At 72.5% G+C, this 56722-nt stretch carries 55 protein-coding genes and 1 tRNA gene (2 of these 56 cut by a window edge); 23 read left to right on the forward strand and 33 right to left on the reverse strand.

Annotated elements, in window-relative coordinates; translation table 11 throughout:
• The 4 genes in view from AB0J53_RS26420 to AB0J53_RS26435 are tightly spaced (at most 40 nt apart) and all read left to right on the forward strand, a layout consistent with a single transcriptional unit that may run on beyond the window.
• Positions 1-810, forward strand: the 3' portion of a protein-coding gene (locus tag AB0J53_RS26420) for a M1 family metallopeptidase (protein ID WP_364176903.1). The gene continues 594 nt to the left of window position 1, outside the view; the window shows 810 of its 1404 coding nt (coding positions 595-1404); its start codon lies off the left edge, out of view; it ends in the stop codon at positions 808-810.
• A 40-nt stretch (positions 811-850) separates the two neighbouring features.
• Complete coding sequence (locus AB0J53_RS26425; RefSeq protein ID WP_219505021.1) at positions 851-1186, forward strand: PadR family transcriptional regulator; 336 nt, start codon at positions 851-853, stop codon at positions 1184-1186.
• Positions 1183-2073, forward strand: coding sequence for a hypothetical protein (locus AB0J53_RS26430; RefSeq protein WP_364176906.1), 891 nt, complete (start codon positions 1183-1185; stop codon positions 2071-2073). Before AB0J53_RS26425 ends, AB0J53_RS26430 begins: the two co-directional genes overlap by 4 nt.
• Positions 2070-2897 carry a hypothetical protein gene (locus AB0J53_RS26435; protein ID WP_364176909.1) on the forward strand — a complete coding sequence of 276 codons (828 nt, stop codon included), beginning with the start codon at positions 2070-2072 and terminating at the stop codon, positions 2895-2897. The genes AB0J53_RS26430 and AB0J53_RS26435 overlap by 4 nt, the downstream gene beginning before the upstream one ends.
• On the opposite strand, the gene AB0J53_RS26440 is transcribed toward AB0J53_RS26435, so the two are convergent.
• Together AB0J53_RS26440 and AB0J53_RS26445 are read right to left on the reverse strand one after the other, a co-directional pair.
• Positions 2894-3832: an ROK family protein gene (locus AB0J53_RS26440; RefSeq protein WP_364176912.1), complete on the reverse strand. Its 939-nt coding sequence runs from the start codon at positions 3830-3832 to the stop codon at positions 2894-2896. The two genes, AB0J53_RS26435 and AB0J53_RS26440, sit on opposite strands and share 4 nt — an antisense overlap.
• Positions 3829-5001: an FIST N-terminal domain-containing protein gene (locus AB0J53_RS26445; RefSeq protein WP_357586321.1), complete on the reverse strand. Its 1173-nt coding sequence runs from the start codon at positions 4999-5001 to the stop codon at positions 3829-3831. The genes AB0J53_RS26440 and AB0J53_RS26445 overlap by 4 nt, the downstream gene beginning before the upstream one ends.
• 197 nt (positions 5002-5198) lie before the next feature.
• Here AB0J53_RS26445 and AB0J53_RS26450 point away from each other — a divergent pair, with 197 nt between their 5' ends.
• The 3 genes from AB0J53_RS26450 (at position 5199) to AB0J53_RS26460 (ending at position 9368) form a co-directional block, all read left to right on the forward strand.
• Positions 5199-6563 carry a sigma 54-interacting transcriptional regulator gene (locus AB0J53_RS26450; protein WP_364176915.1) on the forward strand — a complete coding sequence of 455 codons (1365 nt, stop codon included), beginning with the start codon at positions 5199-5201 and terminating at the stop codon, positions 6561-6563.
• 63 nt (positions 6564-6626) lie between these two features.
• Positions 6627-7367, forward strand: coding sequence for a hypothetical protein (locus AB0J53_RS26455; RefSeq protein ID WP_364176918.1), 741 nt, complete (start codon positions 6627-6629; stop codon positions 7365-7367).
• Between the two features lie 27 nt (positions 7368-7394).
• Entirely contained in the window at positions 7395-9368 is a 1974-nt protein-coding gene (locus tag AB0J53_RS26460) for a hypothetical protein (RefSeq protein WP_364176921.1), read from the forward strand.
• On the opposite strand, the gene AB0J53_RS26465 is transcribed toward AB0J53_RS26460, so the two are convergent.
• Positions 9365-9787: a DUF6292 family protein gene (locus tag AB0J53_RS26465; protein ID WP_308125750.1), complete on the reverse strand. Its 423-nt coding sequence runs from the start codon at positions 9785-9787 to the stop codon at positions 9365-9367. The genes AB0J53_RS26460 and AB0J53_RS26465 overlap by 4 nt on opposite strands.
• 157 nt (positions 9788-9944) lie before the next feature.
• On the opposite strand from AB0J53_RS26465, the gene AB0J53_RS26470 reads away from it, so the two are divergent.
• Both AB0J53_RS26470 and AB0J53_RS26475 read left to right on the forward strand, forming a co-directional pair.
• Complete coding sequence (locus AB0J53_RS26470; RefSeq protein WP_281426989.1) at positions 9945-10070, forward strand: hypothetical protein; 126 nt, start codon at positions 9945-9947, stop codon at positions 10068-10070.
• A gap of 10 nt (positions 10071-10080) precedes the next feature.
• Positions 10081-10515, forward strand: coding sequence for a DUF2269 family protein (locus AB0J53_RS26475; protein WP_219505036.1), 435 nt, complete (start codon positions 10081-10083; stop codon positions 10513-10515).
• On the opposite strand, the gene AB0J53_RS26480 is transcribed toward AB0J53_RS26475, so the two are convergent.
• A complete protein-coding gene (locus AB0J53_RS26480; RefSeq protein ID WP_364176930.1) occupies positions 10512-11651 on the reverse strand; it encodes a cystathionine gamma-synthase in 1140 nt (379 codons plus the stop codon). The two genes, AB0J53_RS26475 and AB0J53_RS26480, sit on opposite strands and share 4 nt — an antisense overlap.
• Entirely contained in the window at positions 11648-11842 is a 195-nt protein-coding gene (locus AB0J53_RS26485; RefSeq protein WP_219505040.1) for a hypothetical protein, read from the reverse strand. The genes AB0J53_RS26480 and AB0J53_RS26485 overlap by 4 nt, the downstream gene beginning before the upstream one ends.
• 119 nt (positions 11843-11961) lie before the next feature.
• Here AB0J53_RS26485 and AB0J53_RS26490 point away from each other — a divergent pair, with 119 nt between their 5' ends.
• Positions 11962-13098: a histidine kinase gene (locus tag AB0J53_RS26490; protein ID WP_364176933.1), complete on the forward strand. Its 1137-nt coding sequence runs from the start codon at positions 11962-11964 to the stop codon at positions 13096-13098.
• Between the two features lie 10 nt (positions 13099-13108).
• On the opposite strand, the gene AB0J53_RS26495 is transcribed toward AB0J53_RS26490, so the two are convergent.
• On the reverse strand, positions 13109-16162 hold the full coding sequence (locus tag AB0J53_RS26495; RefSeq protein ID WP_364176936.1) for a BTAD domain-containing putative transcriptional regulator: 3054 nt from the start codon (positions 16160-16162) through the stop codon (positions 13109-13111).
• Positions 16163-16224: 62 nt separating this feature from the next.
• On the opposite strand from AB0J53_RS26495, the gene AB0J53_RS26500 reads away from it, so the two are divergent.
• Positions 16225-17082, forward strand: a complete 858-nt coding sequence (locus tag AB0J53_RS26500) for an NAD(P)-binding domain-containing protein (protein WP_219505044.1) — start codon at positions 16225-16227, stop codon at positions 17080-17082.
• Here the strand turns inward: AB0J53_RS26500 and AB0J53_RS26505 are convergent.
• Positions 17079-18449 (reverse strand): cystathionine beta-synthase, encoded by a 1371-nt coding sequence (locus AB0J53_RS26505; protein WP_219505045.1) that lies wholly within the window; start codon positions 18447-18449, stop codon positions 17079-17081. The two genes, AB0J53_RS26500 and AB0J53_RS26505, sit on opposite strands and share 4 nt — an antisense overlap.
• Before the next feature lie 124 nt (positions 18450-18573).
• Here AB0J53_RS26505 and AB0J53_RS26510 point away from each other — a divergent pair, with 124 nt between their 5' ends.
• The 3 genes from AB0J53_RS26510 to AB0J53_RS26520 all read left to right on the forward strand — a co-directional run bounded on the left by AB0J53_RS26510 (position 18574) and on the right by AB0J53_RS26520 (position 22289).
• Positions 18574-19557 (forward strand): SGNH/GDSL hydrolase family protein, encoded by a 984-nt coding sequence (locus AB0J53_RS26510; protein ID WP_364176941.1) that lies wholly within the window; start codon positions 18574-18576, stop codon positions 19555-19557.
• A 60-nt stretch (positions 19558-19617) separates the two neighbouring features.
• On the forward strand, positions 19618-20958 hold the full coding sequence (locus AB0J53_RS26515; RefSeq protein WP_364176944.1) for a PQQ-binding-like beta-propeller repeat protein: 1341 nt from the start codon (positions 19618-19620) through the stop codon (positions 20956-20958).
• Positions 20959-21071: 113 nt separating this feature from the next.
• On the forward strand, positions 21072-22289 hold the full coding sequence (locus AB0J53_RS26520) for an acetyl-CoA C-acetyltransferase (protein ID WP_364176947.1): 1218 nt from the start codon (positions 21072-21074) through the stop codon (positions 22287-22289).
• Between the two features lie 52 nt (positions 22290-22341).
• On the opposite strand, the gene AB0J53_RS26525 is transcribed toward AB0J53_RS26520, so the two are convergent.
• From AB0J53_RS26525 to mfd, 18 genes are all read right to left on the reverse strand, one after another.
• The gene (locus AB0J53_RS26525) at positions 22342-22752 is read right to left on the reverse strand and encodes a PPOX class F420-dependent oxidoreductase (RefSeq protein ID WP_364176950.1); all 411 of its coding nucleotides are present in this window, start codon (positions 22750-22752) and stop codon (positions 22342-22344) included.
• A gap of 114 nt (positions 22753-22866) precedes the next feature.
• Complete coding sequence (locus AB0J53_RS26530) at positions 22867-23100, reverse strand: DUF4287 domain-containing protein (RefSeq protein WP_357586258.1); 234 nt, start codon at positions 23098-23100, stop codon at positions 22867-22869.
• A gap of 164 nt (positions 23101-23264) precedes the next feature.
• Positions 23265-24053 carry a Bax inhibitor-1/YccA family protein gene (locus AB0J53_RS26535; RefSeq protein WP_364176953.1) on the reverse strand — a complete coding sequence of 263 codons (789 nt, stop codon included), beginning with the start codon at positions 24051-24053 and terminating at the stop codon, positions 23265-23267.
• Between the two features lie 168 nt (positions 24054-24221).
• Positions 24222-24294, reverse strand: a tRNA-Leu gene (locus tag AB0J53_RS26540).
• Between the two features lie 49 nt (positions 24295-24343).
• Positions 24344-24868: a peptide deformylase gene (locus tag AB0J53_RS26545; protein WP_364176956.1), complete on the reverse strand. Its 525-nt coding sequence runs from the start codon at positions 24866-24868 to the stop codon at positions 24344-24346.
• Positions 24865-25377, reverse strand: a complete 513-nt coding sequence (locus tag AB0J53_RS26550; RefSeq protein ID WP_219505053.1) for an ACT domain-containing protein — start codon at positions 25375-25377, stop codon at positions 24865-24867. The genes AB0J53_RS26545 and AB0J53_RS26550 overlap by 4 nt, the downstream gene beginning before the upstream one ends.
• A 78-nt stretch (positions 25378-25455) precedes the next feature.
• Positions 25456-26772, reverse strand: a complete 1317-nt coding sequence (locus AB0J53_RS26555) for an NAD(P)/FAD-dependent oxidoreductase (protein WP_364176959.1) — start codon at positions 26770-26772, stop codon at positions 25456-25458.
• Between the two features lie 91 nt (positions 26773-26863).
• Positions 26864-27658, reverse strand: a complete 795-nt coding sequence (locus AB0J53_RS26560; protein WP_364176962.1) for a uracil-DNA glycosylase — start codon at positions 27656-27658, stop codon at positions 26864-26866.
• Positions 27659-27676: 18 nt separating this feature from the next.
• Positions 27677-28585 (reverse strand): hypothetical protein, encoded by a 909-nt coding sequence (locus AB0J53_RS26565; protein ID WP_364176965.1) that lies wholly within the window; start codon positions 28583-28585, stop codon positions 27677-27679.
• Complete coding sequence (locus AB0J53_RS26570; protein ID WP_219505061.1) at positions 28578-28907, reverse strand: PadR family transcriptional regulator; 330 nt, start codon at positions 28905-28907, stop codon at positions 28578-28580. Before AB0J53_RS26570 ends, AB0J53_RS26565 begins: the two co-directional genes overlap by 8 nt.
• An 80-nt stretch (positions 28908-28987) precedes the next feature.
• Positions 28988-30391 carry a hypothetical protein gene (locus AB0J53_RS26575; RefSeq protein ID WP_364176970.1) on the reverse strand — a complete coding sequence of 468 codons (1404 nt, stop codon included), beginning with the start codon at positions 30389-30391 and terminating at the stop codon, positions 28988-28990.
• Between the two features lie 175 nt (positions 30392-30566).
• Positions 30567-31511, reverse strand: coding sequence for a Ppx/GppA phosphatase family protein (locus AB0J53_RS26580; RefSeq protein ID WP_364176973.1), 945 nt, complete (start codon positions 31509-31511; stop codon positions 30567-30569).
• Entirely contained in the window at positions 31502-31990 is a 489-nt protein-coding gene (locus tag AB0J53_RS26585) for a DUF501 domain-containing protein (RefSeq protein ID WP_364176976.1), read from the reverse strand. The genes AB0J53_RS26580 and AB0J53_RS26585 overlap by 10 nt, the downstream gene beginning before the upstream one ends.
• A 7-nt stretch (positions 31991-31997) precedes the next feature.
• A complete protein-coding gene (locus AB0J53_RS26590; protein WP_364176979.1) occupies positions 31998-32516 on the reverse strand; it encodes a septum formation initiator family protein in 519 nt (172 codons plus the stop codon).
• A 67-nt stretch (positions 32517-32583) separates the two neighbouring features.
• Complete coding sequence (gene eno / locus AB0J53_RS26595) at positions 32584-33861, reverse strand: phosphopyruvate hydratase (RefSeq protein ID WP_219505077.1); 1278 nt, start codon at positions 33859-33861, stop codon at positions 32584-32586.
• 41 nt (positions 33862-33902) lie between these two features.
• The gene (locus AB0J53_RS26600; protein ID WP_364176983.1) at positions 33903-34841 is read right to left on the reverse strand and encodes a MazG family protein; all 939 of its coding nucleotides are present in this window, start codon (positions 34839-34841) and stop codon (positions 33903-33905) included.
• 2 nt (positions 34842-34843) lie between these two features.
• Positions 34844-35455, reverse strand: coding sequence for a SurA N-terminal domain-containing protein (locus AB0J53_RS26605; RefSeq protein ID WP_364176986.1), 612 nt, complete (start codon positions 35453-35455; stop codon positions 34844-34846).
• 26 nt (positions 35456-35481) lie between these two features.
• Positions 35482-38970 (reverse strand): transcription-repair coupling factor, encoded by a 3489-nt coding sequence (gene mfd, locus AB0J53_RS26610; protein ID WP_364176989.1) that lies wholly within the window; start codon positions 38968-38970, stop codon positions 35482-35484.
• 171 nt (positions 38971-39141) lie between these two features.
• Here mfd and AB0J53_RS26615 point away from each other — a divergent pair, with 171 nt between their 5' ends.
• The 3 genes from AB0J53_RS26615 (at position 39142) to AB0J53_RS26625 (ending at position 42017) form a co-directional block, all read left to right on the forward strand.
• On the forward strand, positions 39142-39858 hold the full coding sequence (locus AB0J53_RS26615; protein WP_219505085.1) for a class I SAM-dependent methyltransferase: 717 nt from the start codon (positions 39142-39144) through the stop codon (positions 39856-39858).
• Between the two features lie 66 nt (positions 39859-39924).
• On the forward strand, positions 39925-41139 hold the full coding sequence (gene cysC, locus AB0J53_RS26620; protein ID WP_364176992.1) for an adenylyl-sulfate kinase: 1215 nt from the start codon (positions 39925-39927) through the stop codon (positions 41137-41139).
• Entirely contained in the window at positions 41136-42017 is an 882-nt protein-coding gene (locus AB0J53_RS26625) for a sulfite exporter TauE/SafE family protein (RefSeq protein ID WP_364176995.1), read from the forward strand. Before cysC ends, AB0J53_RS26625 begins: the two co-directional genes overlap by 4 nt.
• Here AB0J53_RS26625 and AB0J53_RS26630 read toward each other — a convergent pair.
• Positions 41962-42993 (reverse strand): hypothetical protein, encoded by a 1032-nt coding sequence (locus AB0J53_RS26630; RefSeq protein ID WP_357586238.1) that lies wholly within the window; start codon positions 42991-42993, stop codon positions 41962-41964. The genes AB0J53_RS26625 and AB0J53_RS26630 overlap by 56 nt on opposite strands.
• A gap of 323 nt (positions 42994-43316) precedes the next feature.
• Between AB0J53_RS26630 and AB0J53_RS26635 the strand changes: the two genes are divergently transcribed.
• Genes AB0J53_RS26635 through AB0J53_RS26660 form a run of 6 tightly spaced genes read left to right on the forward strand, consistent with a single transcriptional unit; the run spans position 43317 to position 49766 of the window.
• Positions 43317-44639: a Wzz/FepE/Etk N-terminal domain-containing protein gene (locus AB0J53_RS26635; protein WP_364176999.1), complete on the forward strand. Its 1323-nt coding sequence runs from the start codon at positions 43317-43319 to the stop codon at positions 44637-44639.
• A complete protein-coding gene (locus AB0J53_RS26640) occupies positions 44636-45913 on the forward strand; it encodes a hypothetical protein (protein WP_364177002.1) in 1278 nt (425 codons plus the stop codon). The genes AB0J53_RS26635 and AB0J53_RS26640 overlap by 4 nt, the downstream gene beginning before the upstream one ends.
• The gene (locus AB0J53_RS26645) at positions 45900-46790 is read left to right on the forward strand and encodes a hypothetical protein (protein WP_364177005.1); all 891 of its coding nucleotides are present in this window, start codon (positions 45900-45902) and stop codon (positions 46788-46790) included. Before AB0J53_RS26640 ends, AB0J53_RS26645 begins: the two co-directional genes overlap by 14 nt.
• A 5-nt stretch (positions 46791-46795) precedes the next feature.
• A complete protein-coding gene (locus AB0J53_RS26650; RefSeq protein ID WP_364177292.1) occupies positions 46796-47638 on the forward strand; it encodes a sulfotransferase in 843 nt (280 codons plus the stop codon).
• A complete protein-coding gene (locus AB0J53_RS26655) occupies positions 47629-48876 on the forward strand; it encodes a lipopolysaccharide biosynthesis protein (protein ID WP_364177008.1) in 1248 nt (415 codons plus the stop codon). The genes AB0J53_RS26650 and AB0J53_RS26655 overlap by 10 nt, the downstream gene beginning before the upstream one ends.
• Entirely contained in the window at positions 48873-49766 is an 894-nt protein-coding gene (locus AB0J53_RS26660) for a sulfotransferase (RefSeq protein WP_364177011.1), read from the forward strand. The genes AB0J53_RS26655 and AB0J53_RS26660 overlap by 4 nt, the downstream gene beginning before the upstream one ends.
• Here the strand turns inward: AB0J53_RS26660 and AB0J53_RS26665 are convergent.
• From AB0J53_RS26665 to AB0J53_RS26695, 7 genes are all read right to left on the reverse strand, one after another.
• The gene (locus tag AB0J53_RS26665) at positions 49753-50487 is read right to left on the reverse strand and encodes a WecB/TagA/CpsF family glycosyltransferase (RefSeq protein ID WP_364177014.1); all 735 of its coding nucleotides are present in this window, start codon (positions 50485-50487) and stop codon (positions 49753-49755) included. The genes AB0J53_RS26660 and AB0J53_RS26665 overlap by 14 nt on opposite strands.
• A 533-nt stretch (positions 50488-51020) precedes the next feature.
• On the reverse strand, positions 51021-51899 hold the full coding sequence (locus AB0J53_RS26670; RefSeq protein WP_364177017.1) for a glycosyltransferase: 879 nt from the start codon (positions 51897-51899) through the stop codon (positions 51021-51023).
• On the reverse strand, positions 51896-52795 hold the full coding sequence (locus tag AB0J53_RS26675; RefSeq protein ID WP_364177020.1) for a sulfotransferase: 900 nt from the start codon (positions 52793-52795) through the stop codon (positions 51896-51898). The genes AB0J53_RS26670 and AB0J53_RS26675 overlap by 4 nt, the downstream gene beginning before the upstream one ends.
• A 143-nt stretch (positions 52796-52938) precedes the next feature.
• A complete protein-coding gene (gene cysN, locus AB0J53_RS26680) occupies positions 52939-54201 on the reverse strand; it encodes a sulfate adenylyltransferase subunit CysN (RefSeq protein WP_219500360.1) in 1263 nt (420 codons plus the stop codon).
• Between the two features lie 4 nt (positions 54202-54205).
• Positions 54206-55120 (reverse strand): sulfate adenylyltransferase subunit CysD, encoded by a 915-nt coding sequence (gene cysD, locus AB0J53_RS26685; protein ID WP_219500357.1) that lies wholly within the window; start codon positions 55118-55120, stop codon positions 54206-54208.
• Between the two features lie 22 nt (positions 55121-55142).
• On the reverse strand, positions 55143-55907 hold the full coding sequence (locus AB0J53_RS26690) for a 3'(2'),5'-bisphosphate nucleotidase CysQ (protein ID WP_219500349.1): 765 nt from the start codon (positions 55905-55907) through the stop codon (positions 55143-55145).
• Positions 55907-56722 carry the 3' portion of a sugar transferase gene (locus tag AB0J53_RS26695; RefSeq protein ID WP_219500396.1) on the reverse strand. 537 nt of this gene lie beyond the right edge of the window, so 816 of the gene's 1353 nt are visible here — the last part of the coding sequence; its start codon lies beyond the right edge, outside the window; it ends in the stop codon at positions 55907-55909. Before AB0J53_RS26695 ends, AB0J53_RS26690 begins: the two co-directional genes overlap by 1 nt.

Consider the following 56722-nt stretch of genomic DNA (forward strand, 5'->3'; position numbering starts at 1 on the left):
ACGGCGCTGGCCAACGGCGAGCTGCGCGGTGAGCCGCGCACCAGCGAGGGCAGGACGACGTTCCGGTGGCGCGAGACGCACCCGATGACCACCTACCTGGCCACCGCCACCATCGGGAAGTTCCACCTCAAGAAGGGCACCACGACGGGCGGCATCCCCAACCTGGCGGCCGTCGACCCCCGGTTCCGCTCCACGCTGGAGAAGTTCCACCGGGTCTCGGGCGAGATCACCGACTACTGGAGCACGGTCTTCGGCCGCTACCCGTTCGGCTCGACCGGGGGCGTGGTCGACGACTTCTCCGCCGGCTACGCGCTGGAGAACCAGACCAAGCCGATCTACGGCGGCTTCGAGCCCGACGACGGCATCATCGCGCACGAGCTGGCCCACCAGTGGTTCGGCAACAGCCTCAGCATCAAGCGGTGGAAGGACCTGTGGCTCAACGAGGGCTTCGCCACCTACGCCGAGTGGCTGTGGTCGGAGCACAAGGGCCGGCGCACCGCCGACGCCCTGTTCGCCTCCTACCACGCCCGCCCGGCCACCGACCCGATCTGGTCCTATCCGCCCGGCCGGGCCAGGCCCGCCGACCTGTTCAACGAGTCCGTCTACACGCGGGGCGGCATGACGCTGCACGCGCTGCGCCGGGCCATCGGCGACCGGACGTTCTTCACCCTGCTCAAGACCTGGGCCGCCGAGCACCGCTACGGCAGCGTCACCACCGAGCAGTTCGTGGCGCTGGCCGAACGCCTGTCGGGCAAGCAGCTCGACGCGCTCTTCGACGCCTGGCTCTTCCAGCCGCGCCGCCCGGCATGATCTTCTTGCCGCACTTCGGGCATCGAAGTATGGTGCCCGCATGCCGAAGGGATCGACGGGCCTGAGCGAGCAGGCTTACTTCGTGCTCGCCTCGCTCCTCGACGGGCCGCTCCACGGGCACGCGATTCTCAAGCGGGTGGTGGAGCTGTCCGACGGCCGGATCACGCTGGCGGTCGGCACCCTCTACGGCGCGCTCGACCGGCTCGCGGCCAACGGCGTCATCGAGGTCGAACGCGAGGAGATCGTCAACGGCCGCAAGCGCCGCTACTTCCGCATCACCGACGACGGCACCGGCCTGGTCCAGGCCGAGGCCCGGCGCATGCAGCAGGCCGCCGCCGTGGTGACCCGGCGGCACCTGGGGGCGACGGCGGGATGAGCCCGCTGGAGCGGCACTACCGGTTACTCCTGCGGGCCTACCCCTCCGGCTACCGCTCCGACCACGGCGACGAGCTGCTCGACGTGCTCCTCGACGCCGCCGGACCCGGCCGGGCCCGCCCGCCGGCGCGCGAGGCGGGCGCCCTGCTGCTGGGCGGGATGCGCGCCCGGCTCACCGAGTCGGCCGCCGGCCCGGCCTGGGCCGACGGCCTGCATCTCGGCGTGCTGGCGCTGTCGCTGGTCAACCTGGCCGCGCTGATCCCGTACACGGCCGAGACCGGCCTGTGGACGGCGCTGGCGGCGCTCGGCTTCCTCGCCGTCCTGCGTGGGCGCGTCGGGCTCGCGCTGCCGGTCATGATGCTCACCGGCAGCAAGGCCGTGGCGGTCACGCTCGGGCAGCCCTGGCTCGACCGCACGCTCCTGCCGGTCTTCCCGGGCGGCCCGTGGGCGGACGGCCCGGCCCTGTACGGCAACGCCGGGCCGGTCGCCACGGCCACCTCCGGCGCGCTGGTGGTGCTGGGGCTGCTCGTGCTGGCCGCCCGCGCCGAACGGCCCCGGGCGCGGTCGTGGTGGTGGCCGGCCGTCCTGCCGGTGGCCGCCGGGCTGGACCCCGGCTGGGACGACCTGGCGAGCCCGAGCGCGCAGACCGTCGTCCGGGTCGTCCTGGAGGCGGCCCTGCTGGTGACCGCCGTCTACGCGGGCCGCCTGACGCGCGACGGCCGCTGGGCGATCGCCGCCTCCGTCTACCTGCTGCCGGCCACGGCGGTGCTCGGCGAGCACCTGTCCCTGGCCTCCCGCCAGGAGATCGCCCACTGGGCGCTGCTGGCCGTCCTCACCGCGGCCTCGGCGGTCGCCCCGGCGACCGCGCGGCGAAGGCTCGTCCTGTGAGGGCCCTCGCGCTCGTCGTGCTCCTCGCCCTGGCCGGCTGTACGGTCTCCAGCGCCGAGGCCGGCGGCACCGGCAAGCGGTGGCGCTGGGAGAGCCTGAAGGCCGCCTGCATGGCCGAGCGCGGCTTCAAGTACGAGATGTGGGTGCCGGACCGCACGCTGACGCCCGAAGCCCTGCGGCGCGCCGACGGCCACTACGCGTCGATGCGGCGGCACCGGGAGAGGTACGGCCACGGCGTCTTCTCCGGCTACGTCCACCGCACCACGCAGGAGGCCGGGGGCGTTGACCTGCACCCCTCCTTCCCCAACGACAGGTACATCTCGGCCCTGTCCGCCAGCCAGCAGACGGCCTACCACCAGGCCGACCAGGAGTGCTTCACCCGCGCGGTCAAGGCCGTGCTCGGCAGGGACGTCGCCGCCGTCGACGACCTCCACCGGCTGCACGGGGCGGCGCACCGGGCCCTCGACGAGCGCGAGTTCGACAGCGACCCCCGCCTCGTGGCCCTGGCGCGCGACTACGCGGCGTGCCTGCGCGCGAAGGGATACCCGGTGTCCACGGAGAAGCCGAGCCAGATCAGCCATCTGGAGGAGGAGCGCTTCCGGGCCAAGCTGTCGGCGCTGGGCCGGGAGCAGAACCCGGGCGCCGAGCCCGGCATGGAGGTCATGCCCGCGCTCACTCCCGAGGAGGCCATGCCCCACCTGCGCGAGGAGATCAGCTCGGCGCTCGACGACCTCGAGTGCGGCAAGGAGTTCTTCCCCGCCTACCTTCCCCGGCACCGGGTCGCCACGGACCGGCTCCGGGACGAGTGGGGCCTGGGCTCCTAGCGCTCCTCCGTCAGCACCAGGGCCGCCGCCCCCACCAGCCCGGCCTCCTGGCCGAGCGCCGCGGGCAGGACGCGCAGGCGGCGGGCGAAGGCCATCCTGGCGTGCTCGCGCAGCGCCTCCTCCAGCGGCCCGAACAGCGGCTCGCCCGCCTGGGACAGCCCGCCGCCGATGGTGACCAGGTCCAGGTCGCACAGGTGGGTGGCGGAGGCGATGGCGATGCCGAGCGCCCGCCCGGCCCGGCGCATCGCCGCGAGCGCCACCTCGTCCCCGGCCAGGGCGTCGGCGGCCAGCGCCCGGCCGGTCACCGCGCGGTCCTCCTGGTAGAGGCCGTCGCCCGCGGAGGCGGTGCCGGGCGTCCAGCCGCGGGCCAGCGCCCACTCGGTGAGGGCGGGGCCGCGCGCGACGGCCTCCAGGCAGCCGTGGCCGCCGCATCCGCAGGGCGGGCCGCCGTCGGGTTCGACCACGATGTGGCCGATGTGCCCGGCGTTGCCGGTGCCGCCGTCGATCAGCCTGCCGCCGAGGATGAGGCCGCCGCCCACGCCGGTGGACACCACCATGCCGAGCATGTCGGCGACGCCCCGACCGGCGCCACGCCAGTGTTCGGCCAGGGCCACGCAGACGGCGTCGTTGTGGATGCGTACGGGAAGGCCGGGGAAGCGGCCGGAAAGCCGGGCGCGCAGCGGGAAGTCGCGCCAGCCGGGGATGTTGAGCGGTGAGACCTCGCCCGAGGGCCAGGTCATCGGGCCGCCGCAGCCGATGCCGACGCCGGTCACGCCGGCGGCGAGCGGTTCGACGAGGTCGGCGAGGGTCTTCCACAGGGTCTCGGCGTCGGCGTCCTGCGGGGTGGCCGCGCGGAGGGTGCGCAGCACGGCGCCGTCGTGGTCCACGTGTGCGGCGGCCATCTTGGTGCCGCCGATGTCGAGGGCGAGGATCACCCGCCGCTCGCCGAGGAGAACACGAGCACGGAGGCGGTGAAGCCGTGGACGTGGTTGTGGCCGGCGACCGGGCCGACCTCGCCGGCGGCGAAGAAGCCCGCCACGCCGATCGGCCCGAGCGTGTCGCGCAGCGCGACGGGGTCGTGGTCGGCGGTGCCGAACATCGCCGATCCGCGCCCGTTGCAGGAGAACAGCAGCGCCCCGTCGACGCGGCCGAGCTCTTCCCGGTGCGCGTCGAGGACGTCGTACAGGTCCTCGTCGGCGGTGGCGGCGTCGCGCACCTGGAAGCGGACGGTCCGCCCGATGTCCACGATGTCGCCGATGGCCACGGCCTCCCGCTCCGGGTCGATGCCGATCACGCCTCTGATGAGGAAGTCGCCGCGTTCGTGCCGTTCGGCGTACTCGTCCATGGCGAGGCCGATCTGCAGCCCGGCGGCGACCAGTTCGCGGTCGTCCTCGTCCAGGTCGCTGACGATGTCCTCCAGGCGGGACAGGGCGGGCTGGCCGGCGAGCTCCAGCAGCAGGTTCTCCTCGCAGCGGGTGACGACCATGCTCGGCCCGATCGGGCGGCAGCCCTGGCTGACCACGGTGCTCACCCGGATGGCGCCGCTGATGAGCACGCCGATGGCGCCCTCGGTGTAGACCTCGCCGTCGGCGAACAGGCGTACCGATCCCCTGCCCTGGAGGCCGTTGGCCAGTCCGCCGACCAGCGGCAGGTCGCCCAGCACCTCCGCCGAGCGCTCGACGAACGCGTCGGTGGGGAAGGAGTACGGGTCGGCGAGCAGGATCGCCACGTGGTCGTCGGCCGTCCGCTCGGGCAGCCCGACCACCACGAACCTGTCCTCGGCCGTGAGCGTCTCCAGCGCGAACGTGGTCAGCTCGGCCCCGTCGAGGGTGGCCGCCCACGCGCTCACGGCGGGCGTCAGCTCCACGCCCTGCCCGTCGCCGATCACGCCGGTGGCGCTGCAACCGATCACGTGCGCCTCGGGGGCCATCCGCATCGCCCGCTCCCCCGCCCTGGCGACGTCCTCGGGATCGTCGCCGCAGATGAAGAAGCAGACCAGGTCGGCCTGACCGCTGAGCCTCGCCAGGGCCTGGCCGACAGCCCTCTCCGCGGCTTCGACCAGGTCGGAATCCACGGCGAGGCCGTCGGCGAAGCGGCTCGTCATGACTGCCACGCCTCTCGCCTCCCTCGGCAGGTCCAAGTTCCCTAGGCCCGATTCTCCCCACTAAAGGGACAAGCACGCACACGAACCGCCACGCAATGGTCAAGATCCGAAATCTCCGCCAGATGCGAAACCCCTGCCACTTCGCGCGCCGGGGACGTAGGGTCGATCCCGTGCATCAGCCTCGTATCCTCCGCGAGTTGCGAGAGAGCGGCCACGTTCATCGCACCGTCAAAGCCGAGGTCCGCGAAAACCTGCTGGTCAAGCTCAGAGCGGGCGAGCCCCGTTTTCCCGGCATCGTGGGCTTCGACGACTCCGTCCTGCCCCATCTCGAACGCGCCCTGCTCGCCGGGCACGACCTGGTCCTGCTCGGTGAGCGCGGCCAGGGCAAGACCCGGCTCATCCGCACGGTCACCGGCCTGCTCGACGAGTGGACCCCGGTGGTCGAGGGCTGCGAGATCAACGACCACCCGTACGCGCCCGCCTGCGGACGCTGCCGGGCCCTCGCGGCCGAGCTGGGCGACGAGCTGCCGGTGGCGTGGAAGCACCGCGACGAGCGCTACGGCGAGAAGCTCGCCACCCCCGACACCTCCGTCGGCGACCTGATCGGCGACATCGACCCGATCAAGATCGCCGAGGGGCGCAGGCTGGGCGATCCCGAGACCGTGCACTACGGCCTGGTCCCGCGCACCAACCGGGGCGTCTTCTCCGTCAACGAGCTGCCCGACCTGGCCGAGCGCATCCAGGTGTCGCTGCTCAACGTGCTGGAGGAGCGCGACATCCAGGTCCGCGGCTACAACCTGCGGCTCCCGCTCGACATCCTGCTCATCGCCAGCGCCAACCCCGAGGACTACACCAACAGGGGCCGGATCATCACCCCGCTGAAGGACCGCTTCGGCGCCGAGATCCGCACCCACTACCCGCTCACGATCGAGGACGAGCTGACGCTGATCCGGCAGGAGTCCATGCCGGACATCGGCGCCGACGTCCCGGAGCACCTCGTCGAGGTGATCGCCCGCTTCACCCGGCTGGTCCGCGAGTCCACGGCCGTCGACGCCCGCTCCGGCGTGTCGGCGCGCTTCTCGATCGCCGCCGCCGAGACCGCCGCGGCCTCGGCCGTGCGCAGGGCCGCGATCACCGGCGAGGACCAGGCCGTGACCCGGGTGTGCGACCTGGCGCCGGTCGTCCACAGCCTGCGCGGCAAGGTGGAGTTCGAGGTCAGCGAGGAGGGCAGGGAGACCGAGATCCTGGCCCACCTGCTGCGCCGCGCCACGGCAGAGACGTTCCGCACCCGGCTGGGCGCGATGGACCTGTCGCCGCTGACCGACAAGTTCGCCGAGGGCGCCCAGGTGGAGTCGGGCGAGCTGGTCGCCGCCGGTGAGCTGCTGCGCCGCATCGGCCCCGTCGACGGCCTGGCCAAGATCATGTCGAAGCTCGGCATGGGAGCCGGCGACGAGTCGCCCGGGCACGCGGCGGCGGCGCTGGAGTTCGCGATGGAGGGCCTCTACCTCATGCGCCGGCTGTCGAAGGACGACCTCGACGGAGTCGCCGTCTACCGGACGTGAACATTCGGGCGGTTCCGCACGTCGTATTGGACGACTGACCGTTTCGTCCGGGGGGAACCGCCCATGCGACTGCTCGCCAGCGCCACCACCGCCCTCGCCCTGTGCGCCCTGAGCGCCTACGCCACCCCCGCCTCGGCGGAGACCTCTCCTCAGGTCGTGTACGGCTACGCCTGGTCCGACGGCGCCGGCCACCTGCGCATCCTGCCGCAGTCGGCCACGGCCGTCCGCAAGAGCTACCGGCTCAAGGCCATCCGGGGGGCCAAGGAGCTGCGCCTCGGCTACACCAAGGCCGCCTACCTGCGCGTCGCGGTCGCCTGCGGCCTGAAGGAGACCGAGGGCCGGGTCGCGCTCGACGCCAAGAACTTCGGCCGGACCCGGTGCGGGGCCGCCGACCTGTCCGACAGCCTCGCGTCCGGCCCCGTCGCGGTGCGCGTCCACCACTCCGGCGGCCAGGCGGTCAAGGTCACCGAGTTCCTGCCGTACCCGTCGAAGCTCAGCGTCGTGCGCGGCACGGTCAAGCGGGCCGGGGACCGGACACTGCTGTTCACCAGGGGCGGCACGACCGTCAAGCTCGGCTACACGCACGCGCTCGCCTTCAGCCGCGTCACCTCCCGGTGCGGCGCGGGCTGGCTCACCGGCAGGCCGGTCAACGCCGACCGCGACGGCCTGGGCACCAAGCACTGCGGCGCGGGTGACTTCAACGCGGCGCTGAAGAAGCTGCGCCACCCGGTGCTGGTCCAGATCGACTATCAGCCGCGCAGCGGCCAGGTGTTCCAGGTGTGGGAGGTGTTCGGCGACGCATAGCAGGGCATCTCGGGTTAGCGTGGGTGCGTGACGGCCTACCGCTATGGCGAGTACCACGATGGCCCCGACCCCCTGGCCCCGCCGTACGACGTGCGCGCGGCACTCGACGAGATGGGCGACGCCATCCTGTCCGGTTCCACGCCCGTCCACGCCCTGCGCGACCTGCTCAAGCGCGGCCTGCCGGGCGCCCAGGACCGGCGCGGCCTGGACGACATGCTCAGGGAGGTCCGGCGGCGCCGCCGCGACCTGCGTGAGAGCGGCAGGCTCGACGGCACGCTGGAGAAGGCCAGGGCGCTGCTGGACAAGGCCATCGGGCAGGAGCGCGCCGAGCTGTTCCCCGACCCGGCCGACGACGCCCGGCTGCGCGAGGCCGAGCTCGACGCGCTGCCGGACGACACGGCCGGGGCCATCCAGGAGCTGAGCACCTACCAGTGGCGCTCGGAGGCGGCCAGGCAGACCTTCGAGGAGCTGCGCGACCTGCTGCGGCGCGAGGTGCTGGACGCCCAGTTCAGGGGGCTGCGCGAGGCGCTGGCGAACCCCGACCCGGCGGCGATGGAACGGGTCCGCCAGATGATGGCCGACCTGAACGACATGCTGGAGAAGGACGCCCGTGGCGAGCACACGCAGGCGGAATTCGACTCCTTCATGGCGAAATATGGTGACCTCTTTCCGGAGAAGCCGCGCAACCTCGACGAGCTCGTCGACATCCTCGCCCGGCGGGCCGCCGCCACCCAGCGCATGCTCGCCTCGATGACCCCGCGCCAGCGCGAGGAACTCGGCAACCTCATGAGCCAGACCCTCGACCAGGCCGGGCTCGCCGACCAGATGCGGCGGCTCGGCGAGGCCCTGTACGCGCGCCGCCCCGACCTCGCCTGGGACGCCACCGAACGGCTGACCGGCGAGGAGCCCCTGGGCATGGGCGACGCCGTCACCGCCCTGGAGGAGCTGGCCGACCTCAGCGGGCTGGAGAGCGCGCTGCGCCAGGACTACCCCGGGGCCCGGCTCGACGACATCGACGAGGCCGCCGTGCGCCGCGCCCTCGGCCGCTCGGCGGTCGACGACCTCGAAGCGCTCAAGCGCATCGAACGGGAGCTGGAGGAGCAGGGCTACCTGCTGCGCCGCCGTGGCAAGCTGGAGCTCACGCCCAAGGCGGTGCGGCGGCTCGGCGAGACCGCGCTGCGCCGCGTCTTCTCCTCGCTCGACGCCGGCCGCCGCGGCGACCACGACCAGCACGACGCGGGCTCGGCGGGCGAGCTCACCGGGTCGTCCCGGCCGTGGCGCTTCGGCGACGAGCAGCCCGTCGACGTCGTCCGCACCCTGGTCAACGCCGTCCGCGCCGGCGGCCTGCGTACGGACCCGGCAGGCGGAGGGCGTACGGCGGTGAAGCTGTCCGTGGACGACTTCGAGGTGGCCGAGACCGAGCGGCGCAGCGCCGCCGCCGTCTGCCTGCTCGTCGACCTGTCCTACTCGATGGCCCTGCGCGGCACCTGGGCCGCCGCCAAGCAGACCGCGCTCGCCCTGCAGGCCCTGGTCGCCTCCAAGTTCCCGCAGGACGCCGTGCAGATCATCGGCTTCTCCAACTACGCCCGCGTGCTGCAGCCCGACGAGCTGGCCGGGCTCGACTGGGACATGGTCCAGGGCACCAACCTGCACCACGCGCTGCTGATCGCCGGGCGGCACCTCGACCGCCACCCCGACTTCGAGCCCGTCGTGCTCGTCGTCACCGACGGCGAGCCGACCGCGCACCTGCTGCGCAACGGCCGCTCGGCGTTCGAGTGGCCGCCCTCGCCGGAGACGCTGGAGCTCACGCTGGCCGAGGTCGACAAGATGACCAGGCGCCGGGCCACGATCAACGTCTTCATGCTGGCCGGGGACGACCGGCTCAAGGAGTTCGTCGACGAGGTGGCGCGGCGCAACGGCGGGCGCGTCTTCTCGCCCAGCGCCGACCGGCTCGGCGAGTACGTGGTGAGCGACTTCCTGCGGGTGCGCCGGGCGCGTTAAGCCTCGACGAGCCGCGCGTAGAAGTCGAGCGCGACGTCGAACCCGTCACGGCAGTTGCGGTGCGAGCGGTAGCAGGGACGCCAGGCGCTGCTCGCGCCCACCCCGGCGCGGGCGTCGGCGAGCGCCGCGGGCACCCGCTCCGGCCGGGGCAGCAGCCCGCCGCCGAGATAGCGGACGCCGGACAGCTCCGTGTGCTGACCCGGGGCCCCGGAGACGAAGCGGCCCAGCCGCCATCCGCTCTCCTCGTCCCACACCAGCGCGGCGCCGTCGGCGAGCCTGACGGTCGCCTCACGCGGCTCGCACGGGCCCTCCCACCAGCCGTCGGCCTCGGCGCCGAGCAGCCCGACGACCCGGCGCACGTAGCAGACCGGCTGCTGCAGCCACTCGTCGGAATACGGCTCGACGTGCTTGATGGCCACGGACGGCACCCCCTTGTGCCCAAACGGTAAGGAAAGACCAGCGGCCATCCACCTTACCCGGGGCGAACTTATTCCGTTGCCAAGCCGTCTAGTCATTACGGACGATATTTACGTCCGGCGGATTCACATCCGGCAGGGGGGAAAGGAGGGGTGTCCCATGCTCGCCATGATTGTCCTGATCCTGGTGATGGTCGTCACCATCGCCGTCACCGAGCTCATCATGCTCGGCTCCCCTGACGGCAAAGAGAGTGTCGAGTCCCCCACCGAGATCGTCGGCGACTAGTCTCTTCCGCATGACGGACCTGCTTCTGTGGCTGCACATCGGTTTCGCGATCTTCACGATCGGGCCGATCACCGCCGCCACCCACGCCGCGCCGCGCGCGATCCGTACGAAGAACGTGCCCGTCGTCCGCACCATCCAGCGCATGACCAGGATCTACAGCGTGGGCTCGCTGGGCGTGCTGGTCTTCGGCATCGTGCTCGGCGTGGTGATGGGCGGCGGGCTGCTCGGCGCCTGGTACATGACGGCGTCGATGACGCTGTTCATCGTCGCCATCGTGCTGCTCGTCATCGTCGACCGCGACCTGCGCGGCGCCGTCCAGGCCCTGGAGAGCGAGGCCGCGGACGACGACGCGAAGGTGCAGGTCGGCCGGATCGCCGCCATCAGCGGCCTGCTGACCGTGATCTGGCTGGTGATCCTCTTCCTGATGGTCGTGCCGGGCAGCTAGCCGAGCGCCCGCGTCAGGTCGGCGAGCAGGTCGTCGATCGTCTCGATGCCGACCGACAGGCGCACCAGGTCGCCGGGCACCTCCAGGGGCGAGCCCGCCGCCGAGGCGTGCGTCATCCGGCCCGGGTGCTCGATGAGCGACTCCACGCCGCCCAGCGACTCGCCGAGCGTGAACAGCTCGGTCCGGTCGCAGATCGCGACGGCCTCCTCCTCACCGCCCGCCACCCGGAACGACACCATGCCGCCGAACCGCTTCATCTGCTTGGCGGCGACCTCGTGGCCGGGGTGCTCGCCCAGCCCCGGATAGAGCACCTGCGTCACGCGCGGGTGCGCGAGCAGCAGGTCGACGACCCGCTCGGCGTTGTCGCAGTGGCGGTCCATCCGCACGCCCAGCGTCTTGAGCCCGCGCAGCGTCAGCCAGGCGTCGAACGGCCCGGCCACCGCGCCCATCGCGTTCTGGTGGTAGGCGAGCTCGTCGCCGAGCCCCCGGTCGCGGGCGATCAGCGCACCGCCGACGACGTCGGAGTGGCCGCCCACGTACTTGGTCGTCGAGTGCACGACCACGTCCGCGCCCAGCGAGAGCGGCTGCTGGAGGTACGGCGAGGCGAAGGTGTTGTCGACGACCAGGAGCGAGCCGTTGTCGTGGGCGAGCTGGGCGAGCGCGGCGATGTCGGCGATGCCGAGCAGCGGGTTGGTCGGCGTCTCGACCCACACGACCCGCGTCTTCTGCGTCATCGCCGCGGCCACCGCGTCGAGGTCGCCCAGCGGGACCGGGTCGTAGTGCAGGTCCCAGCGCTCGTTCACCTTGGCGAACAGCCGATAGGTGCCGCCGTAGGCGTCGTTGGGGATGATCACGTGATCCTGGGGCTTGCACACAGCGCGCAGCAGCGTGTCCTCGGCGGCCAGCCCGGAGGCGAACGCCAGCCCGCGCGCCCCGCCCTCCACGGCGGCCAGCGCCTCTTCCAGGGCGGTCCTGGTCGGGTTGGCCGACCTGCTGTACTCGTAGCCGGAGCGCAGGCCGCCCACGCCGTCCTGCTTGTAGGTGGACGTGGCGTATATCGGGGGCACCACGGCGCCGGTCAGGGGGTCAGGCTCCTGACCTGCGTGGATCGCCAGGGTTTCGAAACCGTTGGTCATACGGCCACGGTAACGGACGCGGCGCGCCGTTCCTCCTCCCGCTCCTGGGGTGGGGCGACGTGGATGTGCCTGCCGCTCTGCCCCTGGGCTTCCTCGCCGTTGATGCGCGACAGCAGGACCGGGTCCGACAGCGCCAGCAGCACCCCGATGACCAGCCCCACACCCAGCAGTACGAATCCGATGAAGACCATGCCTCCATGCTGCGCCGCGCGCCCCCGCCGCCACCTCGGCTGAAGGGCCGGTCCCTCGGCCCCGGGGTCGGCCGATCGGTCGATACGAGCTGTCCGACTTGCGGCTTAGGCTCAAGGCCGTGGGGGAATCCAAACGCGCCGTCTACTGGATCCGCCGGCTGAGCGAGATCGCGATGCTCGGCTGGCTGGGCATGATGCTCATGCTCGACCTGGTCATCGCCGTCGGCGCGGGCGGGCTGCAGTTCCTCGCCGTGCTGTGCGGCGTGGCCGGCATCACCGCCGTGGTGCTGCGCCGCCGCTTCCGCATCGAGTCCTACGCCGCCCTGCTCGGCCTGTCGTTCCTGACCTCGCTGATCCTCTCGCTCGACGGCGTCCAGGGCGTGCCCGGCACCGCCGAGACCGGCGCGATGCTCATCCTGATCATCGGCGTGCTCCGCCACGTCGAACCCGTGCGCAACGCCGCCATCCTCGCCTGCGCCGGGCTGGTCGTCCTGATGGCCGAGACGATCTGGCGCTCCGGGGGCAACGAGGCGTTCGTCTTCTCCTTCATGCTGTTCGTCGGCTGGTCGACGGTCGCGGGCGCCGGCGGCTACCTGCGCTTCCAGCAGGAACGCCGCAACGAGGCCGTCCACTCCGTACGCCGCGCCGAACGGCTGGAGCTGGCCCGGGAGCTGCACGACCTGGTCGCCCACCACATCACCGGCATCGTCGTGCAGGCCCAGGCCGCCCGCACCGTCGCGCAGACCAGCCCGGACGCCGTCGTGCCCGCCCTCGACGCCATCGCATCCGCCGGCAGCGAGGCGCTCACCTCGATGCGCCGCATGGTCACGGTCCTGCGCGCGGAGGAGGCCTCGCGCACCCCCGGCACCTCGCTGGGCGACCTGCGGCTGCTCACCGAGCGGTTCTCGGCGGAGGGGCCGAAGGTCGCCTTCGAGATCGGGCCCGGGCTCGGCGACGGCACGCTGGCGCCCGAGGTGATCACGACGCTGCACCGGGTGCTGCTGGAGGCGCTCACCAACGTCCGCAAGCACGCGCCGCACACGCGGTGGATCGAGGCGTCGCTCAAGCGGTACGAGGCCGCCGTGGTGCTGCGGGTGCGCAACTACGGCTCCGCCGCCGACCCCCGCGTGGCCCGGCTGGGCGGCGGCTTCGGGCTGGTCGGCATGGCCGAGCGCGTCGAGGCCCTCGGCGGCCGCCTCCGCGCCGGCCCCACCCCCCAGGGCGCCTGGGAAGTCCTGGCCGAGTTCCCCACCTGAGCCCCGGGCCTCACGCCGTGCCTGGGGCGCGGGTGGCTCCGGTGGCGTGTGCCTGGCGGAAGCGGTCGTCGCCCAGCGCGGCCCGGGCCGTGGCGGTGATGCGGTCGACGTCGAAGCGCTCCCCCGCGGCCAGCGGCGTGCCGACCGACCGCCTGAGGGCTGCGGCCTCGCCGAGCAGCTCGGCGGCCCGTACGGCGTCGCCCGCCAGGGCCTCGGCCCCGGCCAGCCCTTCGAGCGCCAGCGCGACCGCCCGCGGGTCGCCCGACGCCCGCGCCGCCGCGTGGCCCGCCCGCTGCCGGGCCGCCGCCGTCTCCGCGTCGCCGCGCTGCTCGGCCGCAAACCCCAGCTCCGCCAGCACGAACGCGATCCCCGGCGTCCCGCGCACCTCCTCCAGCCAGCCGAGCCAGGGCAGCAGCAGCGCCTCGGCCTCCGCGTGGCGTCCGCGCCGCCGGGCGCTCATGGCCAGCCCGAGCACGGCGTGCTCCTCGGCCGACTTGTACGACTGCTCCACGGCCAGCCTGCGGGCCCGCTCGTGGTAGTCGTCGGCCCGCGCGTAGTCGCCCTCCAGCAGCGCCACCCGGCCCACCGCCGACAGCCGGAACGCCACCTCGAACCCGAGCTCCTCGGCCAGCTCCAGCGCCTCCTCCCGCAGCCGGGCGGCCTCGGCGTAGTCGCCGCGCATCTCGGCCAGCCGGTCGAGCGCGTCCATGGCCTCGATGCGCCCCCACCCGTCGCCCAGCTCGCGGAAGATCGCCAGGCTGCGCTCGCCGTCGCGCCGCATCGCGTCCAGGTCGGAGCGCACGGCCGCGAGCTTGGCCCGTAGCTGGAGCGCCGCCGCGACGCCCCAGCGGTCGCCGAGCTCCTCGAACGCGCGCAGCGCCCGCTCCACGGCCTCCTCGTGCGCCCGCTGGTCGCCGTACGCCCAGCGCACCTGCGCCGGGAGCCAGTCGGCCAGCGCCCGCCCCGCCCGGTCGAGCCCGTCGCGGCGGATGGCGGGCGCCGACTCCCCGATGGCGAGCGTCATCCCGGCCAGCCACACGGACGCCACCGCCGCCTCCCGTTCCTGCTCCGGCCCGGCGCCGGGCGGCGTGGCGGCCAGCGCGGCGGCGATGGACCTGCGTGCCTCGCCGAGCCTGCCGCGCAGGAACCAGTACCAGGCCAGCGCGTTGACCAGCCGCAACGGCCGGGGCCCGGCTAGTGCGAGCCGGAAGTTGGCCGCCTCCCGGTCGAGCCGGTCCAGCCATTCGCGCTGGCGGCTCCCCCGCAGCTCGGCCCGTTCGGCGAGGGCCGTGTAGTAGCGCGCGTGCCGCTCGCGGATCGTCTCCTGCTCCCCGGCCTCCCGCAGCCGCTCGGCGCAGTAGGCGGCCACGGACTCCAGCAGCCCGTAGCGCGGCCCCGGCGTGACGAGCGACCGGTCGACCAGCCGGGCGAGCGCGTCGAGCACGTCCACGCCCGGCTCCGCGCACACCTCCTCGGCCGCCTCCAGCGTGCACCCGTCGGCGTGCGCGGCCAGCCGGCGCAGCACGATCCGCTCGTGCTCGGGCAGCAGCTCCCAGCTCCAGTCGAGGGTCGCCCGCAGGGTCCGCTGCCGGGCGGGCGCGTCGCGCATGCCGGCGGTCAGCACCCGGAACCGGTCGTCCAGCCGGTGGGCCACCTCCTCCACGCCGAGCGCCCGCACCCGCGTGGCGGCCAGCTCCAGGGCGAGCGGGATGCCGTCGAGCCGCCGGCAGATCGTGGCGACGGCGGGCCCGGCCTCGATCCCGGCCCGCGCCGTGAACAGGCGCACCGCCGCCGCCTCGGTGAGCGGCTGTACGACGCGGACGACCTCGCCGGTGACGCCGAGCGGCTCCTGGGCCGTGGCCAGCACGCGCAGCCCCGGCGCGGCCCGCAGCAGCGCGGACACCACCTCGGCGGCCTGCTGGACCAGGTGCTCGCAGTTGTCCGCCACCAGCAGCGCGTGCTTGCCCGCCAGCGCCCCGGCCAGCCGTTCCACCAGCCCGGCCGCGCCGTCGTCGCGCACGCCCAGCGTGGCGGCCAACGCCTCGCCCACGTCGGCGGCCCCGGCCAGCTCCACCAGCCACACCTCCCCGGCCGTCGGCGGCCGTACGCCCCGGGCGGTCTCCAGGGCGAGGCGCGTCTTCCCCACCCCGCCGGGCCCGGTCAGCGTCACCAGCCGGTGGGCGGCCAGCAGCCCGGCGACCTCGGCCACCTCCGCGTCCCGCCCGATCAGGTCCCCCATCGGAGCGGGCAGGTTCCCCCGCCCGGGCGGTCCGGCGGCGGGGCCCGGTTCGCGCGCGGCCGGCCCGCGTCCCGTTGACGGGGCCGTGCGGGCCGTGCCGTCGGCTTCGGAGGGGAGGGCGGGGTCCTGGCGGAGGACGGCCTGGTAGAGGGCCGAGAGAGCGGGTGAGGGGTCCACACCGAGCTCGTCGGCCAGGCGTTCGCGCAGCGCGGTGAACGCGGCCAGCGCCTCGCCCTGCCGCCCGCCCCGGTAGAGGCTGCGCATGTGGGCGGCGACGAGCCGTTCGCGCAACGGGTGCGCGGCGACGAGCCCGCCCAGGTCGACGCGTGCCCCGAGCGCGAGCCGTACCTCCGCCTGCTCCTCCAGCGCCGTGAGGCGCAGCTCCTCCAGGCGGGCGATCTCCGCCTGGAGGAACCCGTCGTCGGCGAAGTCGGCGTACGCGGCCCCCCGCCACAGGCCGAGCGCCTCGTCGAGCTGCGCGGCGCGCTCCTCGGCCCCGGCGGCCTGCCGCAGGCACAGCTCGCGGAAGCGGTCGGCGTCGACGTCGGCGGCGGCGAGCCGGTAGCCGGCGGGCCCGTGCACGACGAGCCGGGGGTCGCCGAGCGCGCGGCGGAGCTGGGAGACCCGGGCCTGGAGGGTGCCGGCGGGGTTGCGCGGCGGCCGTTCGCCCCACAGGTCGTCGACGAGCCGGTCCACCGGCACGGGCGCGCCGCCGTGGACGAGCAGGTCGGCGAGCAGCGCCCGGACCTTGGCCTCGGGCACGCGTACCGTGCCGCCGTCGTCGTCCCACACGGCCAGCGGGCCGAGCACCCCGAATCGCACCACGTCAGTGCCAACCCGTAGCGGACCGGAAGGAATTCCGAAGCGCCTGCGGTCAGGGTGAACCCATGAGTGAAGTGACGATGATCGGCCTCGGGCCGATGGGCGCGACGATGGCCGAGACGTTCCTGGCCGCGGGCCATGACGTGACGGTGTGGAACCGTACGGCGAGCAAGGCGGACCCGCTGGTGGCCCGGGGGGCCAAGTGGGCGGACTCGCCGGTGACGGGCGAGCTGCTGGTGGTGAGCCAGATCAGCTATCAGGCGATGTACGACAGCTTCGGCGACGCCAGGCTGGACGGGAAGGTGGTGGTCAATCTCTCCTCGGACACGCCGCAGGCGTTGCGGGAGGCGGCCGAGTGGGTGGCCGGGCGGGGCGGCACGCTGGTGACGGGCGGGATCATGGTGCCGCCGCCCGGCATCGGCAAGCCCGGCGCGTACGCCTTCTACAGCGGCCCCAAGCCGATCCTCGACCGGCACGCGAGCACGCTGGAGGCGCTGTCGGAGGTCACGTACGTGGGCCACGACCAGGGTCTGGCGATGATGTACTACCAGGCGCAGCTGCTGGTCTTCTGGTCGTCGCTGACGAGCTACATGCACGCGATGGCGCTGCTGCGCACGGCCGGGGTGGCGCCGTCAGAGTTCGTGCCGTTCGCCCGGGAGACGTTCACCGGCCTGGGCTCCGACGGGCCGATGGGCTTCGCGAAGATCCTGGCCGAGGAGTTCGAGGCCGGCGTCTACCCGGGCGAGCTGAACAGCCTGCACATGCAGGCCGAGGGGCTCGGCCACGCCGTGGCGGCGCTGGAGGACGCAGGGCTGGAGACCACGGTGCCGCAGGCCCTGCGCCGGCTGTTCCAGCGCGCCGACGCCGAGGGGCGCGGCCATGAGGGCCTGGGCACCGTGATCAAGTCGATCATGAAGCCCTAACGGCCGGCCAGGAACGCGAGCAGGTCCTGCCGGGTGAGCAGCCCGGCGGGCTTGCCGTCCTCCAGCACCACGGCGGCGTCGGCCTTCTCCAGCACCTCGACCGCGCGGGACACGGGTTCGCCGCTGCCGATCATGGGCAGTGGCGACGACATGTGCTGCGAGATCAGGTCGTCGGAGGAGAGCTTGCCGTGGTAGAGGGCCTCCAGCAGGTCGCGCTCGACGATGGAGCCGACCACCTCGGCCGCCATGACGGGCGGCTCCTCCTTCATGACCGGGAGCTGCGACACCGAGTATTCGCGCATGATCGAGATGGCGGTGCCGACGGACTCGTGCGGGTGGGCGTGCACGAACTCCGGCAGCCCCGGCCCCTTGCGGGCGAGCACGTCGCCGACCCGGCCCTCCTCGGAGGCGGTGGTCAGGAAGCCGTAGTCGGCCATCCAGTCGTCGTTGAAGATCTTCGACAGGTAGCCGCGCCCGCCGTCGGGCAGCAGCACCACGACGGTGTCGTCGGGCCCGGCCTTGGCCGCCACCTGGAGCGCCGCGACCACGGCCATCCCGCACGAGCCGCCGACGAGCAGCCCCTCCTCGCGGGCGAGCCTGCGGGTCATGTTGAAGGAGTCGCGGTCGGACACCGCGATGATCTCGTCGCAGATGTCCGTGTCGTAGGTGGCCGGCCAGATGTCCTCGCCGACCCCCTCGACCAGGTACGGCCTGCCGGAGCCGCCCGAGTAGACGGAGCCCTCGGGGTCGGCGCCGATGATCCGGACGCGGCCGTCGGACACCTCCTTGAGGTAGCGGCCGGTGCCGCTGATCGTGCCACCGGTGCCGATGCCCGCGACGAAGTGCGTGATGCCGCCGTCGGTCTGCTCCCACAGCTCGGGGCCGGTGGAGTGGTAGTGGGACTCGGGGTTGTTGACGTTGGAGTACTGGTCGGGCTTCCAGGCGTTGGGAATCTCGCGGGCCAGCCGGTCGGAGACCGAGTAGTAGGACTCCGGGTGGTCGGGCGAGACCGCGGTCGGGCACACGACGACCTCCGCGCCGTAGGCCCGCAGGACGGAGATCTTGTCACCGGCGACCTTGTCCGGCACCACGAACAGGCACCGGTAGCCCTTCTGCTGGGCCACGATGGCCAGGCCGACGCCGGTGTTGCCCGAGGTCGGCTCGACGATCACGCCGCCGGGGCGAAGCTCGCCGGACGCCTCGGCGGCCTCGATCATGCGGACCGCGATCCGGTCCTTGACCGATCCGCCGGGGTTGAAATATTCGACCTTGGCGAGCACCTGGGCCGGCAACCCCGCCGAGACCTTGTGCAGCCGGACGAGCGGAGTGTTGCCCATCAGCTCGACCAGGGAATCATAAACGCGCACCGAGGTGTTCACCTTCTTTACCGAAGCTTGGTCAGCTGGTCCGGGGCCGAGATCCCGTACGGTTGGCAGGCCCTCGGCTAGTTTCATGCAAACGCTACCGCCGAGTTCGGTTGGGAGGACACACGTGGTCTGGCCAGCGGGCATGGCGCGTGCGGCGCGCAGGATCGCGACAGCCGCCGCGCTGGGGGGAGGAGGCCTGACGGCGCTCGGCGCGACCGCCTACGGCCTGCTGATCGCGGAGGGCATGCTGGCCCGCAAGACGATCGGGCGCCCGCACGGCATGGACGGCCCGTTCTCCGACGGCGACTACGGCGATTTCCCCGGTGAGCCGCTCAAGCTGGCCATGCTCGGCGACTCCACCTCTGTCGGCCTGGGCCTCACCGATCCGGGCAAGACCCCCGGGGTGCTGATCGCGTGCGGCCTCGCCGCCGTCGCCGAGCGTCCGGTACGGTTGCGCGTCGTCGGCAAGTCGGGCGCGGCCTCGGCCGAGCTGGCCGAGCAGGTGGACGCCGCGCTCGAACTCCGACCCGACGTGGCCGTGATCTTCGTGGGCGCCAACGACGTCATCACCCAGACCTCGCCCGCCACCGCCGTGCGTCATCTGACCAAGGCCGTCAGGCGGCTGCGTGAGGCCGGGGCCGAGGTGGTCGTCGGCACCTGCCCCGACCTGGGCACGGTCCGGCCCATCGCGCAGCCGCTGCGCTGGGTGGCGCGGCGGTGGAGCCGCCAGATCGCCGCCGCCCAGACGGTCGGCGTGGTCGACGCGGGCGGCCGTACGGTGGCGTTCGCCGACCTCCTCGGCGAGGAATTCCACGCAAATCCGGGCGAAATGTTCGGACCGGATCGTTTCCATCCATCTGACCGAGGTTACGCCCAGGCCGCTTACGCGGTGCTACCTTCTGTATGCGCCGCGCTAGGACTGTGGCCCGAGCCTCGGCCCGCGCACGGCGAAGGACTGCAACCGATCTACCTTGCGGCGGCCACGGCCGCGGAGGAGCCCGGCACCGAGGTTTCCGCGACCCGGGTCGACGGGCGGGCCAGCGGCACCCACGGCAAGTGGGCCAACCTGTTCCGCCGTCGCCTCGGGGAGGGGCTGAACGACGCCTGAACCCGGTCACCCTCCGAGCCGGGGCCGTCACTCGTCGTCCACCTTTGGAGTGAATTGCCCGTGCTCCGGCCTCTCGCGAAACCGGCTCTCGCCCTCGCCGGAACCCTGGCCCTGGCCGGCTGTTCCAACAGCGACGCAGCCACAGCCAGCTTCCCGACCTGGCACAACAACGAGATCAACGCCGTCAGCCGGATGGCCGCCGCCGGCGGGGTGGTCACCGCCACCGCCATGAAGCCCGACGGCACGCTGGAGACCGTCACCCTCGACCAGGCCAGCGGCAGGAAACTCTGGGCCCACCCCGCCACCATGGCGGGCCGCCTGCCCGGCATGGGCGTCTCGCCCCCCGCCCTCGTCGACACCGGCAAGGGCGCCGTCATCGCCGCACTCGACCCCGCCAAGAAGGGCCGCTGGAACGCCACCCTCGTCACCCGCGACGCCCGCACCGGCAAGCAGCTGTGGACCCGGCCCATCCACTCCACCTTCGGCCCCCAGCGCTGCGGCCCCTACCTCTGCCTGTCGGAGCACACCGCCCTGTCCAAGGCCCGCGTCGTCGTCCTCGACCCCGCCACCGGCAAGCTCATGTGGAAGCTGCCCGGCATCGCCGAGGTCGAATGGTCCGACGCGAGCCGGGTCCTCATGCTCCGGCTCGCCGCCAACCCCATGATCGAGTCGTACGACCTCAAGACCGGCAAGCTCCAGTGGCAGCAGCCGATCGAGCAGGCGCTCGGCCCCGGCATCGACATGTCCGGCGGCTGGGCGTTCGGCTCGACCGGCGACAACCTGATCGGCTACGTCGCCCCCTACACCAACCCCAAGACGAAGAAGGTCTCGGCGTTCGGGCTGTTCTCGATCAAGATCGGCGACGGCACGATCAACTGGATGCGGCCCTCCGTCGTGCGCGTCTACCCCTCGGGCAGCCCCGGCTTCGCCCCCGTCGTCCGGCCCGTCGACCAGCAGGGCGCCTACGGCGGCTTCGCCCGGCTCGACTCCGAGACCGGCCGCGTCGTCGGCCAGATCACCGCCTCCGACGTGCCCGGCTCCGGCTGGTGGCTGGCCTTCCCCAGCCGGATGGAGAAGCTCGGCTTCCTCAAGCACGGCCACAAGGGGTCCGCCTTCGACCTCGTCACCGGCAAGTCCGTCCCCGTCGACGACCAGCGCGGCTGGTCCTTCTGCGTCACCGACCCCAAGCCCCTCCCGCTGCGCGGCCAGGCCCCGGGCTTCTACTCCACGGCCGCGCTGTGCGAGTACGACCTGGCCACCGGCAAGCGCGTGCGCGGCGCGGCCACCCCGCCCGCCTGGTACACCGGCAGCCAGGACGGCTGGCGGCTCTGGCGCGACGAGAAGGGCCACGTCCACGCCACCAACGACCGCACCGCCACCGCCCCCGGCATGTACGGCTGACCTTCCCGCACGGCCCCTTGACGCCCCGCTCTCCGAAGAACCGGAGGGCGGGGCGTGATGACTCGGAGGTATTGGAATATAGTTCTAGTCACTGTGCTGACAAAGGAGGGGCCATGCCCGAGGCAGTCATCGTCGCAACCGCCCGCTCGCCCATCGGACGGGCCGGCAAGGGGTCGCTCAAGGAGATCCGCCCCGACGACCTGACCGTCCAGATGATCAAGGCCGCGCTCGCCAAGGTGCCCCAGCTCGACCCGGGGACGATCGACGACATCATGCTCGGCTGCGGCCTGCCCGGCGGCGAGCAGGGCTTCAACATGGCCCGCGTCGTGGCGGTGCTGCTCGGCCTGGACGGCGTGCCGGGCACCACGGTCACCCGCTACTGCTCCTCGTCGCTCCAGACGACGCGGATGGCGTACCACGCGATCAAGGCCGGCGAGGGCGACGTGTTCGTCTCGGCCGGCGTGGAGACGGTGTCGCGGTTCGCCAAGGGCAACTCCGACGCCTGGCCCGACACGATGAACCCGCTGTTCGGCGAGGCGCGGGCCAGGACGAAGGCGTTCGCCGAGGGCGGCCGCACCTGGCACGACCCGCGCGAGGACGGGACGGTCCCCGACATCTACGTGGCGATGGGCCAGACGGCGGAGAACCTGGCCCAGCTCAAGGGGATCAGCCGCAAGGAGCAGGACGAGTTCGGCGTGCGGTCGCAGAACCTGGCCGAGAAGGCGCTGGCCGACGGCTTCTGGCAGAAGGACATCACGCCGGTGACGCTGCCCGACGGCACCGTGGTGAGCAAGGACGACGGCCCGCGCGCCGGCACCACGTACGAGAAGGTGGCGGCGCTGCAGCCGGTCTTCCGCCCCGACGGCACGGTCACGGCGGGCAACTGCTGCGCGCTCAACGACGGCGCGGCGGCGGTCGTGGTGATGAGCGACGTGAAGGCGGCCGAGCTGGGCATCACGCCGCTGGCCCGGATCGTGTCGACGGGCGTCACGGGCCTGTCGCCGGAGATCATGGGGCTCGGCCCGGTGGAGGCGAGCAAGCAGGCGCTGGCGCGCGCCGGCATGGCGATCGAGGACGTCGACCTGGTCGAGATCAACGAGGCGTTCGCCGCCCAGGTGATCCCGTCCTACCAGGACCTGGGCATCGACCTGGACCGCCTCAACGTCAACGGCGGCGCGATCGCCGTCGGTCACCCGTTCGGCATGACGGGCGCCCGCATCACCTCCACGCTGATCAACAGCCTCCAGCACCACGACAAGAGCATCGGCCTGGAGACGATGTGCGTGGGCGGCGGCCAGGGCATGGCGATGATCCTGGAGCGCCTGAGCTGATCCGTCCGGCGGGCATCCTCGCGGCGCCCGCCGGATCTCCGGTACGCGACGGTCAGCGGTGGACGTCGGGGCCGGCCCGGTCCAGGGTGATGCGCATGATGACGCGGCGCTCGCGCCTCATCGCCTCGCGGTAGTCGTCCCAGTCGGGGTGCTCGCCGGAGATGCCCCGGTAGTAGGCGACCAGGTCGTCCATGGCCTCCGGCAGCGAGACGATCTCGGCGGTGCCTTCGACCTGCACCCATTCGCCGAAGAAGCCGTCGGTGAAGGCGCAGACGGCGACCTTGGGGTCGCGGCGGGCGTTGCGCGTCTTGGCGGCGGCCTCCCGGGTGCTGACGACGACACGCCCGGCGTCGTCGACCCCCACGACCACCGGCGACATCTGCGGGCGTCCGTCGGCGTGCGTGGTCAGGAGGATGGCCCGGTGGTTGCGGGTCAGGAAGTCACGTGCTCTGTCGAGATCCATGCGGCCATGATCGCGTGCTCGCTTCCGTGGGTGCCAGCACGCGCGGCCGTGTCATGGGTCCGCGTCATGAGTCCGCGCCCGTGCGGGGCACGGGCGCGGGTCGACGGGGAGGGCTTAGATGAAGCCCATGCGGTTACGGCGGTGCCGCTCGTGTTCGTGCACGATCGCGGCGGCGTAGCCGTGGGTCAGCCCGTGCTCGTCGGCGAGCCAGTTGGCCCGCTCGTCGCACCTCAGGAATGCCGGGCCGTTGTCGATGGCTTGGAACCACTCGGGGAGTTCGCGTCCCGTGATGGCAGGGACTCTGGCGATGAGCTTGGTCTGCGTCTCCGGTGAGTGGTTCAAGGACATGGGCACCTCCACGGATTAAGGCCTTTTGTTGACACTGCAACACAGGCAGAGATATGGCAAGGCCCCAAGCCCGGAGGATCTTGTCACGGCGGGTAGATTTCCGGTCGCGCAGCGAAAGGGCCCCGCCGGTCACCGGCGGGGCCCTTTCCGTGACGGTCCGGGGGTCAGTCGCTACTGGTGAAGTAGGACAGGAACCGGAGCACCTCCAGGTAGATCCAGACCAGGCTCAGCGTGAGGCCGAAGGCGCACTGCCAGGCGAACTTCTCCGGGGCGCCCTGCTTGACGCCCTGCTCGATGGCGTCGAAGTCGAGGAGCAGGAAGAAGCAGCCGAGCAGGATCATCGCGGCGCTGAACACGTAGCCGAGCGGGCCGGCCTCGCGCAGCCCGAGCCCGCCGTCGACGAAGAGGCCGGCCAGCAGGTTGACCAGGACCAGGCCGAGTGCGGCGATCGCGGCGGCGACCACGAACTTGACCATCTTGGGGGTGACGCGGACGATGCGCAGCGTGTAGACGGCCAGCATGCCGGCGAACGCCATCGCGGTGCCGAGGACCGCCTGCACCACGATGCCGCTGATCGCGCCCTCGAAGACCCGGCTGAGCGCGCCGAGGAAGACGCCTTCGAAGACGGCGTAGCCGAGGATCAGCGCCGGGTTGGTGCTCTGCTTGAACGAGGCGATGAGGCCGAGCACCAGCGCGACGATGGCCGCGCCGATGGCCACGCCCATGGACACGTTGAAATACCACGCCGCGCCGGCCGCCACGACGAGCGCGCCCAGCGTCATGAAGCCGCGGACCACGACGTCGTCGATCGTCATCGTGCGGAAGGCCGGGGGCGCCGGCGGGGTGTACGACGGAGCGTCGTACATGTGCTGCAGCTGGTCGGGGGTCGGCGCCTGGCCGCCCCAGCCGGTCTGCTGCCGCGATCTGCTGAATACGGGGTTCTTGCTCTCCATCGCTGCCTCCTGTGCGCCGAGCCTATGGGACCGGACGGCACCTAGGTCAACTCGCGCTCGGATCTATGTAGTTTCGAGACTTCAGCCGGGAGGTCAACGAACGCCGCGCCGCGGAAGTTCCCAGGCCGCCGCGGCCGAAAAAGAAGCATTTCCCATGGTAGAAGCCGGTGCCCCCGGCGGGATTCGAACCCGCACGTCAACCCTTTTAAGGGGTTTGCCTCTGCCATTGGGCTACGGGGGCGCCGCAATCATACGAAACGGACCATGCTTCCGAGGAGCACAACTTCGCATCAGGCGTCACAAGTGTGAAGTCTGCGGTGAAGTGATAGGGCTCCAGACACTCTGTCCAGGAAGAGTACGCCGTCCAGATGGTCCAGTTGGTGCTGAATACACCGAGCTTCGAATGCATCCGCTTCGATGGTGACGGGCTTCCCGGTTCCTGGCAAACGCCCATGTACGGTGATACGCGACGCTCGCCGTACATCTCCTAAAAGGCCCGCTATGGAGGCGCAGCCCTCGCGGCCGCGGTCCCAGTGGGACGCCCCCGTGAGGCGAGGGTTGACGATGACGAGCTCCCCGGCCGACGAACGGCTCCGAGGGTGGCGGCCGGCGTCGAAGGCGATCAGCCGCCAGCTCAGGCCGATCTGGGGAGCCGCCAGGCCGGTCCTGGCGGGCTCGTGACGCAGCGTGGCGAGGAGGTCGGCCGCGGCGGCGACGACCTCGGGGGCGGTGGGGTCGACCTGTTCGGCGGGCGACGACAGCAGCGGGTGCGGGGCGCCGAGGAGCGTACGGGCGGTCCCCGGCCGTACGTTCACAGCAGGTCCGGTTCGACGGGACGGAAGGTGATCTCCGAGTCGAGGCCCGCGCCGACGTTGGCCAGCCTGCGCATGAGCGCGGCCACGTCCACCTTCTCCGGCAGCTCGACGTCGGCGATGAGCACGTACAGGCGGCCGGACAGGCGGGTGCTCATGCCGGTGATGTTGCCGCCGTCGGCGGCCAGCACGGCGCTGATCGCCGAGATGATCCCCGGCCGGTCGGGGCCGTGCACGGTGAGCACGTAGCCGATCCCGTTGGTGTGGGCGCGGAAGTAGCGCCTGGCCTCGACGGCGGAGGCGGTCACCACCGCGTCGGGCACGCACAGCCTCTCCAGCAGGTCGTCGGAGCTGAGGTCGCCGGAGACGAGCAGCATCATCGCGACGTGGCCGCCGAGCAGCGTCATCGTCGAGTCGTGGATGTTCGCCCCGCAGTCGGCGAGAGCGCCGGTGACCTCGGCGATCACGCCTGGCCTGTCGACGCCGAGCACGGTCACCGCTGATAGCCCCACCGGCGGCACCCCTTTCTAGTTCCGTCAGCGGGTGCCGAAACGCCCCGGCGGGACCGCCGGGGCGCTGCCGTGCCTGGGCTAGCGTCGCATGGTGGCGACGGCTGCCCTGAACCCCTCGCGCGGGTGCTCCATCTCACCCAGCGAGATCGTCTCGCGCTTGAAGAACAGGGCCAGGGTCCAGTCGACGACGACACGGACCTTGCGGTTCAGCGTAGGCACCCGCGACAGATGGTAGGTGCGGTGCATGAACCACGCAGGGAATCCGCGAAGCTTGACGCCGTAGACGTTCGCGACGCCCTGGTGCAGACCGAGACCGGCGACCGATCCGACGTACTTGTGGCGGTAATCGACCAGTTCCTGCCCGCGAAGGTGGCGGACGATGTTGTCGCCGAGCACCTTCGCCTGACGGACGGCGTGCTGGGCGTTGGGCGCGCAGTACTGGCCGGGGTTGGTCACGTCGGGCACGCCGGCCGCGTCACCGGCGGCGAACGCGTCGCGGGTGCCGGCGAGCGTGAGCTTGGTCGTGGTCTTCAGCCGGCCGCGCTCGTCGAGCGGCAGGTCGCTGTCGGCGACGACCGGGCTGGGCTTGACGCCCGCGGTCCACACCAGCGTCTCGGCCTCGAATTCCGAGCCGTCGCTGAGCACCACGTGACCGCCGACGCACGACTCGAGCCGGGTGTCCAGCTTGACGTCGATGCCGCGCTCGCGGAGCTGCTCCAGCGTCCACTTGCCCATCTCCGGCCCCACCTCGGGCAGCACCCGGTTGGTGGCCTCGACGAGCACCCAGCGGATGTCCGAAGGCTTGATGTTGCGGTAGTAGCGGGTCGAGTGCTTGGCCATGTCCTCCAGCTCGGCCAGCGCCTCGACGCCGGCGAAGCCCGCCCCGACCACCACGAACGTCAGCGCCCTGCGGCGCACCTCCGGGTCCTCGGTCGACTCGGCCACGTCGAGCAGGTGCAGCACCCGGTTGCGCAGCGCGATGGCCTCGCCCACGGTCTTGAAGCCGATGCCGATGTCGGTCAGCCCGGGGATGGGCAGCGTGCGCGAGATCGAGCCCGCGGCCATGACGACGACGTCGTAGGCGACCTCACGCGGCGCGCCCTCGGCGGGCTGGAAGGTGACCGTGCGGGCCGCGTGGTCGACCTTGGTCACCCGGCCGTTGAGGATGCTCACCTTGGGCAGCACCCGACGCAGCGGGGCGACCATGTGCCGGGGCGACAGGTTGCCCGCCGCCGCCTCCGGCAGGAACGGCTGGTAGGTCATGTAGGACTGGGGGTCGATGATCGTGATGCGGACCTCGCCGGCGCGCAGCTCCCGGGAGAGCTTGCGCTGCAGACGCAGTGCCGTGTAGAGACCGACGTAACCGCCGCCGACGATCAAGATGTGCTTGTTCATGGCCCCATCCCTCGATGGATAGCTTGTGAAAGCATTCACAAGCTTACGCCACGCTTATCCGCGAAGGCCAACGCGGGGATGGTGCAACGCGTCACACCGAGAGCTCGACCGCCCGCGCGAAGATCCCGTCGAGCATGTCGGCCGTCACCCTGCCGGTGAACGTGTTCTGCTGGCTCGGGTGGTAGCAGCCCAGCAGCGTCACGGGCGCGCTCCCGTACGTGACCTCGACCTCGGCGCCGTGCCCGAACGGCGGCCTGCTGCGCGGCAGCGCGTAGCCCGCCTCCCGCAGCGCCGGCCACATCGCCTGCCAGGCGTAGCCGCCGAGCGCGACGACCACCCGCACGCTGCCGGCCACCATCGCGATCTCACGGGCCATCCACGGGAAGCAGGCGGCCTTCTCCTCCGGCAGCGGCTTGTTCGCGGGCGGCGCGCACCGCACCGACGCCAGCATCCGCGTCCCGACCAGCTTCTGCCCGTCACCGGCGTACGTGCTCGTCGCCTGCACCGCCAGCCCGGTGCGGTGCAGCGAGGCGAACAGCCAGTCGCCGCTGCGGTCGCCGGTGAAGATCCGGCCGGTCCTGTTGCCGCCGTGCGCGGCCGGGGCCAGGCCGACGAGCAGGATCCGCGGGTGCTCCTCGCCCCACCCGGCGATGGGCCGCCCCCAGTAGGTCTCGTCCGCGAACGCCCGCCGCTTGACGTCGGCCACCTCCTCGCGCCAGGCCACCAGGCGCGGGCAGGCCCGGCAGACCGACTGCCGGGCGGTGAGGTCGGCCAGGTCGCGGCTGGAGTCGGCCAGCGCGCGCACGTCCGCCGGGCCGGCGGCCACGGGCGTGGCGGGGGTCGCGGGGTCGTCAGGCCAGCCGGTGCCGGGAGGTACGTAGCTCATGACACCGATGGTGCCCGATCAGCGCGGCTCGGACGTCGCGCAGGCCGACGGCGCGGGCACCACGTCGGCCTTGCCGCCTTCCAGCTCGCGCAGCCGCCTGGCCTCGGCCTCCTCGGCGGTCACCAGGGGCAGCGGGTAGCGGTTGCGGATCACGTCGCCGCACGCCGGGTCGATCTCCAGGCCGTGCTCCTCCGGCGACAGCACGAGCGGCCTGCCGTCCTGGTCGTAGACGTCCACGCCCACGAGCGCCTTGCCGTCCTTGTAGAGCCGGATGTTGGTGACGGCGGCGGTGAACGGCGATCCCGAGCCGACCAGCACGACATCGGGCCGCACCGACTGCGGCAGCGGGGAGAACGCCTGCTCCGGGACGGGCGCGGCGCCCGCGAGCACCCCCGCCAGCAGCGCCACCGCGGCCGCCGCGTTGACGGCGACGGCCAGCGAGAGGACCGGCCACCCCCCGCGGCGCCGCCCGAACCACACCGACGCCGCCACGGCCACGGCGACCACCAGGATCTCGACGACACCGCCCGGCACGAGCCCGGGGCCCTCGGCCGCCGGGCCCGGATTGAGCGCCAGCGCCGCCATGCCCAGCGCGTAGCCCCGCAGCACCCACCAGCCCGGCCGCAGCTCCCGCAGGAAGCCCGTGGCGCCCCCGTAGAGCCTGTGCCGCCGCACCCGGGCCACGAACCCTGCGGCCATCTCACGCGGCCTCCTGCGGCCGCTGACGGCCTCGGGGCGGCCCGCGTAGGCGGCCCGGAGCTCCTCGGCGTAGGCGCCGGGCGGGCCGAGCCGGTCCTCCAGCGACGCGTCCGACTCGGCGGCGATCTCCGCCAGATGGTCGTCCAGGTCCTCCAGCAGTTCCTCGCGCTCGGGATGGCGTGCCAGAGCCTCGCGCACGGCCCGCGCGTAAGCATCGTGATCAGTCATGCGGCCCCTCCTTCAACAGGGAGTCCATGGTGGCGGCGAACGAGGTCCAGGTCGCCGCCGACGAGGCGAGCTGCCGGCGTCCGGCGTCGTTGAGCCCGTAGTACTTGCGGTGCGGCCCCTCGTCGGAGGCGACCACGTACGAGGTCAGCGCGCCCGCCTTGAACAGGCGGCGCAGCGTGCCGTAGACGGACGCGTCGCCGACCTCGGTGAGCCCGGCCTCCCTGAGGCGGCGGACGACGTCGTAGCCATAGCCGTCGCGGTCGTCGAGCACCGCCAGGACGGCCAGGTCGAGCACGCCCTTGAGCAACTGGCTGCTATCCACGCCATGCACACTACTGTGCAAAGCGTAATAGTGGCAAAAGGAAAACCGGGCGGCGCCAGGCGCCACCCGGTTCAGCGATCTCAGGCCTTCTTGCAGGGCGCCTGGAAGGAGGCCGGGACCACCTTCAGGAGCTTGCCGCTCGGGTCGAAGATCTTCAGCTCGGCCACGCCGTCCTTCGTCAGCTCGTTGAAGTTCTGCGAGAAGGAGACCGTGGTGGAGCCGTCACCGATGTTCGCGGAGCCGAGGTGCGTGCCCTCGTACGTCCACACGGCCTGGCCCTTGAAGCCGTTCTTGCCGGTCACCGTGGCCGAACCGGACAGGGTGCCGGACGGGCAGGTGTTCTCGCTCGCGGTCACCGAAGCGCCGGAGACCTCGTAGGAGGGCTCGGGCTTGGGCTCGTCACACGCAGCGTAGGACTGCGTGATGGAGTCGCTGTTGTTCGGGCCGTAGACCGACAGCGTGATCTTGCCGCCGTTCTTCGCGGCGCCGTGCAGCGCCCGCTGCGAGAGCGAGACGTTCTTGGTGCCGCTGCCGAAGTAGCGCGAACCCTGCTCGACCGCCTGGCCGTTCACGGACCAGACCCACCGGACGTCGGCGGCGCGGTTGAGGTTGATGTTGGCGTGCGCGCTGACCTTGCAGCCGTCGTGGTTGGTCGCCGTCACCAGGTCGGAGGCGGAGACCTTCACAGCCGGGGCCGGCGGGGTGTAGTCCTTGCACCAGACCTTGTAGTAGGCCCGGTTGGAGTACTCACGGTCCGGGCTCAGGATCTGCAGGACCGCGGAGCCGCGCTGGCTGTGACGGGCGGTGATGCCCGCGTAGACCTTGCGGGAGTCCCAGACCTTGACCTTGCCGTAGTCCACGACGTCACCGTTGACGACCCAGCGGTAGCGCACCCAGGCCGGGCGGTTCACGGTGATCCGGCCGGCGAAGTGGATCCGCTTGCCGGGGTCGCACGAGCCCACGTAGTGGGACGGGCTCGCCCAGGCGCGCGCGGAGACCCGCACGTCGTCGCGGGTGCCCTCGAGCTTCATGCAGTTGACCGAGAAGTAGCTCTTCTTCGAGGTCACCGTGCGCGGGCCGAGGACCTGCAGGGCCTGCCAGCCCTTGACGTCGCCCTTGAAGGTGACCTTCTCGGTGACCTTCACGGACTTCGTGCCCTTGACCTTGACGGTCTTGACCTTGCTCTTCGAGCCGTCGCCGTGGAGCCAGCGGTAGGCCAGGGTGGTCTTGGCCTTGCTGGAGACCTTGACCGTGGCGGAGAACGTCACCGACACCGGACAGGCGCCGACGTAGTCACGCTCCGACACCTTCGGCGTGGAGACGGAGACCTTGGCCTTCGTCTTGGCGGCCGCTGCCCCAGCGGTCGCGGAGGAGGCCGTGGCGGCCTGAGCGGGGCTGGACACCAGCCCGGCCACCAGGCCGGCCAGCACGAAAGTGGAGGCGCCGAACGCCGCCACCTTCCGCGCTAACACAGAGGACTTCATGAATGAGGCTCCATTCCGTGAGGGAAGAGATGCGCTCGGGAACGGTTGCCACGCCGACAGCCCTCTTGTGTCGCGCAATATGGCAAAGCCCCCGTTATGCACGATCACTAAAGCACAGAACTGATTGCACGCTCAACACGAACGCAAGCGAGTTATGTCCCGATTTAGCCACTTTTCAGGCCAGGGACCACGCAATTCCATCGAGAATGTCATGCTCACTCACCACTACCTGCGCAAATGTGAACCGCCTCACGATGCGGTCCAGGATGAGCGCCCCCGCGCCGATGACGTCCACCCGGCCCGGATGCATCACGCCCAGCGCCGCCCGCTCACCATGCGTCATCGCCAGCAGCCGCCGCGTCACCTCGTGCACCTGCTCGGCGGAGATGCGCGAATGGTGAATGCGCGCCGGGTCGTACTCCGGGAGCCCGAGCGCGACGCCCGCGACCGTCGTCACCGAACCGGCCAGCCCCACCAGCGTGTGCGCCCGGCGCACCGGGACCTCGGCCTCGACCCGGTCGAGCGCCTTCTCGACGTCGGCCACCACCGCCTCCAGCGCCTCGGCCGACGGCGGGTCGCCCGCGTCACGCAGGTGACGCTCGGTCAGCCGCACGCAGCCGATGTCGACGGAGATCGCCGCCTCCGCGTGACGGGAGCCGACCACGAACTCGGTCGAGCCGCCGCCGATGTCGACGACCAAGTAGGGCGGCAGCGGGCCCTGCGGCACCTCGGTCTCCGGCGACAGCCGCAGCAGGCCCCGCGTCGAGCCGGTGAACGACAGCTCCGCCTCCTCCGCGCCCGTCACCACCTCCGGCGCGACGCCGAAGATCTCCCGGACGCCGTCGGTGAACCGGTCGCGGTTGTCGGCGTCACGGGTGGCGCTGGTCGCCACCACCCTCGTGGCGACGGCCCCGTGCCGGTCGATCAGCTCGCGGTAGCGCAGCATGGCGCCGAACGTGCGCTCCAGCGCGTCGGGCGACAGCCGCCCGGTCCGGTCCACGCCCTCGCCGAGCCGGACGATCTCCATCCGCCGCTCGACCTCGGTCAGCGAGTCGTCGCCGACGTCGGCGATCAGCAGCCGCACCGAGTTGGTGCCGCAGTCGACGGCGGCTACGCGCATGGTCCGTCACTCCACCAGTCGGGGAGCGCGTCCAGCGCCTCCCTGCCGAACGGGTTGCTGCCGGGCACCGCCAGCTCGTGCGCCACGAGCGCGTGCAGGCACTTGACCCGCAGCGGCATGCCGCCGGTGCTCTGCATGTCACGCGGGAGCGGCTCCAGGCCCTCCTCCTCGGCGACCTTGTCACGCCGGGCGACGTAGTCGTCGTGCGCCGCCTGGTAGGCGGCGGCCAGCTCGGGGTCGTCGGCCAGCCGGTCCTGCATCCGGCGCATCAGCCCGGAGCCCTCCAGCGTGCCGATCGCGGAGGCGGCCCGCGGGCAGGTCAGGTAGTAGAGCGTGGGGAACGGCGAGCCGTCGGGCAGCCGCGGCGCGGTCTCGACCACGTCGGGGTTGCCGCACGGGCAGCGGTGCGCCACCCCGCGCAACCCTCGGGGAGGCCGCCCCAGCTGCCGCTGGACCGCCTCGACGTCACTGCTCTCCAACGCTCTCCTACTCCCCCTCGCCGGCCGTGCCGGCCTCACCGGTCTTGTCAGCTTCGCCGGTCGTGTCGGTCTTGCCGGTCGTATCGGTCTTGCCGGTCGTGTCAGTTTCGCCGGACGTGTCGGCTGGGTCGGTCACGCCCGCCCGGCGGCCGGTGCCGTCGTCGGCGGCCTGCACCGACTCCCAGAGCGTCTGATACCACGGCGGTGCCGCCGCCGGCCGCTTGACCGCCGTCGCGCCCTTGCCCGGGTCGGCGTCCATGACCACGTAGCACTTCTCGCCCGGCCCGCAGTAGTGCAGCCGCTCCTTGGCCGTGCGCTTGATCCAGTTGGGGTCGCGCACCTGCTGCGCCTCGGCGAGCAGGCGCTGGCGCTCGGCCTCGACCCGCGCCTTCTCCTCCCGGAGCTCGGCGATGTTGCGCCGCTGGGCGATGTACTCGCGCACGGGGTAGGCCAGGCTCATGGCGATCGCGCACACCACGATCGCCAGGATGGCGGCTCGCCCGGTCAGCTGCGGTCTCTTCGCCAACGCACTACCCCCTCAGACGGCGACGGGACCCGCGGCAGGACTCGCCCACCGCGGGCCGTACCCGAAACTAGCGCTGGAACCGCGGGAAAGCGTCACGACCCGCGTAACGGGCGGCGTCGTCGAGGATTTCCTCGATGCGCAGCAGCTGGTTGTACTTGGCCACCCGGTCGGAGCGGGCCGGCGCGCCGGTCTTGATCTGGCCGCAGTTGACCGCCACGGCCAGGTCGGCGATCGTCGTGTCCTCGGTCTCGCCCGAGCGGTGGCTCATCATGCACTTGTAGCCGTTGCGGTGGGCCAGGTCGACGGCGTCGAGGGTCTCCGACAGGGTGCCGATCTGGTTGACCTTGACCAGGAGCGCGTTGGCGGTGCCGGCCTTGATGCCGCGCTCCAGCCGCTCCGGGTTGGTGACGAACAGGTCGTCGCCGACGAGCTGCACCCGGGAGCCGAGCGCCTCGGTGATCGCGCGCCAGCCCTCCCAGTCCTCCTCGTCGAGCGGGTCCTCGATGGAGACGAGCGGGTAGTTGTCGACCAGGTCCTGGTAGAAGGCGATGAGCTCCTGGGCGGACAGGCCCTTGCCGTCGATGGTGTAGACGCCGTCCTTGTGGAACTCGGAGGCGGCCACGTCGAGCGCGAGCGCGATGTCCTCGCCGGGCCGGTAGCCGGCCTTCTCGATCGCGACGAGGATCAGGTCGAGGGCGTCGCGGTTGGACGGCAGGCTGGGCGCGAACCCGCCCTCGTCGCCCAGGCCGGTGGCGTAGCCCTTCTCCTTCAGCACGGACTTGAGCGCGTGGTAGACCTCGGTGCCCATGCGGACGGCGTCGCGGAACGTCGGCGCGCCGATCGGCGCGATCATGAACTCCTGGATGTCCACGTTGGTGTCGGCGTGGGCGCCGCCGTTGAGGATGTTCATCATCGGCACGGGCAGCACGTGCGCGTTGGGGCCGCCCACGTAGCGGAACAGCGGCAGCTCGGCGCTGTCGGCGGCGGCCTTGGCCACGGCCAGCGAGACGCCCAGGATGGCGTTGGCGCCCAGCTTGGCCTTGTTGGGCGTGCGGTCCAGGTCGATCATGATCTGGTCGACGATGCGCTGGTCCTCGGCCTCGACGCCGTGGATCTCGTCGAAGATCTCGTCGGTGATGGCGAGGACGGCCTTCTGCACGCCCTTGCCGTTGTAGCGATCGTCGCCGTCGCGCAGCTCCACAGCCTCGAACTGGCCGGTGGACGCGCCGCTCGGCACCGCGGCGCGGCCGGTGCTGCCGTCGTCGAGGATCACCTCGACCTCGACCGTCGGGTTGCCCCGGGAGTCGAGGATCTCGCGCGCGTATACGACCTCGATGGTAGCCACGGGATGCGCTCCTAAATCGAAAGGCAATATGGGTCTAGAGCTTATCGGCCCTCTCGCGACTCCCAGGCGCGCACCCTGTCGCGGTAGGCGCGTGCGGCGGCGCGCAGCTCGGCCTCGGCGTCGACCCCGGCCTCCTGGGCGCGTCGCACCAGGTCCCACAGCTCGCGGGCGACCCCCTGGCCGACGGCGGCGGCCAGGCTCCCGGGCGCCCCGCCGCGCTCGGCCCGCCGGACGAGCTGGGCCGCCAGCGACAGCGCGGGCTGGCCCAAGGGCACCCCGTCGAGCAGCGACTCGCCGCCCTTGGAGGCCCGCTCGGCCGCCTTGATGGCCTCCCAGTTGTCGTTGACCTGGTCGGCGGTCTCGGCCCGGACCGAGCCGAACACGTGCGGGTGGCGCCGCACCAGCTTGTCGACGATGCCGGCGGCCACGTCGTCCATGTCGAACCCGTCGGCCACCCGCGCGTGGAACACCACCTGGAGCAGCAGGTCGCCGAGCTCCTCGCGGAGCGCCGGGTAGTCGGACTCCTCGATGGTCTCCAGCACCTCGTACGCCTCTTCGAGCAGGTACGGGACCAGCGACTCGTGGGTCTGCTTGCGGTCCCACGGGCACTCGACGCGCAGCCGGTCCATGACCGCGACCAGGTCGAGGACGCGGGCGCCCGGCAGGTCGTAGGAGCCGGGCACGACCTCGATCAGGGGCGGGTCGGCCAGCGCGACGGCGGCGTGGCCGAGCGCGCGCATGAAGTCCTCGTCGTCACCGGAGGCGAGCCACACGACGGTGTCGGTCACGGCCCGCCGGGCCAGCGAGGCCGGGTCCGGCGTCACCACGTCGACCTCGATCCCGGCCTCGGCCAGGTAGGGGAGCTGGGGGTGATCGGCGGAGCCGGTCAGCACCGGGCCGGAGCGCAGCGCCTGCCACGCCTGGTGGCTCAGCAGCCCCGGCGCGACGCGCGGCGAGGTGGTGACGACGACGAGTGGCATGCCTAGCCCTGCGGCTGCTGCTGCTGCTGCGGCTGGGCGGGCTGCAGCGGCTTGCCGAAGCGGCCCGGGTCGACGAAGCCCTGGTCCTGCTGGAAGGTGCCGTAGCGGGGGCTGAACTGCGTCTTGATGGAGTTGTACTCCTCGGCCCACTTGGCCGCGGCCTGCTGGCTCTGGGTGCCGCCGAACTTCTCGATCAGCTTGGCCGCGCCCAGCTCGGCGCGCAGGTAGGGGCGCGCGCCGGCCGGGGCGACGCCCTTGGACAGCAGGTTCATCTCCGGCGACTGCTGCTGGCCGGGCTGCTGGAGCGCGGCGTCGACCTCGGTCTCGGTGACCGTGATGCCGTGCTTGGCGGCGAGCTGCTGGTAGCGGGCCTGGTTGGTCATCCGGAACAGCACGAACTGGGTGACCGGCACGCCGAGCTGCTCGGGCGTGATGTTGGCCTTCTTCAGCGCGGCCTCGAACTCCTGGACGTTCCGGGTGAGATCGCTGGCCGAGATCCGCTGGTTGCCGACCACGGCCGCCGCGCCGGCCTCGACAGGGGTTGAGCAGGCGGTCAGCGCGAGGACGCTGGCTCCCGCCGCGGCAGCGACCAAAACCGCTCGTATCGACTTCACGTGCATCCCTTCGACAAAAATCGCCGCTAGCTTACCCGCGCCGGCTCGAGGAACATCGCCTCCACCAGGTCGCCACACCATTTGAGCAGGTCCAGGTCCCGCAGCGGCTGCCCGCCCAGCGGCTTGGTCTTGGGCACCGGCACCAGCAGGGTCTCGGCCGCCTGCTTGTAGACGGCCTTCTTGTAGAGCCGGTCGAGCCGGACCTGCTGCGACTCCTTCAGCACGGCCGGGCCGAACTTGATGTTCTGCCCCTGGAGCGTGACGTCGGTCAGCCCCGCCTGCCGCGCCTTGATCCGGAACCTGGCGACCTCCAGCAGGTTCTCCACCTCGACGGGCGGCTTGCCGTAGCGGTCGGTCAGCTCCGCGCGCACCTCGTCGATGTGGATGGGCGCGGAGATCGCCGCGATCCGCTTGTACGCCTCCAGCCGCAGCCGCTCGGAGGTCACGTAGTCATGCGGGATGTGCGCGTTGATCGGCAGCTCGACCTTGACGTCGTGCACCTCCTCGACCGGCTCGGCGCCCGACAGCTTGGCCTTCTGCTCCTGCACGGCCTCGGCCATCAGCCGCACGTACAGGTCGAAGCCGACGCCCGCGATGAAGCCCGACTGCTCGGCGCCGAGCACGTTGCCGGCGCCGCGGATCTCCAGGTCCTTCATCGCCACGTACATGCCGGCGCCCATCTCGGTGTGCTGCGAGATCGTGGCCAGACGCTCGTGCGCGGTCTCGGTCAGCGGCTTCTCCGGCGGGTAGAGGAAGTACGCGTAGCCGCGCTCGCGGCCTCGCCCGACCCGGCCGCGGAGCTGGTGGAGCTGCGACAGGCCGTAGTTGTCGGCCCGGTCGACGATGAGCGTGTTGGCGTTGGGCACGTCCAGCCCCGACTCCACGATCGTGGTCGAGACGAGCAGGTCGTACTCGCGCTCCCAGAAGCCCACCATGATCTTCTCGAGCTGGTGCTCGTTCATCTGGCCGTGCGCCACCGCGACGCGCGCCTCGGGCACCAGCTCGCGCAGCCGCGCGGCCACCCGGTTGATCGAGGCGACCCGGTTGTGCACGAAGAAGATCTGCCCGTCGCGCATCAGCTCGCGCCGGATCGCCGCCGCGATCTGCTTCTCGTCGTACGGGCCGACGAAGGTGAGGATCGGGTGGCGCTCCTCCGGCGGGGTGAGGATCGTGGACATCTCCCGGATGCCGGTCAGGCCCATCTCCAGCGTGCGCGGGATCGGCGTCGCCGACATCGCCAGCACGTCGACCTGGGTGCGCAGGTGCTTCATGGCCTCCTTGTGCTCGACGCCGAACCGCTGCTCCTCGTCGATGATGATCAGGCCCAGGTCCTTGAACCTGACCTCGGGGCTGAGCAGCCGGTGGGTGCCGATGACCACGTCGACGGCGCCGGTGCGCAGGCCGTCGAGCGTGCCCTTGATCTCGGCGTCGGTCTGGAAGCGGGAGACCGGCTTGAGCGTGACGGGGAAGCTGGAGAAGCGCTCGGTGAACGTCGACATGTGCTGCTGCACCAGCAGCGTGGTCGGCACCAGCACGGCCACCTGCTTGCCGTCCTGCACCGCCTTGAAGGCCGCGCGCACCGCGATCTCGGTCTTGCCGTAGCCCACGTCGCCGCAGATCAGCCGGTCCATCGGGACGCCGCGCTCCATGTCGCGCTTGACCTCGTCGATGGCTTCGAGCTGGTCGCCCGTCTCGGCGTAGGGGAAGGCGTCCTCCATCTCGCGCTGCCACGGGGTGTCGGGGCCGAAGGGGTGGCCGGGCGAGGCCATGCGCGCCGAGTAGAGGCGGATGAGCTCGCCGGCGATCTCCTTGACCGCCTTCTTGGCCCGCGACTTGGCCTTGGCCCAGTCGGCGCCGCCCATCCGGTTGAGGGTGGGCGCCTCGCCGCCGACGTAGCGGGTGACCTCGTCGAGCTGGTCGGTGGGCACGTAGAGGCGGTCGCCCTTGGCGTACTCGATGACGAGGTATTCGCGGGTGGCGCCCTGGACGGTGCGCTGGACCATCTCCACGTAGCGGCCGACGCCGTGCTGCTCGTGCACGACGTGGTCGCCGACCTTGAGCTGGAGCGGGTCGACCATGTTGCGGCGGCGCGAGGGCAGGCGGCGCATGTCCTTGGTGGACGCCTTCTGGCCGACCAGGTCGAGGTGGGTGAGGACGGCCAGGCCGGGGGTGACGAAGCCGTGCTCCAGGAGGCCGGTGGTGACGTGGACGACCTTCGGCTCCGGCGCCTTGTCCAGATATTTCGTGAGGCGGGCGGGAACGTCGACGCCCTTCAGCACCTCGACCATGCGCTCGGCCGGGCCGTGCCCCTCGCTGAGCAGCACGACCGCCTTGTCCTCGGCCAGCCAGCCCTTGACGTCCTCCAGCGCCTTGCGGGTGTCGCCCCGGTAGGCCTCGGAGTCGTGCGCGGCCAGCTCGACGCCGGTGCCGAACGGCGCCATCGACCACCACGGCTGCCCCAGGGAGCCGGCGTGGTCGCGGATCTCCTCCAGCGAGCGGAACGCGGCGGCCCCGAGGTCGATGGGCGCCTCGCCGCCGGCGGCCGCGTTGATCCAGGACGCCTCCAGGAACTCCTGCGAGGTGCGCACCAGCTCCTCGGCCCGGCTCCTGATCCGCTCGGGGTCGCAGACGAACACCGCCGCCCGGTCCGGCAGGTGGTCGATCAGCAGGTCCATCTCCCCGGCCAGCGCCGGGGCGAACGCCTCCATGCCCTCGACCGGGGTGCCCTCGGCGAGCTGGTCGAGCACCTCGGCGAGCGCCGGGTGCCGCTCGGCCAGCTCCCGCGCCCTGGCCCGGACCTCGCCGGTCAGCAGCAGCTCGCGGCAGGGCGGCGCGAACAGCCCGTCCTCGGCCGCCTCCAGCGAGCGCTGGTCGGCCACCTTGAACCAGCGGATCTCCTCGACCGTGTCGCCCCAGAACTCCAGCCGCAGCGGGTGCTCCTCGGTGGGCGGGAACACGTCGAGCAGCCCGCCGCGCACCGCGACCTCGCCGCGCTTCTCCACCATGTCGACCCGGTGGTAGCCGTTGCCCACCAGGTTGGCCACGACCGCGTCCAGATCGGCGTCGTCGCCGGCCCGCAGCCGGATCGGCTCCAGGTCGCCCAGGCCCTTCACGATCGGCTGCAACAGCGCCCGGATCGGCGCGACGATCACGTTGAGCGGCCCGGCGGCGCTGTCGCCCTTGACCGGGTGCGCCAGCCTGCGCAGCACGGCCAGCCGCTGGCCGACGGTGTCGGAGCGGGGCGAGAGCCGCTCGTGCGGCAGCGTCTCCCAGGCCGGGAACACCGCGACCGTGCTGGGCTCGATGAGGCTGGTCAGCGCCGCCGCCAGGTCCTCGGCCTCGCGGCCCGTCGCGGTGACGGCCAGGACCGCGCGCTGGTCGTGCCCGGCCAGCGCGGCCACGCCGAAGGGCCGCAGCGCGGCGGGCGCGACGAGGGCCACGTCGCCGCCCTGTTCGAGGGCGGCGGCCAGGCTCGGGTCGGCGGAGACAAGGTCAAGCAGTCCGGAAAGACTCATCAGTCAGCCCCATGGCAACACGACTACCCCCGGCCGAACGGCAGCGGGGGTGTGGTCGTTCCAGACTACTGGCCGGGTGCCCCTCACCCGTCCGCCGCCATCACGCGCGGAAACGCTCGCGAGGGACCGATGTCCCTTACTCTTCGGCAGTTATTGATTACTGTGGGTTACATGTCTGACGTGCGGTCGGTCGCCCAAGGGGGCGATCTCTTTGTTCAGCGGATCCGCGAGCAGTGGACCGGTCAGCTCGGCCGGCGCCTCGACGTGCTGGTCGCCGGGTGCGCCCACGACGAGCCGCTGGCGCTGGGGCGCATCGACGTCCGCGTCACGGGGGTCGACGAGGACCTGCCCGCGATACGCAGAGTGGTCGAGGAGCGGGCCGACCTGGTCGCCTGGACGCTCGGCGACCTGCGCTCGGCGGCGCTGCCGCCCCGGGCCTACGACGTGATCCAGCTCTCCTTCCTGCTGGAGCGCATCGAACACGCGGAGCTGGTCTTCGACCGGCTGCTGCAGTCGCTGCGGCCGGGCGGCCTGGTGCTGCTGCGGATGCGCGACAGGAACTCGGCCTACGCGCTGCTGGAGCGGCTCACGCCGGCCTGGGTGCGGCGGCTGCTGTGGCGGCGGCTGGTCGTGCCGGGCACCCCGGGGCCGCTCCCGGTCGTGCACGGGCCGCTGGCCTCGGCCGACGGGATGCACGCGTTCTGCCTGACCCGGGGCCTGCTGATCACCGACGAGGAGACCGCGACCAGCGGGCCCGCGATGGGCCGGGTGGGCGGCGCGCTCGTCGGCCTGGCGTCCCGGTTGACCCGCGGGCGATACCCTGCCACCCACGACGAGATCACGATGGTCATCAGGAAGCCCGAGTATCACTTCGCCCGTCTGATCTAGCGGCCACACCGAGTACAGTGGTATTTTTTCCTACCAATGTAATCGGGATAGTTGGGATGAACGATCGTGGAGTGGACCCCCGACGCGCGCGAGCTGGCCGATCTTGAGCTGCTGCTTTCGGGGGCGTTCCAGCCGCTGACGGGGTTTCTCGGCCACGACGACCTCCACACGGTGCACGAGCGCGGCACGCTGGCCGACGGCACCCCGTGGCCCGCGCCCGTCACGATCACGCTGCCCGACGAGGTGACCCCGGGCGAGGAGGTCACGCTGCTCGACCCCGAAGGCGTGCCGCTGGCCGTGCTGAGCGTGACCGAGCGGGGTCACGACGGGCTGGCGGCCGGCCCGGTGAAGGGCCTCGGCGCGCCCGAGCACGGCCCGTTCGCGCGGCTGCGCCGCACGCCCGACGAGGTCCGCGTCGACCTGGGCGGGCGCGACGCGCTGGCCGTCACGATGCGCGGGCCTCTCGACGACCTGGGCGAGATCGTCGCCACCGCCAAGGAGCTCGGCGCCGTCATCCTGCTGCTCCCCCTCGCGTACGGCGAGGCCGGGCCGGGCGTCGTCAGGGCCGCGCTGCGGGCCAGGGACCAGCTCCCCGAGGGCACGATCGTGGTGCCGGTGCCGCTGGCGCCGCGCGACGAGCCCGAGATCGACCTGGAGCTGCGCGAGCACGTCGCCTTCGCCTACGGCGCGAGCGAGCACCTGGCCGGGCCCGACCCGGTGCGCATCCCCGGGCCGCCGCACCGGCGCGGCCTGGTGGTGTTCTTCACCGGCCTGTCGGGGTCGGGCAAGTCCACGATCGCCCGCGGCCTGCGCGACGCGCTGCTGGAGCTGGGCACCCGCACGGTCACCTACCTCGACGGCGACGTGGTGCGCCACCTGCTGTCCAAGGGCCTGACGTTCTCCAAGGCCGACCGCGACCTCAACATCCGGCGGATCGGGTTCGTGGCCGCCGAGGCGGCCCGCCACGGCGGCCTGGCCATCTGCGCCCCCATCGCCCCCTACGCGGAGACGCGGGCCGAGGTGCGCGAGATGGCCGAGTCGGTCGGCGCCGACTTCCTGCTCGTGCACGTCGCCACGCCGCTGGAGGAGTGCGAGCGCCGCGACCGCAAGGGCCTGTACGCCAAGGCGCGGGCCGGACTCATCCCCGAGTTCACCGGCGTCTCCGATCCGTACGAGGAACCGGACGACGCCGACCTGACCATCGACACCACGCACCTGTCGGTCGAGGCGGCCGTCGGGCGGGTGCTCGACACGCTGCGCGGCGGCGGGTGGGTGCGATGATCGACCTCCCGCTCATCGCCGGGTCGTTCCTGGTGGCGATCGTCGTCGGACTGACCGGCATGGGCGGCGGCGCGCTGATGACGCCGATGATGATGCTGTTCTTCAACGTCCCGCCGCTGGCCGCGGTCTCCAGCGACCTGGTGGCCTCGGCGGTGATGAAGCCGGTCGGCAGCGTCGTCCACCTGCGCCGGGGCACGGTCAACCTCAAGCTGGTCGGCTGGCTCTGCGCGGGCTCGGTGCCGACGGCGTTCTGCGGGGTGTTCCTGGCGCGGGCGTTCGCGGTGGGCGACGGGGTCAAGTACGCGCTCGGCGTCGCCCTGCTGCTCGCGGTCGCCGGGCTTGCCGCCAAGGCGTGGCTGGGCGACCGGGGCGGAACGGCGGAGGCCCGGGAGATCGTCGTGCGCCCAATACCGACCCTACTGGTCGGTATGGTAGGCGGCCTGGTCGTCGGGGTGTCGTCCGTGGGCTCCGGGTCGCTCATCATCGTGGCGCTGATCGCGCTCTACCCGGCGCTCAAGGCCAACCAGCTCGTCGGCACGGACCTGGTCCAGGCGGTGCCGCTGGTCGTGTCGGCGGCGCTCGGCCACCTGCTGTTCGGCGACTTCCAGGCCGACCTGACGCTCTCGCTGCTCGTCGGCTCGATCCCCGGCGTCTACCTGGGCGCGCGGATCTCCTCGCGGGCGCCGGGCGGGCTGATCAGGGCGATGCTCGCGATCGTGCTGCTGGCCTCGGCGCTCAAGCTGCTCGACGTGCCCAACACGGTCACCGTGGTCGCGCTGGTGGCGGCGACGGCGGTCGTCGTGGCGGGCTGGCGATGGCGGGTCAGGGCCGCGGCACGCGAGTCGCGCGGAAGTGCGGATCTCTCGCGAGCTCGGTGAACGCCCGGTCGGCCGTCGGCTCGGTGTCGAAGCTGGTGTTGCCCCTCGGGGCGTGCGGCGAGTCGAAGTAGACCAGCGCCTTGATCTGCGGATAGCGGCGGATCTGCCGGCGCACCGACTCGTAGAAGGCCCGCTTGAACGCCGGGTCGTCGGCCCGCTCGAACACGCCCCACTCCGCGACCATGACCGGCTTGCCGGGGAAGCGCCACTGCATCCACCGGTAGAAGCCGGGCCACTCGTCGAAGTCCTCGCGCGTCTTGTTGACCAGCGTGCCGAAGTCCTGCACCCGGCCGTCGGCGTAGGGGTCCATGGCCACCCAGTCGACCACGTCGTCGCCCGGGTAGAGCTCCTCGAACCACGGCTTGGACGCCCAGTTGGGCGCGCCCATGTAGGTCATCACGGTGACCGCGTTCTTCACCCCGCGCTCGCGCAGCCGGAGCACGACGTGACGGAACATCTCGGCGTAGTCGCCGGCCCGCATGCCGGAGCCGGCCGCGGCGTCGACGTCGTTCTCCGGCTCGTGGTGGATGGTCAGGAAGAACCGTTCGGGGAACGTGCGCCGCAGGTAGCGGGCCAGCCGGTCGATCCGGGAGTCGATGGCCCCGTCGGCGATCTCCGCCCAGGTGTGGCCGAAGGACGGCTTCCAGTTGACGAGCAGCAGCCGGGGCCTGGCCGGGTCGCGGGCGAGCCGGATCTCCTCGTCGGTCGGGAACAGCTCCCTGCCCCGGTGGTAGACGTGCAGGATGTCGGCCTTGGCGCCCATGCGGTGCTCGGCGTTCTCCAGGGCCCGGGTCACGCCCGCGCCGGTGAAGATCTCCGGCGCGATCCCCCACCAGGCGCCGCAGGACGGGATCAGCCTGCTGGTGACGGCGCACTCGGGCGGGGTCGCCACCACCGGCGGCAGGCTCGCCCGGGCCGCGGCCGGCGTCTCGTCGGCCGCCGAGCAGGCGGACAGCACGACGACCAGCGCCGGCACCAGAGCCCACGCGATGATATGTGGCGAATTATGCGGCAAAATGACCCGCCCCCCTCATTCAAGCCCCCGCCCGTCAACCCTGAACCATGCCACGCCCATGCCGGATCGTCAGCCGAGACCGCAGATCAGAGGCGGTACGGCCGCCGTACAAATCCCTTTATCGCCGGTTATTGAAGGACGAATTGCCGCCCGTACGGGAGAAAATCTTGGGTAATCGACCTGGGTAATATCCGGCCCGCCTATAGTGGGCGCACACCTCGGCACGTGACGCAGAGTCGCAGAAGCGCGACAATCCGCTACGCACTTCAGGGAGACGCGCCTCCATGAGCTCGACGCCGGACTGCCCGGCCCACCGCTCCGGCACCGAGCTGGGGTCGCACCTTTCGCTGCTCCGCAGGCGCTGGCTGCTGTTCCTGGGCTGCTTCCTGGCCGGCGGCACGATGGGGCTGGCGCTGATGCGGCTCACCCCGCCCGCCTACACCGCCACCACCCAGGTCCTCGTCACCCCGGTGGGCGTGCCCGAGCAGGGCAACCAGGTGACCACCAGGCAGCGCGAGCAGCTCAACCTCGACACCGAGGCGCAGATCGCCCGCTCCGGCGTCGTCGCCGCTGCCGCCGCCCAGATCGCCGGCATCGCCGAGCCGGAGCCCGTCGAGGTCACGGTGCCGCCCAACTCGGCGGTCCTGCTCATGACCGTCACCGCGCCCGACCCCGTCGCCGCCGCCACCCAGTCGCGCGCCTACGCCGACGCCTACCTGGCCCACCGGGCCGACGGCGCGCAGGCCGCCATCACCTCCCAGCAGAAGCTCATCCTGGCCAAGCTCAAGCAGGTCAACGCCGCGCTCGCCAAGGCCGTCACACAGCTCGGCGGGCTGCGCCGCGGCACCGCCGAGCACACGCTCGCGCTCCACCGGCAGGGCGTGCTCAACCGGCAGGCCAACAGCCTCACGCTCAAGTACGACGCGCTCAAGACGGTCCCGGTGACGCCCGGCTCGGTCATCAGCCCGGCCGAGCCGCCGTCCGCGCCCAGCTCGCCCAGCCTGCCGCTCCACCTGGCCTCCGGGCTCGTCGCCGGGCTGCTGGCCGGCGCCGGCGCGGCGAGCCTGCGCGACCGGCTCGACACCCGGCTGCGCACCGCCGCCGACGTCGAACGGCTGACCGGGCTGCCCGTCCTGGCCGACCTGGCACGCCCGGCCGAGCTCGCCACCTCCGTCGTCTCCGCCTGCCCCGGCAAGTGGCTGCTGGTCAAGGCCGTGCCCGCCGAGCTCGGCACCGCGTCCGTGATCGCGCCGCTGGCCGCCGGCGCCCCGCTGTCGGTGCTCAACGGCGCCGAGGTGGGCGACCTCGGCCGGGCCGACGCGGCGGTGCTGCTCGTCGGGCTGGGCGAGGCCACCGCCGAGCAGGTCGCGGCCGCCGTACGGCAGGTCGGCCGGCACCGCGTGCCCGTCATCGGCGTGGTGACGACGACGGACCTGACGCCCGCGCCCGTGCCCGAGCCGCGCCGGCCCAACACGCTCGGCAAGCTGGTCGCGAGCGGCGAGCTCGCCGAGAGCGGCGCCCTGACGACGCCGATGAGCACGCCTGTGCACACCCCCGCGCACAAGCCCGTGAACCGCCCGGTGGGCTCGCTGGGCAAGCCGACGTGAAAGGGCCCGCCTGGCCCATCGGCGCGCTGCTGCTCGGCTATCCGGTCTGGTGGGCGCTCGGCTTCGGCGGGCTGTCGGTGGTCGTGCTGGCCGTGCCCATGGCCGTCATCCTGTTCCGGCGGCGGCCGGTGCGGGTGCCGCGCGGGTTCGGGCTGTGGGCGCTGCTCATCGGCGGCTACCTGATCAGCGCGCTGATGCTGGGCGAGATGCCGCCCGGCACCTACGGCGAGCTCGGCGCGGGCCGGCTGGCCGGCTACGGGATGCGGCTGGCGCTCTACCTGTCGCTCATGGTCATGGTGCTCTACCTGGGCAACCTCACCGAGCGGGAGCTGCCGCAGCTCCGGCTGGTGCGGATGCTCGGCGTGCTGTTCGTGACGACCGTGGCGGGCGGGCTGCTCGGGCTGCTCGCGCCCGGGTTCTCCTTCACCTCACCGGTGGAGATGCTGCTGCCCGACTGGCTGGCGGGCAACCCGTTCGTGCAGAACCTCATCCACCCGACCGCCTCCCAGACGCAGAAGGTGCTCGGCTACTCCATGCCGCGCCCGGAGGCCCCCTACGAATGGGCCAACGCGTGGGGCAGCAACGTGTCGGTGCTGCTGGTCTGGTTCGTGGTCGGCTGGTGGGTGTACGGGTCGCGCCGCCGCCGGGTGGTCGCCGTGGCGCTGGTCGCGCTGGCCGCCGTGCCGATCGTCTACTCGCTCAACCGCGGCCTGTGGATCGGGCTCGGGCTGGCCGTCGCGTACCTGATCGTCCGGGTGGGCGGCCGGACCAGGCTCATGCTGTGCGCCGGGGCGGTCGCGGCGGCGCTGGTGTTCGCGCTCAGCCCGCTGGCCGGGCTCGTCATGCAACGCCTGGACAAACCGCACTCCAACGACATCCGGGCGTTCACCGTGTCGGCCACGATCGAGGCCGCCACCCACTCCCCCGTCGCCGGCTACGGCAACACGCGCAACGCGCTCGGCAACCATCGCACGATCACCACCGGCAAGACCGGCTGGTGCGCGGGCTGTGGCCATCCGCCGCTGGGCGCTGACGGGCAGCTCTGGCTGCTGATGATCACCCAGGGGTTCACCGGGGCCGTGCTCTACGTGGCGTTCTTCGCCGGGGCGATCCGCCGCCACTGGCCCGACCGGACGCCGATCGGGCTGGCCGGGGTGCTCGTGATGTGCCTGGTGCTGCTCTACATGTTCGTCTACGACGGGCTGGTCACGCCGCTGAGCCTCTACTTCATCTCCTTCGCCCTCCTGTGGAGGAACACGCATGCACGACCATAGGATCCGGCTGCGCTATCTCGGCGACACGCTCGACCTGCTCTTTCCCGGCACCGGGTCGCCGCGCCCCTACACGGTGCTGCCCCACCCCTACCTGCCCCGGCGGCTGGCTCCGCGCCGCTGGTGGCATCCGGGGCCGAGGGTGATGCTGCCCGCCGAGGGGTCGATCGGCGACCACCTGGGCGAGGTGTTCGGCACGCCGGTCGAGCTCGTCGTGCACGTGCGGCCCGCCCGCCGGGCCAACCGCAAACCGGTCCTGGAGGCGTACTCGGCGGGGGCGCGGCTGGCGTACGTGAAGGTCGGCGACAGCGAGCGGGCGCGCGCGCTGGTCGCCAACGAGGCCGCCGTGCTGTCTCGGCTGGCCGACCGGCCGCTCAAGAGCGTCGTCGCGCCCAGCGTGCTCTACCACGGCACCTGGCGCGGGCTCGGCGTGCTCGCGCTGTCGCCGCTGCCCGCGCGGCGCGGCCGGGTGCCCGAGCCGCTGCTCGTCCGCGCCGTCAAGGAGATCGCCGCCACCGGCGACGGCGCGTGGCACGGCGACCTGGCGCCGTGGAACATCGCGCCCGCCGCCGACGGGCGGCTGCTCGTGTGGGACTGGGAGCGCTACGCGACCGGGGCCCCGCACGGGTTCGACGCGATGCACCACTTCTTCCAGCGGGCGCTGCGGCGCATGGACCCGCCCACCGCGGCGCGGGCCTGCCTGGCCCAGGCGTTGCGGGTGCTGGCGCCCTACGGGCTCTCGGCGGCCCAGGCCAGGCGGACGGCGCTGCTCTACCTCGTCGCGCTGGCCGACCGGCACGCCGCCGACGGGCACGAGCCGCTGGGGCCGCCACAACGCTGGCTGTCCCCGCTCGTCGACCACGAGGAGCCGATCCTGTGAAGCCGATGAAGCGGCCCGTCCTGTCGGTGTCGCGCGGGGCCGGGCGGTTCACCTCGGGGGCGCGCGTGCTGCCGTCGTTCCTCATCGTCGGGGCGCAGCGGTGCGGCACCACCTCGCTCTACCGGGCGCTGGCCCAGCACCCGCTGCTGCTCAAACCGGTGCTGCACAAGGGCGTCCACTACTTCGACACCGGCTACCGGCGGGGGCTGCCGTGGTACCGGGGGCACTTCCCGCTGCGCGTGGGGGCCACGCTCTTGGCTCGCCGCCACGGGGCCCCGGCGCAGGCGTTCGAGTCGTCGCCCTACTACCTGTTCCACCCGCTGGCCGGCGAGCGCATCGCCGCCGACCTGCCGGGGGTCAAGCTGATCGTGCTCGTGCGCGACCCCGTCGAGCGGGCGTGCTCGGCCCACGCCCACGAGCTCGCCCGCGGGTACGAGACCGAGTCCAGCTTCGAGTACGCGCTCGAACTGGAGGAACGACGGCTGGCCGGGGCCGAGGAGAGCCTGCGGGCGCGGCCGCACTCGGTGCACCATTCACACCGGCATCACGCCTACGTGGCGCGGGGCCGCTACGCCGCGCAGCTCGACCGGCTGGAGCCGCTGTTCGGGCGGGAGCGCATCCTGGTGCTCGACAGCCACCGGTTCTTCGCCGAGCCCGAGCCGGTCTACGACCGGGTGCTGGACTTCCTGGGCGTGCCCCGGCTCGGCTATCCGGCGTTCGAGCGGCACAACGGGCGGGCGCTGCCGAGGCCGCTGCCCGCGTCGCTGCGGCGGGCGCTGCGCGAGCGGTTCGAGGCGGACGACGCGCGGCTGGTGCGCTGGCTGGGGGGTGCGCCGTCGTGGCGGTGACGGGTCTGGCGCGCAGCGGCGCGGCGGGGCTGGCCGGGGCCGTGGTGGGGGCGCTGGCCCAGTTCGCGCTCGTGGTGGTGGTGACCAGGGGGCTGCCTGCCGCCCAGGCGGGCGAGTTCTTCGCGGTGACCGCGCTGGCGTTGCTGGCCGCCGGGGTGGCCAAGCTGGACGCGGGGAACGGGCTGGTGTACTTCATCGCGCGGGCCGGGACGTACGGCTATCTCGGCGTTTCCGGATATGTCAGGGCAGCGGTGGTGCCCGTCGCCGTGGTCGCCACCGCGGCCGGGATCGTCCTCCACCCGCAGCTCGGGCCGCTGGCCTGGGCGCTGCCCGCGATCGCCGTGGCCGACGTGCTGCTCGCGGCCACCCGCGGGTTCGGGGCGATGCGGCCCACCGTGCTGCTCGACGGGATCGTGCTGCCCGTCGGCCAGCTCGCCCTCGTCGCCGCCGCCCTCGCCCACGCCTCCGCGCTGCCCCTCGCCTGGGCCGCCCCGTACCTGCTCGTCGCCGTGCTGGCCGGGCTGGCGCTGCGCGGGCGGGCGCCCCGCACGCCCTACCTGCCCGGCACCGGGCGCGACCTGTGGCGCCACACCGCGCCCCGGTCGGCGGCGGGCGCCGTCCAGGCCGTGTTCCAGCGGCTCGACATCGTGCTCGTCGCCGCGCTCGGCGGGCCCGTCCAGGCCGCCGTCTACACCGCCGCCACCCGGTTCAAGGTCGTCGGGCAGCTCGCCAACCAGGGGCTCTCCCGCGCCGCGCAACCCCGCCTGGTGCGCGCGCTCGCCGACGGCGATCTCGCCCGCGCCCGCGAGCTCTACCAGGTCACCACCATGTGGCTGGTGCTGCTCACCTGGCCCGTCTGGCTCGGCTACGCCGCGCTCGCGCCCTGGCTGCTCGACCTGTTCGGCGCCGGCTACGACGCCGCCGCGCCCGTCGCCCTGGTGCTCGCCGCCGCCATGATGGCGGCCACCGCGTGCGGCATGGTCGACGTCGTCCTCACCGCCGCCGGGCACACCACCGGCAGCCTGCTCAACCTGCTCGCCGCGCTCGGCGTCACCGTGCTGCTCGACCTCGCGCTCATCCCCGCCCACGGCGCGCTCGGCGCCGCGCTCGGCTGGGCCGGCGGGCTGCTCGTCAAGAACGCCCTGCCGCTCTGGCAGCTCCACCGCCGCTACGGGCTGCGCCCCTTCGGCCGCCACAGCCTCGGCGCCCTCCGCCTCCGCGCCTGGGCCGCCGCGTGAACCCGCCCGTGCTCGTCACCGGGCTGCCCAGAAGCGGTACGAGCTGGACCGGCAAGATGCTGGCCGCCGGCGGCGAACTCGTCTACGTCAACGAACCGCTCAACCCGCAACACCCGCCCGGCCGCTCCCCCGGCGTGCTGCGCGCCCACGTGACCCACCGGTTCCAGTACATCTGCGACGACAACGCCGACGCCTGGCTGCCCGCCTTCCGCGACACCGTCGCCCTGCGCTACCGCTGGGCGGCCCAACTGCGAGCCAACCGCACCCCGTACGACCTGGCCCGCATGATCCGCTACGGCGCCGCGTTCGGGCTCGGGCGGCTGACCGGGCGGCGGGCCCTGCTCGACGACCCGTTCGCGGTGCTGTCGGCCGGCTGGTTCGCCACCCGGCTCGGCTGCCGCGTCATCGCGCTCGTCCGCGACCCCGTCGCCTTCGTGGCAAGCTGGCAGCGGCTCGGCTGGACCGTCTACTTCCACGAACTGCTCGAACAGCCCCTCCTCGTCCGCGACCACCCCGAGGTCGAGCTCCTGCGCCCGCTGATCGGCTCCCAGGACCGGCTCGCCAAGGCCGCCGCGCTGTGGCGGGTGACGCGCACGATCCTCTCCCGCCTCCCCGGCATCCACGTGACCTCGTACGACGACCTCGCCGCCGACCCCCTGCCCGGCTTCCGCACCCTGTACGACCACGCCGGGCTCACCTGGACCCCCGCCGCCGAACGCCGCATCACCCACGCCTGCACCGCACCCACCGGGCCCGCCCGGAGCTTCGCCTGGACAGGGCTCTCCCGCACCGCCTACCGGCCGATGGACTCCCGCCAGGCCCTGCGCACCGCCGCCCGCGGCCTCACCCCGGCGGAGATCGCCCGCGTCCGCGCCCTCACCGCCGCGTGACCCCGCGCCTGGCCTCCAGCAGCAACCGCACCGCGAACGGCAGATCGTCCACCAGGTAGCGCCTGGCCAACCGGCCCGGCTCCGACCCCAGCCGGAACGCCCACTCCAGCCCGGCGCGCCGCATCCACCCCGGAGCGCGCGGCACCATCCCGGCCGCGAACGCGATCGCCGCCCCGCAGCCCAGGAACCAGGCGCCGGGCAGCTCCTGGCGCAGGTCGCCGATCAGCAGCTCCTGCCGGGGGAAGCCCAGCCCCACGAACACCAGCCGGGGCCGCGCCCGCACCACGTCGCCTATCACCCGCTCGCGCTCCGCCGGGCGGGCGTCGAACCCGTACGGCGGCGACACCGCGCCCCGGACGTCGAGCCCCGGGCAGCGGCGCGCCAGCTCCCCCGCCGCGCCCTCGGCGGCCCCGGGCGGCCCGCCGAGCAGGTAGACCGGCCAGCCGCGCCGCGCCGCCCGCGCGCTCAGCGACCAGATCAGGTCCGCGCCCGTGACCCGCTCCGGCAGCGGCGTCCCCGAGATCCGCGACGCCCACACCAGCGGCATCCCGTCGGCCACCACCACCTCGGCCCGCCGCACCAGCTCCCGCAACCCGGCATCCTGCGCCACGGCCCGGCAGATGTCCACGTTGGGCGTCACGATCTGGCCCCCGCGGCCGGCCTCCACCTCCCCGCTCACCCAATCCACCACCTCGGCCTCGGTGACGGCATCCACCCCCACCCCACCCACCACCACCCGCCGCCGCCCAGCCGACAGCACCCCAGCTGAGCCCGCCCCCTCCAGGACGGCACCAGGCGGCCTGCCGGGTAGCGCCTCCTGGGGCGCCTGCGGGCGACGCCCGCCCACAGCCGCGCCCCGCCCCAGCGCCCCAGCGCCCGCCCCCTCCAGGACGGCGGCACGCGGCCGGGCCTCCGTTGGGGAGTCGGCCTCCGCATAGGGAGCAGGCGGCCCGCCGGGCAGTGCCTCCTGGGGCGCCTGCGGGCGACGCGCGCCCACAGCCGCGCCCCGCTCCGGCGCCCCAGCGCCCGCCCCCTCCAGGACGGCGGCATGCTGCCGCGTCTCCGTTGGGGAGTCGGCCTCCGGGGTGGTGTCGCGTGGTCGGGTGAGCGTGTCCGGGGGGCGGTGGGGGGCTCCGGGAGGTGGTGGGGCGCTCGGGGTGTCGTGGGCGCGGCTGGGGGTTGGCGGGGCCGAAGGGGGTGGGAACGGGTGGGTGGGTGAGGGCATGGTGGGGTCCGTTGTCCGGTGGGGCGGGGTCAGATGCCGTGACCTCGGCGGTGGAGGAGGGCGAGGACGCGGGGGGCGGGGATGAGGCCGGCGGCGACGGCCAGCGCGATGGGAGCGCGGGGTTCGCCGAGGCGGGCCGACAGGGCGCGGGAAGCCCAGCGGGCCGCGTCGAGGCGGTGGCCGAGCGCCGCGTGGCCGAAGGCGAGCTGGCCGTAGATCCGTGCCGCGCCGCGTGGATCCACGGCCAGTTCGGGATGCCGGGCGAGCATCCACTCCAGCCCGGCGATGCGGTCGGCCCAGCGGGCGGCGTAGTGGGAGGCCCCCCACCGGACCCGGACGAGGGGCCGGTCGGCGCAGGCGATCGGGTGGCGCCGGGCGGCGCGGAGCGCGAGGTCCCAGTCCTCGTTCTGCCCGGCGGGGGCGCTTTCGTCGACCCAGAGCGCGCCTCGCCGGAACAGGAACGTCGAGGAGTGCACCATGACCATGCGCGACCGGGTCAGGTCGGCGGCCGTGACCCGGTCGGCCCCGGCCAGCCGGATGACGCGCCGGTCGCCGTACTCGATCTCGATGCCGCAGCTCACGAACTCGGCGCCGGTGGCGGCGAGCCGCACCTGGGCGGCGAGTTTGCCGGGCAGCCAGAGGTCGTCGTCGTCGCAGAAGGCGACGAGCTCGGTGTCGCAGGCGGCGATGCCGGTGTTGCGCGCCCCGGGCAGTCCCGGGCTGAGCCGGTTGCCGATCACTCTCGCCTGGGCGGGCACCTGCCGCCGCACGGTCTCGGGCGGCACGCCGTCGGCGACGACGACCACGTCGACCGGGTGGTCCTGGGCGAGCGCGGCGAGCACGGCCTCGCGCAGGAGGTCGGGCCGGTCGCCGCGCGTGGGGACGACCACGCCGACGGGACCGGTCATGCGCTCGCCCTGCCGTAGCCGTAGCGGGCCCGGAGCGGCCAGGTGAGCGCGGCGACCAGCCTGCGGTGGTGGCGCGGCAGCCCCTGCCGCCAGGCGTCGTCGCGGGCCAGCTCGACGCGGCCCACTTTGAAGCGCATCGGGTTGCCCGAGGAGGTGTGGCTGGTGGTCAGGTAGGCGGTGGTGCCGTCGAGGAACGGCAGCCGGAACTCGGTGAGCCCGAGCACCCCGGCGAGCCCGGTCAGCGTGGCCTCCGGCGCGGCCAGCAGGTCCTCGTAGCGGATGCGGGTGACGGGGGCGCCGCGCCGGGCGAGGACTTCGAGGGCGAAGTTCTGGGCGTTCCAGTGGACGGCGGTGCGCAGCGGGGTCCAGCGGGTCATCGGCTGCCCGTCCTCGGGCCTGGCCACGCTGCGGCTCCAGGAGTGGGCGACGGCGCGCGGCTCGCGCACCACCTGCACGACCTGGGCGTCGACCCCGGCCTCGACCAGGCAGTAGGCGAGGGAGGCGTGCTTGCTGGAGTCGATCACCACGCGGGCGCCGGCGGCCTCGGCGGCGGCGCGGTAGACGCGACGGTAGGCCCGTACGTATTCGGCCAGGTCTGCGTGGGCGATGCGGGCCACCCGCCGGGTGCGGTCGACGCGGTGGCGCAGGGCGACGACCCGTTCGGCGAGCATGGCCGTCCAGCCGTTGAACGCGCGGTCGCCGACGCGCACCCAGAACGGGCAGACGCTGAACGCCCGGCCGCACCCGCACGCCTCGTCGGCCAGCACGCCGCGCTCCCACAGGTGGACGACCTCGCCCAGGGGCACGACGCCGGGCAGCTCGCCGAGGAGCCGTTCGAGCAGTGTCGTGCCGCTGCGGCCGAGGCCGCCAAGGAAGATCACGCGCGGTTCGCTCACGGGCATGGACTCTCGCATCGCCAACACGGAACGTGGAGACACTAGCGCGGAGAGTAATCAATCGGCCAAGGAACCGGAAATGATCTACCTAACGCGGAACGGCCGGCCGCGGGAAGCGCGACCGGCCGTTTCGGGAGCGAAGCTCAGCGGGAGTCGATGACCATGCCCGCCGCCACGGTGCTGTTGCTGGTCTCGTCGATCAGGATGAAACCGCCGGTGAGCCGGTTGCGCCCGTAGTCGTCGACGAACAGCGGCTGCGTCACCCGCAGCGTCACCCGGCCGATCTCGTTGAGGCCCAGCGCGGTGGCCTCCTCGTCACGGTGGAGGGTGTTGACGTCGAGCCGGTACTGCAGGTCGCGCACCAGCGCCCGCGCGGTGCGGGTGGTGTGCTTGATCGTCAGCTTGGAGCGCGGCGTCAGCTTGGAGGTGTCGGCCATCCAGCAGACCATCGCCTCCAGGTCCTGGGCGGCCTGCGGCTGGTTGTTGGGCCTGGCGATCATGTCGCCGCGCGAGATGTCGAGGTCGTCCTCGAAGCGCAGCGTCACCGACATGGGCGGGAACGCCTCCTCCACCGGCCCGTCGAAGGTGTCGATGGAGGCGATCCGGGTGGTGAGCCCGGACGGCAGGTGGACGACCTCGTCGCCGGGCTTGAGCACGCCGCCCGCCACCTGGCCGGCGTAGCCGCGGTAGTCATGGAAGGCGTGGTCGGTGGCCCGCTGCGGGCGGATCACGTACTGGACCGGGAAGCGCACGTCGGTCAGGTTGCGGTCGGAGGCGATGTGCACGTTCTCCAGGTGGTGGAGCAGCGAGGTGCCCTGGTACCAGGGCATGTTCTCGGAGCGGGACACCACGTTGTCGCCGTTGAGCGCGGAGATCGGGATGAACGTCAGGTCGGCCACGTTGAGCTTGGAGGCGAACGCGGTGAACTCCTCGCGGATCTCCTCGAAGCGCTCCTGGGAGTAGTCGACCAGGTCCATCTTGTTGACCGCGAGCACCAGGTGCGGGACGCGCAGCAGCGAGGTCAGGAAGGCGTGCCTGCGCGACTGCTCCAGCACGCCCTTGCGCGCGTCGATGAGGATGATGGCCAGGTCGGCGGTGGAGGCGCCGGTGACCATGTTGCGGGTGTACTGGATGTGGCCCGGCGTGTCGGCGATGATGAACTTGCGCCGGGGCGTGGCGAAGTAGCGGTAGGCGACGTCGATCGTGATGCCCTGCTCCCGCTCGGCGCGCAGGCCGTCGGTCAGCAGCGACAGGTCGGTGTATTCGGTGCCGCGGTCGCGCGAGGTGCGCTCGACGGCCTCGAGCTGGTCTTCGAAGATCGCCTTGGAGTCGAACAGGAGCCGCCCGATGAGGGTGGACTTGCCGTCGTCGACGCTTCCCGCCGTGGCGAAACGCAGAATGTCCATCGGTCTAGAAGTAGCCTTCCCGCTTGCGGTCCTCCATGGCGGCCTCCGAGGCGCGGTCGTCGGCCCTGGTGGCCCCGCGCTCGGTGATCCGGGTGGCCGCGATCTCCTCGATGATCTCCTCGACCGTGGCGGCCGTGGACTGCACGGCGCCGGTGCAGGTCATGTCGCCCACGGTGCGGTAGCGGACGACGGCCTCGAACAGCGGCTCGTCGTCGCCCCGCTGGACCACGTCGGCGTCGGGCAGCAGCATGCCGTCACGCTCGAACACCTTGCGGGTGTGGGCGAAGTAGATCGACGGGATCTCGATGCCCTCGCGCCGGATGTAGTCCCACACGTCGAGCTCGGTCCAGTTGGACAGCGGGAAGACGCGGATGTGCTCGCCCTGGGCGATGCGGCCGTTGTAGAGGTTCCACAGCTCGGGGCGCTGGTTCTTCGGGTCCCACTGGCCGAACTCGTCGCGGAAGGAGAAGACGCGCTCCTTGGCCCTGGCCTTCTCCTCGTCGCGCCGGGCGCCGCCGAAGACGGCGTCGTTGCGGTTGGCCTCGATGGCGTCGAGCAGCGTCGTGGTCTGCAGGCGGTTGCGGGAGGCGCGGCGGCCGGTCTGCTCGGCGACGCGGCCCTGGTCGATGGACTCCTGCACGGAGGCCACGATCAGCTTGGCGCCCAGCTCCTCGACGCGGCGGTCGCGGAACTCGATGACCTCGTCGAAGTTGTGGCCGGTGTCGACGTGCATGAGCGGGAACGGGATCGGCGCGGGCCAGAACGCCTTCTCCGCGATGCGGAGCATGACGATGGAGTCTTTGCCGCCGGAGAAGAGCAGACAGGGGCGCTCGAACTCGGCAGCCACCTCGCGCATGATGTGGATGGCCTCGGCTTCGAGTACGTCGAGCTGCGACGTCGTGTAGTCGCGCTGGAGCATAAGCGCTCTCCTCGGGGCGTTTTTAGCGGTGCAGGTCCCGAATCCCGGCGAGCAGGGTAGACGCCAAGTCCGGTAGGGAAACCAGAATATCCGGTAGGGAGGGGTCGGCTTGGTTGTAGGTCAGGGTTGAGCCGTCGACGCGGCTGGCGTGGGCTCCCGCGGCCAGCGCGACGGCGACCGGCGCGGCCGAGTCCCACTCGTACTGGCCGCCGGCGTGGACGTACGCCTCGACCTCTCCGGTGAGCACCGCGCAGATCTTGGCCCCGGCCGAGCCGATCGGCACCAGGTCGGCCCCGGCGAGGTAGGCGAGCTTCTGCACGAACTCCGGCGGCCTGGTGCGGCTCACCGCGATGCGGAAGCGGCCGCCCTCGTGGGCGGGCAGCTTGGGCGGCTCGGCGGTGCCGAGCGTGCGGCCCTGGGCGGGCAGCGCCACGGCCCCGGCGCTCAGCGTGCCGCGCTCCCACAGCGCGACGTGGACGGCCCAGTCGGCGCGGCCCTCCTCGGAGAACTCGCGGGTGCCGTCGAGCGGGTCGACGATCCACACCCGGTCGGCCGACAGCCTGCGCGGGTCGAGCCGCTCCTCGCGGGTGGCCTCCTCCGACAGCACGCTGTCGCTGGGCCGCAGCCTGGCCAGCGCCTCCATCAGGAACTCGTGGGAAGCCCGGTCACCGGCGGCCTTGAGCGCGGCCTGGTCGGCGAACCCGACGCGGTCCCGGACCGCCAGCAGGTGCTCGCCCGCCTCGGTCGCCAGGTCGGCGGCGAGGGCGTGGTCGTCGCGAATCGTCATCAGTAAGCTCCTTGCCCGCGTGCGACGGCCGACCAAGTCTTCCACAGGATCTGCAGGTCCAACATGAGGGACCAGTTCTCCACGTAACGCAGGTCGAGCCGGACCGATTCCTCCCATGACAGATCGGACCGGCCGCTCACCTGCCACAGCCCGGTCAGCCCCGGCCGGACGAGCAGCCGTCTGCGCACGTCGTCGCCGTAGCCGGCGACCTCCTCCGGCAGCGGCGGGCGCGGGCCGACCAGCGACATGTGGCCGAGCAGCACGTTGAGGAGCTGGGGCAGCTCGTCGAGCGAGTGGCGGCGCAGGAACATGCCGAGCGGCGTCACCCGGGGATCGTTGCGGATCTTGAACAGCGGGCCGTCGCCGTCGCTGACCAGGGTGATCTTCTGATATTCGGAGCCGCGCCGCATCGTGCGGAACTTCACGATCGTGAACGGCCTGCCGTCCCTGCCGATCCTGACCTGGCGGAACAGCGCGGGGCCGGGGCTGGTGGCGCGTACGGCGACCGCGAGCCCGGCCAGCAGCGGGGCGAGCAGCACGAGCAGGACGGCGGCCACCAGCCGGTCGAAGACGTTCTTGACGAGCTGCCTGGCGCCGGTCAGCTCGGGGTGCTCAACGTGCAGCAGCGGCAGCCCGGCGGCCGGCCTGATCATGGTGCGCGGCCCGGCGACCTCCATGAGCGCGGGGGCCACGACGAGCTCGGTCTGGGTGGCCTCCAGCCGCCAGGCGAGGCGACGCAGCGCCAGGCCGTCCATCTCGGGACAGGCGAGCACGGCGACCGTGTCGGCGCCTGCCTGCTCGACGACCAGCGGCAC

The organism is Nonomuraea sp. NPDC049725 (genome assembly GCF_040674795.1).
Lineage (GTDB): Bacteria > Actinomycetota > Actinomycetes > Streptosporangiales > Streptosporangiaceae > Nonomuraea > Nonomuraea ceibae.

Bases quoted from the DNA above. Each gene is read 5' to 3' on its own strand.
- AB0J53_RS26425 (WP_219505021.1), top strand. From the start codon at position 851: ATGCCGAAGGGATCGACGGGCCTGAGCGAGCAGGCTTACTTCGTGCTC.
- AB0J53_RS26430 (WP_364176906.1), top strand. From the start codon at position 1,183: ATGAGCCCGCTGGAGCGGCACTACCGGTTACTCCTGCGGGCCTACCCC.
- AB0J53_RS26445 (WP_357586321.1), bottom strand. From the start codon at position 5,001: ATGACGAGCCGCTTCGCCGACGGCCTCGCCGTGGATTCCGACCTGGTC.
- AB0J53_RS26455 (WP_364176918.1), top strand. From the start codon at position 6,627: ATGCGACTGCTCGCCAGCGCCACCACCGCCCTCGCCCTGTGCGCCCTG.
- AB0J53_RS26470 (WP_281426989.1), top strand. From the start codon at position 9,945: ATGCTCGCCATGATTGTCCTGATCCTGGTGATGGTCGTCACCATCGCC.
- AB0J53_RS26475 (WP_219505036.1), top strand. From the start codon at position 10,081: ATGACGGACCTGCTTCTGTGGCTGCACATCGGTTTCGCGATCTTCACG.
- AB0J53_RS26480 (WP_364176930.1), bottom strand. From the start codon at position 11,651: ATGACCAACGGTTTCGAAACCCTGGCGATCCACGCAGGTCAGGAGCCT.
- AB0J53_RS26485 (WP_219505040.1), bottom strand. From the start codon at position 11,842: ATGGTCTTCATCGGATTCGTACTGCTGGGTGTGGGGCTGGTCATCGGG.
- AB0J53_RS26500 (WP_219505044.1), top strand. From the start codon at position 16,225: ATGAGTGAAGTGACGATGATCGGCCTCGGGCCGATGGGCGCGACGATG.
- AB0J53_RS26520 (WP_364176947.1), top strand. From the start codon at position 21,072: ATGCCCGAGGCAGTCATCGTCGCAACCGCCCGCTCGCCCATCGGACGG.
- AB0J53_RS26525 (WP_364176950.1), bottom strand. From the start codon at position 22,752: ATGGATCTCGACAGAGCACGTGACTTCCTGACCCGCAACCACCGGGCC.
- AB0J53_RS26530 (WP_357586258.1), bottom strand. From the start codon at position 23,100: ATGTCCTTGAACCACTCACCGGAGACGCAGACCAAGCTCATCGCCAGA.
- AB0J53_RS26535 (WP_364176953.1), bottom strand. From the start codon at position 24,053: ATGGAGAGCAAGAACCCCGTATTCAGCAGATCGCGGCAGCAGACCGGC.
- AB0J53_RS26555 (WP_364176959.1), bottom strand. From the start codon at position 26,772: ATGAACAAGCACATCTTGATCGTCGGCGGCGGTTACGTCGGTCTCTAC.
- AB0J53_RS26560 (WP_364176962.1), bottom strand. From the start codon at position 27,658: ATGAGCTACGTACCTCCCGGCACCGGCTGGCCTGACGACCCCGCGACC.
- AB0J53_RS26565 (WP_364176965.1), bottom strand. From the start codon at position 28,585: ATGACTGATCACGATGCTTACGCGCGGGCCGTGCGCGAGGCTCTGGCA.
- AB0J53_RS26575 (WP_364176970.1), bottom strand. From the start codon at position 30,391: ATGAAGTCCTCTGTGTTAGCGCGGAAGGTGGCGGCGTTCGGCGCCTCC.
- AB0J53_RS26580 (WP_364176973.1), bottom strand. From the start codon at position 31,511: ATGCGCGTAGCCGCCGTCGACTGCGGCACCAACTCGGTGCGGCTGCTG.
- AB0J53_RS26600 (WP_364176983.1), bottom strand. From the start codon at position 34,841: ATGCCACTCGTCGTCGTCACCACCTCGCCGCGCGTCGCGCCGGGGCTG.
- mfd (WP_364176989.1), bottom strand. From the start codon at position 38,970: ATGAGTCTTTCCGGACTGCTTGACCTTGTCTCCGCCGACCCGAGCCTG.
- AB0J53_RS26615 (WP_219505085.1), top strand. From the start codon at position 39,142: ATGTCTGACGTGCGGTCGGTCGCCCAAGGGGGCGATCTCTTTGTTCAG.
- AB0J53_RS26625 (WP_364176995.1), top strand. From the start codon at position 41,136: ATGATCGACCTCCCGCTCATCGCCGGGTCGTTCCTGGTGGCGATCGTC.
- AB0J53_RS26635 (WP_364176999.1), top strand. From the start codon at position 43,317: ATGAGCTCGACGCCGGACTGCCCGGCCCACCGCTCCGGCACCGAGCTG.
- AB0J53_RS26645 (WP_364177005.1), top strand. From the start codon at position 45,900: ATGCACGACCATAGGATCCGGCTGCGCTATCTCGGCGACACGCTCGAC.
- AB0J53_RS26650 (WP_364177292.1), top strand. From the start codon at position 46,796: ATGAAGCGGCCCGTCCTGTCGGTGTCGCGCGGGGCCGGGCGGTTCACC.
- AB0J53_RS26670 (WP_364177017.1), bottom strand. From the start codon at position 51,899: ATGACCGGTCCCGTCGGCGTGGTCGTCCCCACGCGCGGCGACCGGCCC.
- cysN (WP_219500360.1), bottom strand. From the start codon at position 54,201: ATGGACATTCTGCGTTTCGCCACGGCGGGAAGCGTCGACGACGGCAAG.
- cysD (WP_219500357.1), bottom strand. From the start codon at position 55,120: ATGCTCCAGCGCGACTACACGACGTCGCAGCTCGACGTACTCGAAGCC.
- AB0J53_RS26690 (WP_219500349.1), bottom strand. From the start codon at position 55,907: ATGACGATTCGCGACGACCACGCCCTCGCCGCCGACCTGGCGACCGAG.